49 protein-coding genes (2 of these 49 only partly in view) are annotated in these 57405 nt (G+C 67.3%); 24 read left to right on the forward strand and 25 right to left on the reverse strand.

Going from position 1 to position 57405, the window contains the following annotated elements; translation table 11 throughout:
- The 4 genes in view from EZE58_RS10190 to EZE58_RS10205 are tightly spaced (at most 59 nt apart) and all read left to right on the forward strand, a layout consistent with a single transcriptional unit that may run on beyond the window.
- Positions 1 to 598, forward strand: partial view of a transcriptional regulator gene (locus EZE58_RS10190; protein WP_167560459.1) — the 3' portion only. Its footprint begins 461 nt before the window's first position; 598 of the gene's 1059 nt are visible here — the last part of the coding sequence; its start codon lies off the left edge, out of view; the stop codon is at positions 596 to 598.
- On the forward strand, positions 595 to 1389 hold the full coding sequence (locus tag EZE58_RS10195; protein ID WP_167560460.1) for an NAD(P)-binding domain-containing protein: 795 nt from the start codon (positions 595 to 597) through the stop codon (positions 1387 to 1389). Before EZE58_RS10190 ends, EZE58_RS10195 begins: the two co-directional genes overlap by 4 nt.
- Positions 1390 to 1436: 47 nt before the next feature.
- Complete coding sequence (locus tag EZE58_RS10200; protein WP_063250675.1) at positions 1437 to 2000, forward strand: antibiotic biosynthesis monooxygenase; 564 nt, start codon at positions 1437 to 1439, stop codon at positions 1998 to 2000.
- 59 nt (positions 2001 to 2059) lie between these two features.
- Positions 2060 to 3484, forward strand: a complete 1425-nt coding sequence (locus EZE58_RS10205) for a hypothetical protein (RefSeq protein ID WP_167560464.1) — start codon at positions 2060 to 2062, stop codon at positions 3482 to 3484.
- A gap of 51 nt (positions 3485 to 3535) precedes the next feature.
- On the opposite strand, the gene EZE58_RS10210 is transcribed toward EZE58_RS10205, so the two are convergent.
- The gene (locus EZE58_RS10210) at positions 3536 to 5245 is read right to left on the reverse strand and encodes a formate--tetrahydrofolate ligase (RefSeq protein WP_167560466.1); all 1710 of its coding nucleotides are present in this window, start codon (positions 5243 to 5245) and stop codon (positions 3536 to 3538) included.
- A gap of 173 nt (positions 5246 to 5418) precedes the next feature.
- Here EZE58_RS10210 and EZE58_RS10215 point away from each other — a divergent pair, with 173 nt between their 5' ends.
- On the forward strand, positions 5419 to 6294 hold the full coding sequence (locus EZE58_RS10215; RefSeq protein ID WP_167560468.1) for an alpha/beta hydrolase: 876 nt from the start codon (positions 5419 to 5421) through the stop codon (positions 6292 to 6294).
- On the opposite strand, the gene EZE58_RS10220 is transcribed toward EZE58_RS10215, so the two are convergent.
- From EZE58_RS10220 to lhgO, 5 genes are all read right to left on the reverse strand, one after another.
- Positions 6272 to 6859, reverse strand: a complete 588-nt coding sequence (locus EZE58_RS10220; protein WP_346773179.1) for a CueP family metal-binding protein — start codon at positions 6857 to 6859, stop codon at positions 6272 to 6274. The genes EZE58_RS10215 and EZE58_RS10220 overlap by 23 nt on opposite strands.
- Positions 6860 to 6971: 112 nt before the next feature.
- The gene (locus EZE58_RS10225; RefSeq protein ID WP_167560471.1) at positions 6972 to 8117 is read right to left on the reverse strand and encodes an FAD-dependent oxidoreductase; all 1146 of its coding nucleotides are present in this window, start codon (positions 8115 to 8117) and stop codon (positions 6972 to 6974) included.
- A gap of 75 nt (positions 8118 to 8192) precedes the next feature.
- On the reverse strand, positions 8193 to 9437 hold the full coding sequence (locus tag EZE58_RS10230) for a sodium:glutamate symporter (protein ID WP_240941246.1): 1245 nt from the start codon (positions 9435 to 9437) through the stop codon (positions 8193 to 8195).
- A gap of 269 nt (positions 9438 to 9706) precedes the next feature.
- The gene (gene galE, locus EZE58_RS10235) at positions 9707 to 10699 is read right to left on the reverse strand and encodes a UDP-glucose 4-epimerase GalE (RefSeq protein ID WP_167560473.1); all 993 of its coding nucleotides are present in this window, start codon (positions 10697 to 10699) and stop codon (positions 9707 to 9709) included.
- A gap of 150 nt (positions 10700 to 10849) precedes the next feature.
- Positions 10850 to 12067 carry an L-2-hydroxyglutarate oxidase gene (gene lhgO, locus EZE58_RS10240; protein ID WP_167560475.1) on the reverse strand — a complete coding sequence of 406 codons (1218 nt, stop codon included), beginning with the start codon at positions 12065 to 12067 and terminating at the stop codon, positions 10850 to 10852.
- A 167-nt stretch (positions 12068 to 12234) separates the two neighbouring features.
- Between lhgO and EZE58_RS10245 the strand changes: the two genes are divergently transcribed.
- Positions 12235 to 12417 carry a hypothetical protein gene (locus tag EZE58_RS10245; RefSeq protein ID WP_167560477.1) on the forward strand — a complete coding sequence of 61 codons (183 nt, stop codon included), beginning with the start codon at positions 12235 to 12237 and terminating at the stop codon, positions 12415 to 12417.
- Positions 12418 to 12422: 5 nt separating this feature from the next.
- Here EZE58_RS10245 and EZE58_RS10250 read toward each other — a convergent pair whose 3' ends face one another.
- Entirely contained in the window at positions 12423 to 13127 is a 705-nt protein-coding gene (locus EZE58_RS10250; RefSeq protein ID WP_346773180.1) for a peptidyl-tRNA hydrolase, read from the reverse strand.
- Between the two features lie 245 nt (positions 13128 to 13372).
- Between EZE58_RS10250 and EZE58_RS10255 the strand changes: the two genes are divergently transcribed.
- Positions 13373 to 14497: an alpha/beta hydrolase fold domain-containing protein gene (locus tag EZE58_RS10255; protein WP_167560479.1), complete on the forward strand. Its 1125-nt coding sequence runs from the start codon at positions 13373 to 13375 to the stop codon at positions 14495 to 14497.
- Positions 14498 to 14760: 263 nt separating this feature from the next.
- Positions 14761 to 16488 carry a DEAD/DEAH box helicase gene (locus tag EZE58_RS10260; protein ID WP_346773181.1) on the forward strand — a complete coding sequence of 576 codons (1728 nt, stop codon included), beginning with the start codon at positions 14761 to 14763 and terminating at the stop codon, positions 16486 to 16488.
- A gap of 75 nt (positions 16489 to 16563) precedes the next feature.
- On the opposite strand, the gene EZE58_RS10265 is transcribed toward EZE58_RS10260, so the two are convergent.
- From EZE58_RS10265 to EZE58_RS10285, 5 genes are read right to left on the reverse strand one after another with little or no spacing between them, the layout of a single operon-like run.
- The gene (locus EZE58_RS10265; RefSeq protein ID WP_167560481.1) at positions 16564 to 18297 is read right to left on the reverse strand and encodes an ABC transporter ATP-binding protein; all 1734 of its coding nucleotides are present in this window, start codon (positions 18295 to 18297) and stop codon (positions 16564 to 16566) included.
- Complete coding sequence (locus EZE58_RS10270; RefSeq protein WP_205772207.1) at positions 18297 to 19205, reverse strand: ABC transporter permease; 909 nt, start codon at positions 19203 to 19205, stop codon at positions 18297 to 18299. The genes EZE58_RS10265 and EZE58_RS10270 overlap by 1 nt, the downstream gene beginning before the upstream one ends.
- The gene (locus EZE58_RS10275; protein ID WP_167560483.1) at positions 19202 to 20155 is read right to left on the reverse strand and encodes an ABC transporter permease; all 954 of its coding nucleotides are present in this window, start codon (positions 20153 to 20155) and stop codon (positions 19202 to 19204) included. The genes EZE58_RS10270 and EZE58_RS10275 overlap by 4 nt, the downstream gene beginning before the upstream one ends.
- Before the next feature lies 1 nt (position 20156).
- Positions 20157 to 21704: an ABC transporter substrate-binding protein gene (locus EZE58_RS10280; protein ID WP_167560485.1), complete on the reverse strand. Its 1548-nt coding sequence runs from the start codon at positions 21702 to 21704 to the stop codon at positions 20157 to 20159.
- Positions 21701 to 22768 (reverse strand): TetR family transcriptional regulator, encoded by a 1068-nt coding sequence (locus tag EZE58_RS10285; RefSeq protein ID WP_167560487.1) that lies wholly within the window; start codon positions 22766 to 22768, stop codon positions 21701 to 21703. The genes EZE58_RS10280 and EZE58_RS10285 overlap by 4 nt, the downstream gene beginning before the upstream one ends.
- A 216-nt stretch (positions 22769 to 22984) precedes the next feature.
- Here EZE58_RS10285 and EZE58_RS10290 point away from each other — a divergent pair, with 216 nt between their 5' ends.
- Positions 22985 to 24262, forward strand: coding sequence for a CDP-glycerol glycerophosphotransferase family protein (locus tag EZE58_RS10290; RefSeq protein WP_144588786.1), 1278 nt, complete (start codon positions 22985 to 22987; stop codon positions 24260 to 24262).
- A 47-nt stretch (positions 24263 to 24309) separates the two neighbouring features.
- Here EZE58_RS10290 and EZE58_RS10295 read toward each other — a convergent pair whose 3' ends face one another.
- The 7 genes from EZE58_RS10295 to EZE58_RS10325 form a co-directional block, all read right to left on the reverse strand.
- Positions 24310 to 25233 carry a glycosyltransferase gene (locus tag EZE58_RS10295; protein ID WP_144588784.1) on the reverse strand — a complete coding sequence of 308 codons (924 nt, stop codon included), beginning with the start codon at positions 25231 to 25233 and terminating at the stop codon, positions 24310 to 24312.
- Positions 25230 to 26060, reverse strand: coding sequence for a CDP-alcohol phosphatidyltransferase family protein (locus EZE58_RS10300; protein ID WP_259819667.1), 831 nt, complete (start codon positions 26058 to 26060; stop codon positions 25230 to 25232). The genes EZE58_RS10295 and EZE58_RS10300 overlap by 4 nt, the downstream gene beginning before the upstream one ends.
- Positions 26061 to 26194: 134 nt before the next feature.
- Positions 26195 to 27994 carry a glycosyltransferase gene (locus EZE58_RS10305; protein WP_144588779.1) on the reverse strand — a complete coding sequence of 600 codons (1800 nt, stop codon included), beginning with the start codon at positions 27992 to 27994 and terminating at the stop codon, positions 26195 to 26197.
- 72 nt (positions 27995 to 28066) lie between these two features.
- Positions 28067 to 29524: a glycosyltransferase family 2 protein gene (locus EZE58_RS10310; protein WP_167560489.1), complete on the reverse strand. Its 1458-nt coding sequence runs from the start codon at positions 29522 to 29524 to the stop codon at positions 28067 to 28069.
- Positions 29525 to 29640: 116 nt separating this feature from the next.
- The gene (tagD, locus tag EZE58_RS10315; RefSeq protein ID WP_144588775.1) at positions 29641 to 30030 is read right to left on the reverse strand and encodes a glycerol-3-phosphate cytidylyltransferase; all 390 of its coding nucleotides are present in this window, start codon (positions 30028 to 30030) and stop codon (positions 29641 to 29643) included.
- A 134-nt stretch (positions 30031 to 30164) separates the two neighbouring features.
- Positions 30165 to 32963 carry a glycosyltransferase gene (locus EZE58_RS10320; protein WP_081590956.1) on the reverse strand — a complete coding sequence of 933 codons (2799 nt, stop codon included), beginning with the start codon at positions 32961 to 32963 and terminating at the stop codon, positions 30165 to 30167.
- Positions 32964 to 32965: 2 nt separating this feature from the next.
- The gene (locus EZE58_RS10325) at positions 32966 to 34210 is read right to left on the reverse strand and encodes a CDP-glycerol glycerophosphotransferase family protein (RefSeq protein WP_164672026.1); all 1245 of its coding nucleotides are present in this window, start codon (positions 34208 to 34210) and stop codon (positions 32966 to 32968) included.
- 140 nt (positions 34211 to 34350) lie between these two features.
- On the opposite strand from EZE58_RS10325, the gene EZE58_RS10330 reads away from it, so the two are divergent.
- From EZE58_RS10330 to EZE58_RS10350, 5 genes are all read left to right on the forward strand, one after another.
- A complete protein-coding gene (locus EZE58_RS10330) occupies positions 34351 to 35355 on the forward strand; it encodes a glycosyltransferase family 2 protein (protein WP_009376339.1) in 1005 nt (334 codons plus the stop codon).
- Positions 35356 to 35411: 56 nt separating this feature from the next.
- The gene (locus tag EZE58_RS10335; RefSeq protein WP_081590957.1) at positions 35412 to 36539 is read left to right on the forward strand and encodes a magnesium and cobalt transport protein CorA; all 1128 of its coding nucleotides are present in this window, start codon (positions 35412 to 35414) and stop codon (positions 36537 to 36539) included.
- A 173-nt stretch (positions 36540 to 36712) separates the two neighbouring features.
- Positions 36713 to 37381, forward strand: coding sequence for a DUF308 domain-containing protein (locus EZE58_RS10340; RefSeq protein ID WP_009376343.1), 669 nt, complete (start codon positions 36713 to 36715; stop codon positions 37379 to 37381).
- 25 nt (positions 37382 to 37406) lie between these two features.
- Positions 37407 to 38249 carry a glycerophosphodiester phosphodiesterase gene (locus EZE58_RS10345; RefSeq protein WP_100227394.1) on the forward strand — a complete coding sequence of 281 codons (843 nt, stop codon included), beginning with the start codon at positions 37407 to 37409 and terminating at the stop codon, positions 38247 to 38249.
- Between the two features lie 72 nt (positions 38250 to 38321).
- Entirely contained in the window at positions 38322 to 39497 is a 1176-nt protein-coding gene (locus EZE58_RS10350) for an MFS transporter (protein ID WP_009376347.1), read from the forward strand.
- Between the two features lie 10 nt (positions 39498 to 39507).
- Here EZE58_RS10350 and EZE58_RS10355 read toward each other — a convergent pair whose 3' ends face one another.
- Positions 39508 to 39867: a hypothetical protein gene (locus EZE58_RS10355; RefSeq protein ID WP_009376349.1), complete on the reverse strand. Its 360-nt coding sequence runs from the start codon at positions 39865 to 39867 to the stop codon at positions 39508 to 39510.
- Positions 39868 to 39911: 44 nt separating this feature from the next.
- Positions 39912 to 41270, reverse strand: coding sequence for a DUF2252 domain-containing protein (locus EZE58_RS10360; protein ID WP_167560491.1), 1359 nt, complete (start codon positions 41268 to 41270; stop codon positions 39912 to 39914).
- Positions 41271 to 41565: 295 nt separating this feature from the next.
- Between EZE58_RS10360 and EZE58_RS10365 the strand changes: the two genes are divergently transcribed.
- Complete coding sequence (locus EZE58_RS10365) at positions 41566 to 42618, forward strand: alcohol dehydrogenase catalytic domain-containing protein (RefSeq protein ID WP_167560493.1); 1053 nt, start codon at positions 41566 to 41568, stop codon at positions 42616 to 42618.
- A gap of 153 nt (positions 42619 to 42771) precedes the next feature.
- On the opposite strand, the gene EZE58_RS10370 is transcribed toward EZE58_RS10365, so the two are convergent.
- From EZE58_RS10370 to EZE58_RS10380, 3 genes are read right to left on the reverse strand one after another with little or no spacing between them, the layout of a single operon-like run.
- Positions 42772 to 43863 carry an aminotransferase class V-fold PLP-dependent enzyme gene (locus tag EZE58_RS10370; protein WP_197464160.1) on the reverse strand — a complete coding sequence of 364 codons (1092 nt, stop codon included), beginning with the start codon at positions 43861 to 43863 and terminating at the stop codon, positions 42772 to 42774.
- 59 nt (positions 43864 to 43922) lie between these two features.
- Positions 43923 to 44915: a formate dehydrogenase accessory sulfurtransferase FdhD gene (locus EZE58_RS10375; protein ID WP_063248903.1), complete on the reverse strand. Its 993-nt coding sequence runs from the start codon at positions 44913 to 44915 to the stop codon at positions 43923 to 43925.
- Position 44916: 1 nt separating this feature from the next.
- On the reverse strand, positions 44917 to 45456 hold the full coding sequence (locus EZE58_RS10380) for a MogA/MoaB family molybdenum cofactor biosynthesis protein (RefSeq protein ID WP_063248902.1): 540 nt from the start codon (positions 45454 to 45456) through the stop codon (positions 44917 to 44919).
- Positions 45457 to 45713: 257 nt separating this feature from the next.
- On the opposite strand from EZE58_RS10380, the gene EZE58_RS10385 reads away from it, so the two are divergent.
- The 7 genes from EZE58_RS10385 (at position 45714) to EZE58_RS10415 (ending at position 53861) form a co-directional block, all read left to right on the forward strand.
- Positions 45714 to 46166, forward strand: coding sequence for a MarR family transcriptional regulator (locus tag EZE58_RS10385; RefSeq protein ID WP_167560495.1), 453 nt, complete (start codon positions 45714 to 45716; stop codon positions 46164 to 46166).
- A gap of 108 nt (positions 46167 to 46274) precedes the next feature.
- Complete coding sequence (locus EZE58_RS10390) at positions 46275 to 47363, forward strand: LLM class flavin-dependent oxidoreductase (RefSeq protein ID WP_346773182.1); 1089 nt, start codon at positions 46275 to 46277, stop codon at positions 47361 to 47363.
- Positions 47363 to 47929, forward strand: a complete 567-nt coding sequence (locus tag EZE58_RS10395) for an NADPH-dependent FMN reductase (RefSeq protein WP_063248899.1) — start codon at positions 47363 to 47365, stop codon at positions 47927 to 47929. The genes EZE58_RS10390 and EZE58_RS10395 overlap by 1 nt, the downstream gene beginning before the upstream one ends.
- A gap of 109 nt (positions 47930 to 48038) precedes the next feature.
- Complete coding sequence (locus EZE58_RS10400) at positions 48039 to 48518, forward strand: DoxX family protein (RefSeq protein ID WP_063248898.1); 480 nt, start codon at positions 48039 to 48041, stop codon at positions 48516 to 48518.
- 260 nt (positions 48519 to 48778) lie between these two features.
- Positions 48779 to 50215, forward strand: coding sequence for an APC family permease (locus tag EZE58_RS10405; RefSeq protein ID WP_063248897.1), 1437 nt, complete (start codon positions 48779 to 48781; stop codon positions 50213 to 50215).
- Complete coding sequence (locus tag EZE58_RS10410; RefSeq protein ID WP_063248896.1) at positions 50215 to 51534, forward strand: aspartate aminotransferase family protein; 1320 nt, start codon at positions 50215 to 50217, stop codon at positions 51532 to 51534. Before EZE58_RS10405 ends, EZE58_RS10410 begins: the two co-directional genes overlap by 1 nt.
- Before the next feature lie 92 nt (positions 51535 to 51626).
- Positions 51627 to 53861, forward strand: coding sequence for an arginine/lysine/ornithine decarboxylase (locus tag EZE58_RS10415; protein ID WP_063248895.1), 2235 nt, complete (start codon positions 51627 to 51629; stop codon positions 53859 to 53861).
- Between the two features lie 92 nt (positions 53862 to 53953).
- Here EZE58_RS10415 and EZE58_RS10420 read toward each other — a convergent pair whose 3' ends face one another.
- Positions 53954 to 54871, reverse strand: coding sequence for a MurR/RpiR family transcriptional regulator (locus tag EZE58_RS10420; protein WP_063248894.1), 918 nt, complete (start codon positions 54869 to 54871; stop codon positions 53954 to 53956).
- Positions 54872 to 55082: 211 nt separating this feature from the next.
- Here EZE58_RS10420 and EZE58_RS10425 point away from each other — a divergent pair, with 211 nt between their 5' ends.
- Both EZE58_RS10425 and EZE58_RS10430 read left to right on the forward strand, forming a co-directional pair.
- Positions 55083 to 56435 carry a glutamine synthetase family protein gene (locus EZE58_RS10425; RefSeq protein WP_223289923.1) on the forward strand — a complete coding sequence of 451 codons (1353 nt, stop codon included), beginning with the start codon at positions 55083 to 55085 and terminating at the stop codon, positions 56433 to 56435.
- A gap of 25 nt (positions 56436 to 56460) precedes the next feature.
- Positions 56461 to 57405: the 5' portion of an amidohydrolase family protein gene (locus EZE58_RS10430; RefSeq protein WP_063248925.1), read on the forward strand. 189 nt of this gene lie beyond the right edge of the window; the window shows 945 of its 1134 coding nt (coding positions 1–945); the start codon lies at positions 56461 to 56463; the stop codon falls past the right edge of the window.

Genomic DNA, 57405 nt, shown 5'->3' on the forward strand with positions numbered 1-57405 from the left:
CGAGGCCGAGTACACCTCACGCGACGGCACCCGCCGCCGTATCGCCCTGCGGCCGTTCGGGCTCGTCGCGAAGGCCGGCGTCTGGTACCTCGTCGCCGACCCTGTGGACACCGCGGACACCGGTGACGGAGCTCGGACGTACAGGGTCGACCGCCTCGGCGAGGTCGTCGTCGAACCCCCGCGTCCCGACGGTTACGGGGCCGCGCCGAGGTCCGGCCGCCCGCGCGATTTCGATCTCGCCGGATTCTGGGCCCGCCACGTCGCCGAGGTCGAATCCCTGCGCTCATCGGTCACGGCACGGATCCGCTGTCCGGCCTGGACGCTGCCGATCCTGGAGGCCCAGTTCGGCCGGTACCTCACGGTCGTCACGGAGGAGGACGACATCGTCATCGTGACGGTGGGCGCCCACCTCGTCGTCGCCCTCGCCGAGCAGCTCGCCGGCTGGGGACGGACCATCGAGGTCCTCGACCCGCCGGAGGTCCGCACCGAACTCGCCCGCATCGGCGCCGAACTCACAGACGCCTATTCCCATTCCCCCACCGATGACACAATGCGAAGACACCCGCATCCGACTCGACGAACCCGGGAGTCATCATGACCACGACGATCGGCATCATCGGCGTCGGAGAGATCGCCTCGGCGATCGTCGACGGACTGTGCGCCGACGACGCACCGACTGCGCGGGGCACCGAGGCGACCGCGCCCGACATCGTCCTTTCCCCACGCAGCCGCGAGCGCGCCGCCGACCTCGCCGAACGTCATCCGGGCGTCGAGGTCGCCGCCGACAACCAGGACGTCGTTGACCGCAGCGACCTCATCATCGTCTCCGTCCTTCCCGACCAGGTCGACGACGTCCTCACCGCCCTCGAGATCCCCGGCGACCGCATCGTCGTCAGTGCGGTGGCGGGAGTGACCTCGGACCGGCTCCACGCGCTCCTGCCGCACGATCCCCGCATCGTCCGCGTCATCCCGCTGCCGGCCGTGCGCGAACGCCGCGGGGTCACCGCCGTCTTCCCCGCCGAGGCGGCGACCGTCGAACTCTTCGACAGCCTCGGCGGCACCGTGGTCGCCGAGACCGAGGCGATGTTCAGCACACTGTCGGCGACGACGGCGACGATGTCCGCGCACTTCGCCTTTCTCGAGGTCATCACCGACTGGCTCATCGACCAGGGTTGGGCGCGCACCGATGCTGAGACCATCGTCCGCGGTCAGTTCGTCGGTCTTGGGACGACACTGGCAGAGACCGATACGCCGATCTCCGAGCTCGTCGCCGCCCACGAGACTCCCGGCGGACTCAACGCCCAGCTGCGGGCCGCGTGGATGGACGAGGCCACACGGGCACGGCTCGCGGGGGCGCTGACGGCGGTGCTCGAGCGGGTGAGAGGCTGACCGACCCCGACGCAGGTCACATGTGGCCGGTCCCTATAATCGCAATCATGCCTCAGCCGTCTCCGATCACCGTCTCGATCACCCGCACCGTCCTGCCCGGACAGCACCGCCGCTTCAACGCGTGGGTCCAGGCAGGGCAGGAACTCGTCCGCGAACGCACCGGCTACCTCGGGTCCGGGTGGGTGCGGACCTCTCCGGACTCCGATGAATGGCACGTGCTCTACCGCTTCGCCGACGCGAAGTCGCTCAAGGCCTGGGACGAATCCGACGACCGGCAGTGGTGGATCGACAGCGCCGCCGAACTCGTCGAGACGACCAAGGTCGAGCACCGCACGGGAATCGAGGGCTGGTTCGAACCGCAGGGGGAGAACGCGGTGACGATCCCGGAGACCGTCGTCCCGCCGAGGTGGAAGCAGGCCGTGAGCATCTTCCTCCCCTTCTTCCCCCTCAGCCTGCTCTCGACGTTCCTCCTCATGCCGCACCTCGAGAGTTGGCCGCCGGTGCTCGCGGTCCTCCTCAACATCTGCATCCTCACCCCGCTGATGACCTACATCTTCCTTCCCGTGAGCACCCGGCTGCTGCGCCCGTGGCTGCAGAAGCCCCGGAACTGAGCTGCGGGCCGGTACCCATCCCCAGCCGATCCTCCAGGCGCCTGGGCTAATGTGTGCTCATGATCTTCATCGAGACCGAACCGCTCGCTCCTGCCAGCCGCTTCGCCGAGTGGATTCCCGACGCCACGATCCTCCGGCCCTTCGCCGGTGATCCGCTCCCCGACCGGATCGAGGAACCCCTCATCGTCTTCGGCTGCGCGCTCGAACGCGGAGGCGATGAGACCATGCCGTGGCTGCCGCAGGTACGGGATCTCCTCGTCCAGGCGGTTGAGGATTCCATTCTCACGCTGGCCATCGGACTCGGTGCTCAGCAGCTCGCACTGGCCACCGGCGGCAAGGTGACGACGCCGAAGAAGACTCTTGAGACGTTCGGTTGGCGCGCCGATATCGGCCATATCTCCTTGGAGCGGACGCCTGTCGGTGAGACCGATCCCCTGGTGGCCGCGCTCGGCGTGGACTTGCACTCGATCGGCGCCGGGTGGCACGACCGCAGGGTCCGTCCGAAGGACGGAGTGAAGGTCTTCACGCACAGTCCGGTCAACCCATCCACCCACGCGCAGGTCTTCCGGGTCGGCAGCGCCGCGTGGGGTGTGACCTTCCACCCGGAGGCGACCGTGGACGACGTCGCCCGATGGTTGAGGATCTTCGCCCCCGACACCTCGGACGATGGAATCGCACTGCGGGTGGACAACGTCAGGATGTTCCTGCCGAGGATCACCGAGAGCAGCCGACAGCTCGCGGAGAGCTTCGCCGCCCTGGCCGCTCGAGGACCACGTCTGGACGGCACCGAGATCATCTCCCAGGACGAAGCCGACAGCGCCGCCGAGGCGAAGGTCGCATCCGCCCTCGACACTCTCGCCGGTGAACTCCTCGCCCCAACTGCGGCGACCGAACGGATGCGGGCGCTGGCCGTCCTCGATGCCATCTGCACAACCACACGACCCCGGTTCACCGGCACCAGTTCAGGTGGGGCGACTATTGCGCGCCTCGATGAGGGCGGCGGCGATCGGTTCGGCATCGCCCGGACCGATGATGGAGTTCTGCTGTGGGCCTTCGACCACGAATCACCGATGAACATCGCCGAGACGGGCGAGGTGTGGCCGGGCCTCCTCGAGGGACTGCCCGAGCCGCTCGTCCCCCTCTGTGAGAGTAAAAAGCTCAACGGCGAGCCCGGCACGCCGTCCATCACCCTGGCCCTGTGGAGCACCGGAGAGACGTGGCAGCACGGTGCGCCCAAGGTCCGCGAGGGAATCCGGCCCGAAGTGACCGATTGGATGCTCGGATCGGTGAAGGCGGCGAGGACCGGTGCCGACATCGCCGAGGACTTCGGCCACTGCTGCGATCTCGATCTCACGCCACGCGACGTCGACCCCCTGCTCGCCGGCACACCGCTGACGCCGGCGATGGCAGCGCAGATCCGGGCCGAGGCCGACTGGGACTACGTTCGCACGGTCGCCGAGGCAGCCGGCTATCCCGTCGCCTGAGCCGGGCGCCCCGCAGGACCGCCGGCCGGGTGAGGCCGAGACCGAGATCGCTCAGAACAGGCCGGTGATGTCACCGTCCTCGGTGACGTCGATCTTCAGCGCCGAAGGCTCCTTCGGCAGGCCCGGCATCGTCATGATGTCACCGGCGATGACGACGACGAACCCGGCGCCCGCCGACAGTCGCACATCGCGCACTGCGATGATATGACCGGTCGGCGCCCCGCGCAGGGTGGGGTCCGTGCTCAGCGAGTACTGGGTCTTGGCCACGCAGATCGGCAGGTCCCCGTAGCCTTCGTCGGCGAACTGCTTCAGCTTGCGCCTGACCTTCGCGGGGATGTCGACATCGGCGGCACCGTAGATGCGCTGCGCGATCGTGCGGATCTTGTCTTCGAGCGGCGCGTCGAGCTCGTAGCTGTAGCGGGCCCGCTGCGCGGCATCACCGTCCCCGGCATTCTCGGCGGCCTCGACGACCGCCTCGGCGAGGGGGATCGCACCGGTGCCGCCGTCGGCCCAATGCGTGGATTCGACGGCGGCGATGCCGAGCCCGTGGAGGTGGTCGAGCGCCGCCGCCATCTCCTCGTCGGTGTCGCTCGGGAACCGGTTGACGCACACGACCGGGGTGAGCCCGAAGATGTCGCGGAGGTTCGTGCAGTGGTGGACGAGGTTGCTCATGCCCTCGAGCACCGCCTCGGTGTTCGGGGTCTGTACGTCGGCCACCTCGACGCCCCCGTGGTACTTCAGCGCCCGCAGGGTGGCGACGACGACCACGGCCGAGGGCCAGATGCCTGCGGCCCGGCATTTGATGTCGAGGAACTTCTCCGCCCCGAGATCAGCGCCGAAGCCCGCCTCCGTGACCACCCAGTCCCCGAGGGTGAGTGCCGCCTTCGTCGCGAGCAGGCTGTTGCAGCCGTGGGCGATGTTCGCGAACGGTCCCCCGTGGATGAACGCCGGGGTGTGTTCGAGGGTCTGGACGAGGTTGGGGGCGAGCGCATCGCGCAGGAGCGCGGTGAGCGCTCCTGCCGCACCGATGTCGGAGACGGTGATGGGCTTGCGGTCACGGCTGTGGGCGACCACGATGCGTCCCAGCCGCTCCTTGAGGTCCGCCACCGAGGTGGCCAGGCAGAACACCGCCATGACCTCGCTGGCGACGACGATGTCGAAGTGGTCCTCCCGGGGCACTCCCCCGTTGAGCCCGCCGAGCCCGATCGTGACGTTGCGCAGGGCCCGATCGTTGAGGTCGACGACGCGGCGGATGTGGATGCGGCGGGGGTCGACGTCGAGTTCGTTGCCGTGGTGGATGTGGTTGTCGAGCATCGTCGCGGCGAGGTTGTTGGCCGCGGCGATCGCCGCGAAGTCACCGGTGAAGTGGAGGTTGATGTCCTCCATCGGAACGACCTGCGCGTACCCGCCGCCGGCCGCTCCCCCCTTCATGCCGAAGACCGGTCCCATGCTCGGCTCGCGCAGCGCGAGCACGGCCCGTCCGATCTCGGGGTTCGTCTTCGCCAGTTCGTTGAGCCCGTCGGTGAGTCCGATGCTCGTCGTCGTCTTGCCTTCGCCGGCCGGGGTCGGGCTCATCGCGGTGACGAGGATGAGCTTGCCGGGCGTCGCGTTCTGCGCGGCGGCGTCGAGGACGTCGATGGGGACCTTCGCCTTGGTCCAGCCGAAGGGGATGATGTTCTCGGGGTTGAGGTCGAGGGAGGCGGCGACGTCGACGATGGGATCGAGCTCAGCCGCGAGGGCGATGTCAAGGTCAATGCTCATAGTGCCCATCATGCCTGCCATAGGTCGATTTGTGACCGCAGACACCCGATGAATCTGCTGGGTGCGCTGCGGCGGGTTCGGCGCATTCCTCACGCTGCCGCAGCGCCGGGAATCGCCATCGCCTCAGCGCTGCCTCTTGACGTGGACTCGACCTGTGGGCCTACCGTCGGTGCATGGGCATCGACATCTCCCGCACGACCGTCACCCTCGACATCGGGACCGATGAGTCTCCCGCCGAGGTGGTGACCTGGAGTCTCGGTCCCCGCACCGAGTCCGGCCTCGGCGATGTCGTCATCTGCCACGGCACGCCGTGGTCGTCGCGGATGTGGCTTCCGCTGGCGAAAAGGCTCGCGCGGGGCCACCGTGTCCTGCTGTGGGACATGCCCGGCTACGGGGACTCGATCACGCCTGCTGAGGCGGCCCCACCGGTCGACCTCGTCGCCCAACGGCGCCGGCTGGCCGCCCTCATCGACGATCGCGGCCTTGAGCGCCCGCACGTCATCGCCCACGACATCGGTGGGGCGGTCGCCCTCGGCGCCCACCTGCTCGAGGGCGTCGACTTCGCCTCGCTCCACCTCAGCGACATCGTCACCCTGACACCGTGGGGGTCGCCGTTCTTCCGTCTCGTCGCCGAGAACGAGGACGTCTTCGCAGCCCTCCCGCTCGCCCTCCATCGGGCGCTCGTGCACGCGTACATCGCCGGGGCGGCCGGCCCGCATCTGCCGGTCGGCTGGGTGGACGAGCTTGCCCGACCGTGGTCGACGCCGCACGGTCAGGCGGCGTTCTACCGCCAGATCGCAGCACTCTCACCGGCACACACCGCACCGATCGCGGCCGACCTCGGCGCTGTGCGCGCCCCGGTGCGCATCAGCTGGGGTGAGGCTGATCCGTGGATCCCGGTCGAGCAGGCGGACCGGCTGGCTGCGGCGCTGCCGGGAGATGTCGGCCTCGCCCGCTTCCCCGAGGTCGGGCACCTGGCGGTGCTCGAAGCGCCCGCCGCGTTCGCCGCCGAGGTGGAGGCGTGGCTCAGCTCAGCTGGAGATCCGTGATGCAGGTGGCCCCATCGGGCTGGGTCGAGAACGTCGCGCTTCCGCTCCGGTCGCCGGCGCTGATCGTCACCGTGCCGTCGACATCCCGGGGCAGCCAGAAGCCGACGAACCCGTTGTCGAACGTCCGCGTCGACTCTTTGACCAGGGTCTTCCCCGTCGCGTCGTCGACGATCGTCACCTCGACCGGGGTGTTCGCCATCTCCCCCTGGCACGTCGTGAGGCTGTGGTAGAAGCAGTCGTGGGTCTGCGAGACGTAGGGGGCGATCGCGACGTAGCTCTTGTCCTGCGGCAGCGGCAGCGCGACCTTCCCGGCGGCGTCGGCGAGGACGAGCCGGTCCGGTTCGATCGAGGCCGTGAACGCGGTCGGCCGCTGCTCCTCGGTGAGCCGGTCGAGGGTGTCGATGATGCCGACGGCATCCTGACCGGCCATGCCGTAGGCGGAGAGGAAGCCCGCCGCGGCACTCGCAGAGGCCGAGGCCTCGGCCTTCGGGTCGTCCGCCCCGGTCGATGCGCACCCGCTCAGTGCCAATGTCAGGGCCACTCCGGCGATCGCCAGTCTCTTCACGTCAGTCCCGCTTCCGCATCTCGCTGCTGGGTCGTGCACCGGCCGCAGCCGCACACTCGACCATCGTACCCAGCGGGGGTATCCGCTCACAAAGCGCGCGACTGAACGCCTGTCAGCCGCGGTGGTGGGCGACCCGGAACTCCTCAGGCACCGAACCGTCGCCGACGGCCAGTCCGGCGGCGAGTTCGCCGAGCAGCGGGGCGAACTTCGCCCCATGGCCCGAACACGCCGAGACCACGACGACGCCGCCGGCCTCGTCGATGACGAAGTCCTCGGTCGGCGTGTTCGTGAACAGGCACGTCGTCTCCGCATACGGTTCGGGCACGAGCCCGGGCAGGTACCGCTGCGCGTAGTCGATCATCCGTGCCCGCATCGCCGCGGTGATCCGGCCATCGGCATCGAGCGCCGAGGCGATGACCCGACCGCCGTTGAACTGGGCGAGCTTCTGTCCCGCGAAACCGGCGTCGCGGCCTCCGGGCAGACCGTAGGTGACGATCTCGCCGGTCCTGTGGATGAACGTCGGCCACGGATCGTCGCGGCGCCCCGACCTCTCAGCGTCCCGGTACGGCAGGTGGAAAGCCTGCTCCTCACGCACCTCGAAGGCGGGCAGTGACTCGAGGAACGCTTGCGGCAGTCCGAGGTGGCCGAGCAGGGACGGCAGCCAGGCGCCGGCTGTGACGATGACCCTGTCGCCGTCGACGGCTCCCCCGTTCGCCGAGGTGACGCGGAACCCGCCGCCGGCGCGTCGTCCCACCTCGGCGACGGTCCAGTCCTCGAGCACCCGGGCCCGACCGCTTGCGACCGCGAGACGCAGCATCGCGCTCACCGCGGTCTCCGCGTCGATCACCCCGGCGGCCGGGTGCCAGAGGACTGCGGTGTCGAAGGCGAACTGCGGCCAGCGGGCGCCTGCCTGTGCAGGGCTGAGGAGCTCGTGGTCGATGCCGGCGTCGGCGAAGAGGGCGGCGAGCTCAGCGGTGTGCCGGGCCTCTCCGTGGTCGAGGGCCCCGGTCGTGGTGATGAGCTCGGTGCCAGCGGCGCGTTCGACATCGTCCCACATGGCGCGCGCAGCGACGACGAGGTCGAGGTAGAGGCGCTGCGGGTAGGCGAAGCGGAGGATGCGGGCCGAACCGTGCGAACTGCCGTGGGCGTTCGCGGGAGTGTGCTGTTCGAGCACCGTGACGTCCGCGCCGCGCATGGTCAGCGCATAGGCGGTCGCGGCACCGGCGAGACCGGCGCCGATGACGATGTGCTCGGTCATGGCGAACCCTCCGGACGAGTGGGACGAGCCTCGTCGTTCAGACTAGTCCGGTTGCCCGAATGCGGCGAGTCCGGCTCAGGCGGCGGGCACGAGCTCCCGGCGGTTGGCGGCCATGATGAACAGGGCCACGGCGAGGGCGGCGACGGCGATCGCACCCCAGATGCCGACGACGGCCCACGCGGCGCCGCCGAGGACGAGCAGCGGCGCGAAGGTCACGGCGGCGACCTCGACGGGGATGACCGGGAGGTAGGCCAGGGAGAAGTCCTCGAGGGTGCGCGAGTTGAGCTTGGGGTCGACGATGCGCAGCAGGGCGATGCCCGTGGCCACGGCGCCGGTCGCCCAGCCCCACGTGAAGAGCTGGCGTTCGAACCAGCCCTCGTTCATCACCCGGGGAGCGACGAAGAGGCCGAGGAAGAGGCAGAGGGCGAGGCCGACGATGAAGAGGATGAGCAGCGAGAGCCACTGGTCGGCGACGAAGCTGGGAACGACGGAGGCGATGCCGCAGACGATGAGGACATCCGTGGCGGTGCCGGAGATCGAGTTCTGCGTCTCCTTGTCGATGAATTTCGTCGTCTTCGTCGCCGAGAGCAGGCCGCGCAGGACGAGGCCGACGATGAAGGCGATCGAGAAGAGCGGGAACGTCACCGAGGGCATGACCTCGCCGAGGATGAGGTTGACGCCGAAGGCCCCCGCGGCGACCGTGGCGACGATGCCGGCCTGGAAGGTCAGGGATTCGATCGCGCTGCCGGAGAACATGTGGGTGCCGATGCGCGGCTTGTCCTCGGCGTGGTCGAGCACGCCGGTGCGCAGTTCCGCGGGCACTTCGCTCAGGCCGACGAACTCACGGGCGTAGCCCTTCTTGGCTCCGAACTTCGCCTGGATGATGCCGCCGACGATGCCGGTGAGCATGCCCACGGTCGCGGCGGTGAATGCCAGCGACTGCACGGCGGGGTCCCCGGCCTCGGTGAAGACCGTGCCGATGGCCGCGGCCGAACCGAACCCGCCGGCCCAGCCGGCGAAGAGGAGGAGGCCCACGGAGTCGGGGGCGCCGAGGAGGGGGCCCAGCAGCAGGAGCACGAGCCCCATGCCCAGCGCCGTCTGCGTCGCGTAGATGAGCACGCCGTAGCTGGCGAACCCGGCCACGGAGCGGCCGATCTTGAAGATGTTGAAGTCACTCGTCAGCGACAGGCACGCGAAGACGACGACGATGAGCAGCGAGGAGTACGTGCCGAGCTGATCGGAGAACGGCAGCCAGCCCAGACCGTTGGGTCCCATCGCAAGTCCGAGGAATCCGGCGATGACGCCGGCGGGGACCATCATCGTCTGGAGGACCCTGATCCGGGCGCGCAGGATGGTGCCGATGACGAGGAGTCCGCCGAAGAGGCCGGAGTCGACGAGCAGGGCTTAGGGGCTGAACTGTGTGGGATCCACGGCGGGTGTCTCCTTGGTCAGGGCAGAGCAGGGTCAGGGCAGGGTCATGGGGGCACTGGGACGTGCCGGGTTGTGCTCGCAGCGGGACACCGACGCGTGCGAGGCACAGTCGTGTCAGCCGGCAGGCGGCAGCGGTCCGGGCGCGGGCCCGGGGCGGATCACTGCTGTTCGGGCAGCATTCCCGCGGCGGCGACGGCGCTTGCGACGATCTCGTTCAGGCCGTACTCGGCCTTCCAGCTCAGCTGCGCGCCGATCCGGGTGACATCGGCGACGAGGGCGGGAGGATCCCCCGCCCGACGCTGCCCCATCTCGGGGACGATGTCACGGCCGGTCACCTCGGCGATCGTGTCGATGACCTCCTTGACGGAGGCTCCGGTGCCGGTGCCGACATTGAACACGGTCTCGGTCGCGACCCCGGACTTCATGTAGTCGAGGGCGGCGATGTGGGCTTCGGCGAGGTCCTTGACGTGGACGTAGTCGCGGATGCACGTGCCGTCGGGGGTGTCGTAGTCATCGCCGAAGACGATCGGGGCCCTGCCGGCGGCGACCCGGCCGAGGACGATCGGGATGAGGTTCATCACCGCGGTGTCGGCGAGGTCGGGCCAGCCGGCGCCGGCGACGTTGAAGTAGCGCAGCTTGACGGCGTTGAGCGTCTGTCCGCTCATCGTCGCGGCGGTCATCGCATTGTCGATCATCCATTCGCCGATGAGCTTGGTCTCGCCGTAGGGGTTGATCGGGCGGCAGTCGAGGTCCTCGGGCACGAGGTCGACGTCGGGCATGCCGTAGGTCGCCGCGGAGGAGGAGAAGACGAGCGAGGAGACACCGGTGCGGTCGACGGCGGCGAGGATGTTCGCCAGGCCGCCGATGTTCTGCCGGTAGTAGTGGACGGGCTGCTCGACGGATTCGCCGACCTGCTTCTTCGCGGCGAAGTGGATGATCGAGTCGACGCCGTGCTCCTCGATGGCCGCGACGAGGCGGTCTTCGGCGTCGGGGGCGGCGAGGTCGAGGTCGAGGACGGGCAGTCCTGCCACACGGTCGGCGATCCCGGTGGAGAAGTCGTCGACGATGAGGACGTCGTCTCCGCGTTCGGTGAGCAGCCGTACGACGTGCGAGCCGATGTAGCCTGCGCCTCCGGTGACCAGAACAGCCATGTGTCTCCTTCATCCGTCTTCCGCCGCGATGCCGCGGCGATGCCGGAACAAGCTTAGTTCAGGGGTGGCCTCCGACACGAAGTGCGCCGCTGACCAGGACCGATGCGGGTCGGCCCGGCGTCCCACGGCGCCGGTTCACAGGCCCGACGGTCAGGCGGCTGCGGATTGCGCGGTGTCGACGAGGTGTTCGGCGATGGCCAGCGCCGAGGTGGCTCCCGGGGAGGGGGCGTTGCGGACGAACATCGCAGGCCCTGCCCGGTCGATGACGAAGTCGTCGACGAGCGAGCCGTCCCGGTTCAACGCCTGGGCGCGGATTCCGCGGGTCGCCCGCCGGCCGCGAGCGCCGGCGAGGCTCGGGACGTAGCGGGCCGCCTCGGCGACGAAGCGATCGGTCGAGAGCACTCCCCCGATCTCCCGCACCGCCATGGGCAGGTTCCCGGCGGCGAACCGCCAGAACCCGGGATCGGCGGCGACGGCGAGGGAGTCGCGGACGTTGAGGCCGAGACCCGAGTAGCCCTCGCGGGAGAAGGAGAGGAAGGCGTTGGGTCCGATCATCAGTCCGCCGTCGATGCGGCGGGTGACGTGGACGCCGAGGAAGGGGTACTTCGGGTCCGGCACAGGGTAGACGAGTCCGTGCACGGCGTCGTTGTGCTCGTCATCGAGGATGAAGTACTGGCCGAAGAACGGGACGATGGAGGGCTGCCTGCTCTCCCCGGACCTGGCGGCGAGGCGATCGGATTGGAGACCGGCGCAGACGATGACCTGATCGAATTCGTGGGCGTCGTGGGCAGTGCGGACGATCGCCCGCTCCCCGGCAGGTCCGCGGCGGGCTTCGATGCGGGAGACCGGGGTGGAGAAGCGGACCCGGCCGCCGCCTCGGCGGACCTCGGCGACGAGGGCCTCGGTGAGTCCGCGGTAGTCGATGATCGCCGTGTGCGGCGAGTGCAGTGCCGTCAGGCCGGTGACTCCCGGTTCCACGGCGGCCAGGCCGTCCGCGTCGAGCATCGCGACGTCGGGGACGCCGTTGGCGCGGGCACGGGCGGCAATCGCCTCGAGGCGCTGCGCTTCGGTCTCGGTCGTTGCGACGACGACCTTGCCGCATTCGTCGACGGCGACGTCGTGGGCGGCGGCGAACTCGCGCAGCAGCGCCACTCCGCGACGGCACAGGGTCGCCTTGAGGCTGCCCGGTTCGTAGTAGAGACCGGCGTGGACGACCCCGGAGTTGTGGCCGGTCTGATGGGCGGCCGGCCCGTCCTCCTTCTCAAACAGGGTGACCTCGGCACGATCATCGCGGCGTAGGATCTCACGCGCGACGGCGGCGCCGATGATGCCGGCGCCGATGACGGCAAAGCGCTTCCTCGCACTCATGGCCGCTCCTCCCCTCGTAGTAGCGTCGCGGATCCCCGCCTGGCGACCAAGGGACCCGATGGCCTCCGAGCGTAGCGACCTGATCGGCGACACCACCTCGGCGAACGAAGCTTGAGACTCACGTCACACTCAAGTACGGTCAGAGGACACTACAGGAGGTGGTTCCGATGAGCGGAGTCAATGAGGATTTCTACCAGCCGTCGACCCACCCGGGCGACATCATCGAGGTGCTCGACGAAGAGACCGGCGAGATGGTCAAACGGAGGATCATCCTCGACGAGTTCGGCAACGGCACGAAGACGCGGCCGCTCGAAGAGGGCGAAGACGACGAGCTGCCCGAGAGCAGCTGAACCCCTCACCACCAGGCGCGCACGGTCTCGGTCGGTCCGTCCACTTCGGTGAAGCCGGCGTCGATGACGCTGACCGGGCGGTTGTTCTCCGCCCAGGTCTCCTCCGTCGGGGTGACCACGCGCAGGGCGAATCCGCCGGCCCGCCAGGCATCGCGCACCTCGGCGGGCATCTGCTCGAAGGCGAGCTGCGCACCGTGGGCGACCTGGGCTGCGGCCTTGCCCGTCGTCAGCGTGACCAGGGGTGAGAGTTCGATCGTCACGACCGCCTCGGCGGCGGGCACCGAGGTCTCTCCTTCATCGGGGAATTCGGTGCCTCCGACCTGCAGCTTCGACAGCTGCGGGGGCAGCGGGGAGACGGGGCCGGGAGGGAAGACCGAGGCCTCGGCCGGGGCGAAGTCCGCGGTGCCGCCGAAGGACACGGTCACGCTGCCGAGGGCACGCGCATCGTCGAGCTTCTTCCCGTCGCCGCGTCGGACCACCTTGCGGATCGCCCCGTCACGCCAGTATTCGACGGCTTCGGACCATTCGCCTCCCGGCTGGGTCCGCGGGTCGTCGAGGAACGTCACGACCGCTCGCGCAGTGGATTCGAGGACGTCGATGTGACGAGCCGGGGCCGACTTGGACTTGCGGACGACGATGGGCAGCGACCACGGCACCTCGTGGTCGGTCTCGTGTCGGCGCATCTGCTCGATCCGCGTCTGCTCGCTCACCTGGTTCCTCCGTCTCTCGGCCGCTGACCCTGTTGCGCTTGCGTCGCGGGGTACTGCGGCACGTCCCGCGCGTCCAGTGATGACAACGCCGGGAGCCTGCGCTTATTCCCGAACCGCAACCAATTCGTGTCCTCCCGGTCGCCGCGGCGAACCCGGTGCCAGGTGCCGAACCATTGCGACTCGCATCGCAGCGCGCGGATACGCTGAAGCGGAGCGCAGCCCGTGGCCGTGCAGGAAAGGACGCGATGACAGACGAGACCCCGCACTCGAGAAGCGATGAGGCAGACGTCCTCGCTGCGGTTCCCGCAGACATCCGCAGCGCCCTGACGGTGCAGATGATCGACGTGCTCGCGGTCCAAGCCGCGCGCGCAGCCGAATGCCGGGACGCCGCCGCCCGCGCGGTCGCCGACCAGGCACAGGCGAATCCGGCTTCGCGTGACGACTCTCCCACTCCGCCGGAGTTCGTCGCCGCACGCGCCGAGTACCGGGCCGAACGCGCCCACTGGAACGAGGGTGGGCCGACGATGGCGCAGACCCTTGACGGGCGCATCGAGGTCGGGAACGTCGCCGTGCCCGTGCGCATCCACCGGCCCACCGCCGAGGCTGTCCTGCCCGGCATCGTCTTCCTCCACGGCGGCGGCTTCTCCCTCGGCGACCTCGACACGCACGAGCGGATCGCCCGGGTGATCGCCGCAGGCTCCGGCGCAGCGGTCGTCGCCGTCGACTACTCCCTCTCCCCCGAGGCCGTCTTCCCGCAGGCCCTCCTCGAATGCGCGAGCGTCATCGACCACCTCGCCCGCCACGGCGAGGCGTGGGGAATCGATCCGACCCGCCTGGCCGTGGCCGGGGATTCCGCCGGGGCCATGCTCGCCCTCGGTGCCGCGCTGCTCCTGAGAGACGAGCCGGAACGGATCTTCCGTGACGAACCCGAACGCGTCCGGGCCGACCCGGGCTTCTCCTCGATCACTTCTCTGCTGCTCTTCTACGGCGCTCACGGTCTCACCGACTCGACGAGCCGGAGGCTCTTCGGCGGAGAGTGGGACGGGATGGGCCCCGATGCCCTCGCCTCGATCGCCGCCTTCCACTACGCGACACCCGCCGATGCCACGAGCCCCTACGTCGACCACCTCGGCGCCGATCTGGGCGGACTGCCTCCGACGTTCGTCGCAGCGGCCGGGCTCGATCCGCTCCGCGATGACTCTCGGGCCCTCGCGGCACTCCTGCACAGGGCGGGCACCGAGGTCGAGTACGTCGAGTACCCGCACGTCCTCCACTCGTTCCTCCACTTCGGTCGGATGCTCGATGAGGCGAACGCCGCCCTCGCATCGGCTGCGGCCTTCGCCTCCTCGCACTTCGATCGCCGGCGCTGAAGTCCTGCCTCCGGGGGCGCCGAGGTCGATCGTCGCCGGAGCCGAATCGTTGCCTGAGAACGCCGGTCGGCCGCGGGGTGTATCCTGGGAGGCCTTGTGATCCCCGTGCGGGGATCCCTGCGTCGTCAGGACACTCTCACTCTGTGCTCGCGAGCATCGACTCACGGCTCATGATCCTCTCCTCTCGGCGAACCAGAACGCGGACCCGCGTTCGGACACCCTGCCGGGATGTGCAGCCTCCTCCGCCCCAGTGCGGAACCGGAGTGCGCGCCGGCGCGTCGAAAGGCCACCCCATCACCGCACCCACCACCGCCTCCGCCCTGTCCTTCGCCGACCTCGGCGTTCCTGCGACCCTCGTCGACGAGCTCGCGAAGGACGGCAAGACCGAGGCCTTCCCCATCCAGGCCGACACCCTCGCCGACACCCTCGCCGGCCGCGACGTGCTCGGCCGCGGCAAGACCGGCTCGGGCAAAACGCTCGCCTTCTCCATCCCGATGGTCGCGAGGCTCTCCGAAGACCAGCCCGACCGTCCGGCCCGCGGTCGTGCGCCGCGCGGACTCGTCCTCGCCCCCACCCGGGAGCTCGCCACACAGATCAGCGCCGTGCTCGAACCTCTCGCGAAGGCGAGCCGGCTGACGACCACGACGATCTTCGGCGGGGTCAAGCAGAAACGGCAGGAGACCGCACTCGCCGCCGGCGTCGACATCGTCGTCGCCTGCCCCGGACGCCTCGAGGACCTGCTCCAGCAGGGTCTCGTCTCCCTCGACGACATCGAGGTCACCGTCCTCGACGAAGCCGACCACATGGCCGACATGGGCTTCCTGCCCGGTGTCACCCGCATCCTCGCGAAGACCCCGGAGCGGGGTCAGCGGATGTTCTTCTCCGCCACCCTCGACAACGACGTGGACAAACTGGTCCGCCGATTCCTCCACGACCAGGTGCTCCACTCCGTCGACGACCCGAGTTCGCACGTCGATGCCATGACGCACCACCTCTTCGAAGTCACCCCCGAGGACAAGAACGACCTCGTCCACCGACTGGCCTCCGGGTCCGGGCGCCGGATCCTCTTCACGCGCACGAAGCATCGGGCGAAGCGGCTCGCGCGGCTGCTGACGAAGCAGGGCATCCCCGCCGTCGACATGCACGGCAATCTCTCCCAGTCCGCCCGTGAACGCCACCTCTCAGCCTTCGCCGACGGCGGGGTCAAGGTGCTCGTCGCGACCGATGTGGCCGCGCGCGGAGTCCACGTCGACGCCGTCGAACTCGTCGTCCACGTCGACCCGCCCACCGAGCACAAGGCGTACCTGCACCGTTCGGGTCGCACCGCACGTGCCGGCAGCACCGGGGACGTCGTCACGATCATGACGCCCGAGGAGCGCAAGGACACACTCGCCCTGCTGCGCAAGGCGAAGATCTCCGTGAAGCCGCAGAAGGTCACCGCCGACTCCGCGCTGGTCACCCCGCTCGTCGGCGAGGTGGCCGAGTTCGTCGAGCCGCAGGCGGGCAATCCGGAGCGTGTTCCCGGCACCGAAGCGGTCCCACCCGTGCAGTCTCCGTCGCAGAAGCGCTCCTCGCGTCGCCGCCGCGGACGGCGCGGGGCCGGCTCCCAGTCGGGCAGCGGTCAGGCGGGCAGTGGCCAGGCGACCGGCTCGAGGGATGCGGCCGGTTCCCGCGAGACGACAGGTTCCCGAGGCAGTGGTGCGAAGGCGAACAACCCGCGCTCCGGTGGCGAGCGCTCCGGCGCTGCCCAGTCCGGAGGCGGACGCACAGGCAGCGCACGCTCGGGCGGCGCGAAGCGCCGTACGAACCGTTCGTCCGACGGCAGCCGGTCCCGCGGTGAGGCGTCGCGACGCAGCCAGTCGGCCACGAGCACTCCGCGCCAGGGAGGTGCCCGCCGGAGCTCGGAGGCGCGTGGCACGACGGCGGAGACCCGGCAGCGCAACCGCTCGCGTACCGGAGGCTCCCAGCAGGTCTACTCGACGAGCAGCTGAGCTCCCGGCGACATCGACAGCCACTGCAGGCATCTCCCATGCCGGGCAACCGTCCGGCACGGGAGATGCAGCTGCTCAGAAGGTCGGCACGTCGTCGATGAGGGACCGCGTGTAGGCGTGCTGCGGGTTCTCGAGTACAGAGTCCGCTGACCCGTAGTCGACGATCTTGCCCCTGTTGAGCACCGCGAGATTGTCGGCGATATGGCGTGAGAGCGCGATGTTGTGGGTGACGAAGAGCATGGCGAGCTGACGTTCGGCCCGCAGGGTGCGCAGCAGTCCGATGATCGAGGCCTGCACGCTGACGTCGAGCGCCGAGGTGATCTCGTCGCAGACGAGGACATCGGGGGCGTTGACGAGCGCACGGGCGATCGCCGCCCTCTGACGCTCACCGCCGGAGAGGTCTCCCGGGCGCCGGTGGTAGAAGCTGCGGCCCAGCCGCACCGCGTCGAGCGCCTCCTCGACGGTCGCCTTCCGACTCGCCGCGGTCCCCTCTCCGCTCATCTCGAGCGGCACCGTCAGCGACTGTCCGATCGAGCGGCGCGGATTGAGGGACGAGAACGGTGACTGGAAGACGTACTGGATGCCGATGCGCTGATCGTTCGTGCGTTTGCGCGTCGACCGGGCGAGTTCGACCCCGCGCAGCCGCACCGCTCCTGTGTAGTCGTCGTTGAGGCCGGCCACACAGCGCGACAGCGTCGTCTTGCCCGACCCGGATTCGCCGAGGAGCATCGTGCACTCCCCCGGTTCGAGCCGCAGGTTGATGCCGTCGAGGATCTGCGCCTTCCCGTAGGAGAGCGCGACGTCGGCGACCTCGAGGAGGACGGGCCCCGCACCGGAATCCTCGGCTGGTTCCGGGACCGCCGCGGTGCTCGCCGAGGCGGGGGGCGCCTCGGCGCCGTCGGCGGAGTGACCGAGGTAGACGTCGGTCGCGGCACTCGATTCGTCGCCGATCCTCTTGTCCCCGGCGAGGTCGGGCACCGCGGCGAGGAGCATCTTCGTGTAGTCGTGCTGCGGGTTCGTCAACACCTCGCCGACGGGCCCCTCTTCGACGAGGTCGCCGCGCAGCATGACCGCCACCCGGTCGGAGATGTCCTTGATCACCGCGAGGTCGTGGGTGATGTAGAGGCCGGCGACGTCGTTGGCCACGGTCATCTGCCGGATGGTGTCGAGGACGACGGCCTGCGTGGAGACGTCGAGACCGGTCGTCGGCTCGTCGAGGATGAGGACGTCGGGGTACATCGCGAAGGCCATGGCGATGCCGATGCGCTGCTGCTGGCCGCCCGAGAGCTGATGCGGCCACCGGTTCTGGTAGGCCTTGTCGCCCGGCAGTCCGACATCGGCGAGCACTTGAGTGATCCGCGCCTCCCGTTCGGCGGAGGAGGTGCCGAAGCAGTGGATGTCGAGGACTTCGCGGATCTGCTCCCCCACCCGCATCGCGGGGTTGAGGGAGAGCGCCGGATCCTGGGGGATGTAGGCGATGCGGGACCCGCGCAGGGAGCGCACGGCCACCTCGTCGAGGTCGAGGACCTCCACCGCGGTGTCCTCACCGCGCGGCCACAGGCTCACCGACCCCGAGGCGTACTTGAGTCCGGAGCGGAAGTGGCCCATGCAGGCCAGGCCCGCGGTCGTCTTGCCGGATCCGGACTCGCCGACGAGGCCGAGGATCTCTCCGCGGGCGAGCGCGAAGCTGACCCCGTGGAGGATCTCGTCGCCGGCGTACGTGTCGATGCGCAGGTCCGAGACGCGCAGGACGATGCTCTCGTTGGGGGCGCGGTCGTCGATGGCAACCGTGTCGTTGGTCGTCGTCATCATTCCTCCACAGTGGTCGAAGCGGTGGCCCGGGCGAAGGAGTCCGCGAGCAGGTTGGTGCCGATCGTGAGCAGGGCGATCGCGATGACCGGCAGCAGCACGCCCCAGGGCTGGATGCTCAGGGCGATGCGGTTCTCGTTGATCATCAGGCCCCAGTCGGCGGCCGGCGGCTGCAGGCCGAGTCCGAGGAACGACAGCGAGGCGATCGCGCCGATCGAGTAGGTCAGGCGCAGGCCCGCCTCGACGCTCAGCGGCCCGGTGATGTTGGGCAGCAGTTCGCGGACGAGGACCTTCGTGCGCGGCATCGCGTACATCTCCGCGGCGAGGATGTAGTCCTCGTTGATGACATTGAGTGTCGCCGACCGCGCGACCCGCGCGATGCGGGGGGCGTGGGTGATGCCGATGACGGTGATGAGCACCCAGCCCTGCGGGCCGAGGACCGTGATCGCCAGGAGGGCGAAGACGAGCTGCGGGATCGCGAGCAGGACGTCGTTGAGGCGCATGATGATCGCATCGAAGCGACCGCCGACGTAGGCGGCGAGCATGCCGACGGCGGCGCCGAGGACCATGCCCAGGGCGGTGGCGAGGACCGAGTAGATGATGAGGGTGAACCCGCCGGCGAGGAACCGGGAGAGCACGCTGCGGCCGAGGTTGTCGGTGCCGAAGATCCCGTAGGCGGAGAACGGCTTGCCGACGAACTCCGTCGCGGTCGATCCCGTCGCCCACGGCAGCAGGAGCGGTCCGCAGAAGGCGAAGAGGACGACGATCGCCGTGAGCGTCAGCCCGATCCGCCCCTGCTTCTGGGCGATCACGCGCCGGAGGAACGGCACGTAGGTCGTCTGGGATTCCTTGGGGATCTCCGCGGCTTCGATCGCGGAGGACTTCATGTCGTCGAGGCTGCTGCTCATGCTGCGCTCCTCAGTTTCGGGTTGGTGAGGATGCCGACGATGTCGGCAGCCAGGTTGACCACGACGTAGACGGCGGCGACGAGCATCGAGATCGCCTGGACGACCTGGACGTCGCGGTAGGTGACGGCGTCGATGAGGGCTTGGCCGATGCCGGGGTAGCGGAAGAGGAACTCGACGACGACCACGCCGCCGGCGAGCCAGGCGAGCTGGATGGCGATGACCTGGGCGACGGGACCGAGGGCGTGGGGCACGGCGTGGCGGAGGATCACGCGCCGCTCCGGGACTCCTTTGAGGCGGGCCATCTCGACGAACCCGGAGTCGAGGACTTCGATCATCGTCGCCCGCATCATCCTCACGATGTAGGGGGTGACGACGAGGACGAGGGTCGCGGTCGGCAGGACGAGCTGGGCGGGGATCATCCACACCGGCTGGCCCGGTGGGGCGAGGGTGACGGCGGGCAGGATCTGGAAGACCGAGGTCGCGAAGATCGCGATGAGGCCGATGCCGATGACGAACTCGGGCATCGCGGCGAGCACGAGGCTGATGCCGGTCAGCGCCTGGTCCCGGCGGGTGCCGCGGTGCAGGGCGGAGTAGACGCCGAGGCCGATGCCCAGGGGCACCGAGATGATCGCGGCCAGGGCCATGAGGATGAAGGAGTTGCCGATGCGTTCGCCGAGGAGGTCGGAGACCGGGCCGCCGGTGGCGGTCGAGGTGCCGAAGTCGCCGACGAAGAGGCCGCCGAGCCATTCGAGGTAGCGCTGCCAGGCCGGCAGGTTGAGGCCGAGCTGTTCGTTGAGGGCGGCGATGCGCTCCGGGGTGGCCTGCTGGCCGAGGATCGCGCGAGCCGCGTCGCCGGGCAGCAGCAGGGTGGCGCCGAAGACGAGGAGGGAGACGGCGAGGAGGATGAAGGCGGAGAAGATCAGCCTGCGGATGATGACTTGGGCGAACATGTCACACCTTTCCGATCCAGAGACGGTCGAAGCGCCACCCGCCCAGAGGTCGGCCGGTGGCGTTGGGACGCAGACCGCCGACGTACTTCTGGTAGGCGTCGACCTGGTTGGCGAAGCCCCAGATGATGTAGCCGCCGTTGTCGTAGAGGATCTTCTGGGCTTCGTGTTCGAGATCCCGCCGTGACTTCGGATCGGGCAGGGCACGGGCTTCCTGGACGATCGAGGTGAAGTTCGGGTCGTTCCAGTTCGTCTCGTTGAACGGCGACTCCGGCATCACGCAGGACACGCACTGCGGCAGGAAGTCGCGGGTGTACCAGAAGTCCTGGGCGAAGTCCCATTTGAGGTAGTTCTCCCCGAAGAACGTCGTCGCGTCGACGCGGCGGATCTTCACTCGGATGCCGGCGTCGGCGGCCTGCTGGGCGAAGACCTGAGCGGCCTCGACGACTCCCGACTGGATGGGGGCGGTGACGAGTTCGACGTCGAGGCCCCCCTCGTGGCCCGCCTCGGCGAGGAGCTTCTTCGCCTGCTCGATGTCCCGGGTGCGCTGCGGGAAGTCGGGGTAGTTCTCACTCAGCGGCCCGAACATGTCGTTGCCGATCGTGCCGAAGCCGGAGAGCACCTGCTCGATCATCTGCTCACGGTCGACGACGAGCCGGAACGCCTGCCTGACCTTGACGTTGTCGAACGGAGGCCGGTCGACGCGCATCGTGAACGGCAGCCACATGCCGGTCTCGGAGTTGAGGATCGCCATCCGCTCGTCGGCGCCGATGACCTCGACGAGGGCGAGCGGGATCTGCCCGATCGCGTCGACCTGGCTGGAGAGGAGGGCGTTGATGAGGGCGTCCGAGTCGTTGAAGTTGAGGAGGTTGACGGCGTCGAGCCAGTTGCCGTCCTTGCGCCAGTAGTACTCATTGCGCTCGAGCACGGTGGACACCGCCGGGGTGTGCGAGCCGAGCTTGTACGGTCCCGAGGACACGGGCTTCGCAGGGTCGTAGTCGCGGGGGACGATGCCGGTCGTGTACTCGGAGACGGAGTCGTTGAGGAGGCCGTTGGGTGAGCTGAGCCGGAACTCGACGGTGCGGTCGCCGGTGGCGACGACCTCGTCGAGCATCGTGAAGCTCGCCGCCGCGGTCTTCGGGTCGTTGGGGTCGTTGATCCGCTCGAACGAGAAGACGACGTCGTCGGGGGTGATGTCGCGCCCGTCGGAGAACTTGATGCCCGGTCGCAGCGTCGCCGTCCACACCGTGGCGTCGGAGTTGGGTTCGAACTTCTCGGCGAGCTCGGTCTGGATCTTGTAGTCGTCGGTGCGTGAGAGCAGGCAGTTGTAGAGGTTGACGGTGCGGGCGATGTCGCCGGAGTTGACGGGGATGTGGGCGTCGACGGTGTCGGCGGAGTTGCCGCCGGTCACACCCACGCGCAGGGTGCCCCCGCGCACGGGGTCACCGGCGCTGATCGCGCCGACGGCTCCCCCGCCGCACGCACTCAGGCCGGCGAGCGCCGTCAGCGACAGGCCGGCTCCGAGTGCTTGTCTTCGGTTCGGTGTGCTCATGTGCCTTCTTCCTGGGACGCTTCGTCCTGGGGCGGACGACTGGACGACTGAGGCGCGGGCGCCTCGGGGGATTCGGACGCTTCGGGGGCGAGGATATGAGCGTAGAGGAACTCTTCGATGAGGTGGAGGGCATCATCGTCACTGATCGTCATCTGGCGAGCGCTGCGGGCGATGCCGAGGCCGTCGATGAACGTGCTCAGGCTCTTGACCATGAGGTCCGTGTTCCCCGCGCGGATCTGGCCCGAGCGCTGACCGGCGACGACGACGCCGGTGATGAGTTCGAGCCATTCGCCGTAGACGGCGGTGAGGTTGAGGCGGGAGCGCTCGTCGACGACGGCACGGGCCCAGCTCTGGATCCAGATCGACCAGACACGGCGGACCGTGGGATCGACGCCGGCGTGGACGCGGGCGAATCGCCGCAGGACCTCGACGGGATCATCGGGTTCGAGGAGGTCGCGGGCAGTGGCGATGATCTCGAGCGAGTACCGCAGCGCCTCTTCGAGCAGCTGGGTCTTCGTGCGGAAGTGGTAGTTGATCGCAGAGACCGAGAGGCCGCTCGCCGCGGCGATGTCGTGGACCCGCACGGAGTCGATGCCGCGGTCGGCGTAGAGCTCCCACGCGGCCTCGACGATGCGCCGCCGATTGCGGGTGCCCTTCGACATCCAGGTCTCGTCGGCGTCGTCGCCGACCGCTGCGGCCTCCGCGGCGGTGACCGTCTGCGTCACCTGATCGCGTGCACCGGTCGGCGCAGTGCTCTTCGATGATGCCTCGGCCGCATCGACCATGTGATCGGCGGAGACGGAGGTGATCGACCGCCGAGGCGGCCCCTCCCCCTGTCCGCGGGTGAGCCAGTCGGTCGTGACGTCGGTGAGTTCGGCGATGCGGGTGATCTCCTCGACGCGGAACTTCCGCGTGCCGGCAAGAGACTTCGAGAGCTTGCTCGGTTCGAGTCCGATGCTCCGGGCGACCTCGCTGTGGTTGATCCCCGCCCGGCGGATCGCAGCGCGCACACGTGTGCCGAGTCCGGCCTGATCGCCGTTCGCTGCCTCTTTGCCGCCGAGCATTCCCCCAGTCTGCACAAGAGTTGCGATTTTGGCAAGAGTTACTAGGACACAATACAGTTTCGGCCGGTCTCGATCGGGTCACCGTAGTCGGCACCCTCGACGTGCGCCGTTCAGCGCGACCGACGACACACTGGTTTTGACTGGGCGTGATTCGGTGACACGATTTAGACCAGCAGTTCCGAAAACCGATCTTGTCGCTGAAGGTGGATTCCTACCGTGTTCAACCCCCTCCGTACCGCAGCGCTGGCCACAATTCGATCGACCGCCTGGAAGAAGACCAGCCAGTGGATCCGTGGAACCGAACGCTGGGTGCGGCTCGAGGACGAATACAACGGCGACTACGTCAACGCTGAGGTCGTCGTCTACTTCGGCGACGCGAAGTCGAAGTTCTATCAGCTCAGTCAGTGGATCCCCGTGCTCGAAGAGCTCAATCGGACTCACAGAGTCGTCATCGTGCTCAGGCGCCCGTCGACACTTCTGGAGGCTCGAGAGATGACGAGACTTCCGCTCGTGCTCAAGCGCCGCTTCGACCCGCTGCACACCTTCTATCACGCCAACAGCTTCAAGCTCGCCCTCTACGTGAACAACGGGATGACGAACTTCCAGTCCCTTGGGTTCGCACCCATGGTCCATGTCCATGTCAACCACGGTGAGTCGGACAAGCTGAGCATGGTGTCGAACCAGGCGAAGTCCTACGACCGAGTATTCGTCGCCGGAGACGCGGCCATCGAGCGGCACCGCAAGGCGCTTCTGGACTTCGACGAGGACGCGCTGGTCAAGGTGGGACGACCTCAGCTCGACATCGTTCGCGAAGCGGAACTCGAGCGATCGTCGGCACGCACGATCATGTACGCCCCGACATGGGAAGGTGAGAACGACTCGAACAACTACACGTCGGTGGATCTCTACGGCCCCTCCATCGTCGAAGCCGCCTTGGCCCTTCCGGGCACACGCGTCATCTACAAGCCGCACCCGCGTGTCGAGACATCGAAGGACCCGAACATGCAGGCGGCAGACGCACGCATCAGAGAGCTGCTGGACTCCGCCAACGAGTCGGTCCACGACCACTCTCTCCAACACCAGATCCTCATGCAGGGGGACATCCTCGGGATGTTCGACGCGGTCGATCTGCTGGTCACGGACATCTCCAGCGTCGGCCTCGACTTCCTCTACATGCACCCCGAGAAGCCTCTGGTGCTCACCGACCGGCGCGACGATTCGGAGCAGCTGCACGACGACGCCCCGATCAGCCGAGCGACACCGATCATCGATGGCAACTCCGTAAGGGATGCCCAGCGCATCTTCGAACAGGCGATGAGCCAGGACACGACGGCCGATGCCCGGAAGGAGCTTCGCACCTTCTACTTCGGCGAGGGCGAAAGAGGCACGTCGACCAAGCTATTCACCGCGGCCGTGTCCGACCTCATCGCGCAGCGGTCGGCAGACCTTGCGGGATTCAGAGACTCCGGCTCGAACGCCGAATCCAGCGAGTGAGAAGAGGCCGCTGCCGTCACTCACGTCGCCGCTCTTCGGAGAGCGGATCAGACGACCGGGGGGCGGCCGTGCCGAGCCATCCTCAGCACTCCGCGACCGGACAGCTTCTTGTGCCGTTCGTTCTCGCTCCACGGGTCGAGCTTCCAGCCGTCGCGCCATCCCTCGAACCACGGTTGGAGCTGGTCGGGCTTGTTCGCCCACTTCAAGCACTGCATGAGGGTCCATGAGCCGACATACATCCAATTGAACGGCCACGGCAGGTTCCGCCTGGCCAGCCAGACCCGGTTGCGGGCATTCATGTAGAAGTACTCGTCGTGCCGGCTCGGGTCCATCACCGGGTGAGCGACAGCGAGGTCGCCCATGTACCACACCGAGTACCCGGCGTCCCAGACGCGCCACGCAAGCTCGATGCCCTCGTGGGCGTACCAGAACGTCGACGGCCAGCCCCCGCACTCGTCGAATGCCTTGCGCTGCATGCACACGGCGCCTTCCCACACGGAGAAGACGTTCGAAGAGTGATCAGCTTCGCCCTTCTTCAGGCGGGGAATCCACCGCTTGGGCGAGGCCGGTCCGCCCGGCTCCTCGACCCGAGGCTGGACGAGGCCGATCTTCGGTTTCGTGCGCATGAGCTGTGCCATGCGCATAAGGGTGGTGTCGTCGGGCAGCCACGCATCGTCATCGAGGAAGAAGAGGAACTCCCCCTTGACGTGGGGGACTCCGGCGTTGCGACCGGCGGGAATGCCGAGGTTCTCCGGCAGTCCCAAGCGCTTGACGGCAGGAGGGATGCCTTCGGGATCCCACCCGTTGCCCACACAGACGATGTCGAGTTCGACGCCCTTCTGGGCGAGGAGCGAGTCGAAGCCGCGGTTGAGCTCCTCGAGCCGTTTGCCCTGAGTGAGCACGACGACCCCGAAGGTGTACTTCCGGTTCGCTTCGAACCGCTGCGCGAGGATCCGATTGGACTCCGTCATGACAGCCTCCTCGATGCCATGATCGACATGAAGTGGCCGATCACCGAGAGCAGGCACAGCGGCACGAGGGCAACGACGAGCCAGCGTTCGCCACTCAGCGGTGCCGCACCGAGCGGGACGATGATCGCGGTGACGATACTCGAGACCAAAGCGAGGAGCGAGAGCTCGACGGAATGGTAGATGCGGTGGAACGGGACGAACCGCGCCGCACGCTTGAGCTTGGCGGTGAAGCCGGGGTTGAGGGCGGTCGCCGCCTGCGAATCGGCGAGCTTGTCCAAGCCATTGAATGCGCGGGAGACGTGGACCATGTCGTTGAGCGCCTTGTTGAGCAGGACCAGCGAGGCGAGCATCGATCCCGCCAGCAGGTACGGGTAGGTTCCGCCGGGATCGGCCTGCAGATTCGACCATTCGCCGACGGCCCGCGCACCGAGGGCGAACGCGACGAGGCCCTCCGTCGTGTAATGGCCGACCTTGTCGAGGAATACGCCCTTGGCGCCGCTCGTTCCCCGCCACCTCGCGACTTCGCCGTCGCAGCAGTCGATGTACATCTGCACCTGGGAGAAGAAGACCGCCAGCACCGCACCCCAGATCCCGGGGATGAGAAGGGAGGCGGCGATGCACCACCCGGCGATGATCATCATCCCGGTGACGCCGTTGGCGCTGATCCGGGTTCTCACCAGGAGCATCGTGAAGTAGATGGAGAAATGGCGAAGGTAGAGCTGAGCGGTCCAATGCTCGGCGTTCTTCCGCGTCCGCACCTCGACGGGTTGGGCCTTCGCCCGCAATTCGGACAGCGTCGGGTACCGAGTCTGCTTCTCCGCGCTCACGCCCGACCTACCTTTTGACTGCATCTGTCCACGACAATTCACGTCAAGTTTACCGACAGTCCAACCGACTTGCTACTTCACCAGCGCCCGCTACGCTGCTGCGCGCCACGGCAGATCTTCGGACCGACGACGGATCAACCGGCCTTGAGGCTGAGGTTGCCCTTCACCGTGCGATAAGCCGTCAGTCTCCCGATCGCGACCTCGTCCTCGTCGTCAGCCCATGCGATGCGGTGACGTTCGATCCCCCGCCGTCCGGCAGTCTGCAACCACACATCGAGGATGGCTTCAGACGGCAGAACGTCGAGTTCGTCGCCGGTGAAGGTCCCGGAGCCAGCCTCGTCGAGCACCGCGGCGAACGCGTAGTATCCGTCTCGAGTGCGCATCGCGATCACGTCGTCGCTGTTCGCGCCGTCTGTGCGCGCGGACACGGTGATGGCGACTCCACCGTCCGGCAGCGGGCGCGCGGTTCCGCGTTCCGGACTCACCTTGCGGGGAGGACCGACCTTCGCAGCGGTCCTGATCGACCTGAAGAGCTGCGCCCAGCGCTCAGTGACAATTTCGTCGCTGAAGGTGCGGGCCTTCTCGACGGCCGCAGCTCGCAGGTGCCTCACTGCCTCGGTGTCCCGATCGATGAGGTCGGTGATCGCCGTCGTCATCTGCTCAGCGTCGCGGACGAGGAAGCCGTTCTCGCCCGAATCGATGATGTCGGATGGACCGTATCTGATGTCGTAGGCGATGGGGACGCACCCGCGAGCCATGGCTTCGATGAGCACGACCCCCATGCCCTCGAAGGAACTGGTGAGAAGGATGAACGAATAGTCGTCCAGTTGGTCGGCGGCGCCGTCGACGTGGCCTCGGAACACTGCTCGACGTTCGAGGGTCTCGTCCGCCTCGACCAGTCGTTCGAGTTCGGTCCGTTTGTCGCCGTCGCCGAAGATGTCGAGGGTGATCTCGGGACCGACTGCGCTCACCGCGCTGAGGGCATGATCGACCCGCTTCTGACCGGTGAGGCGGGCAACGACGGCTCCCCGGGTCTGTGTCCGGTCGTCGTGGGCGCTCAGACGCGCAGTGCCGACCGCCGTCGAGTTCGGGATGACGACGAGCGTCGGCGAATCACCGAACGCACGGACGAAGTCAGCCTTCTGCTTCTCCGTGAGGAAGATGATGAAGTCGTAATCGAACCAGTGGTTGAGTATCCCGAGGCGGGATTTGGTGAACGGACCGTTCGGTGAACTCGACCGCGGGTTGAGGTGTGAGTTGTGGAGCACCTGGCCGATGCGGATGTGATCGCGTCGATAGTGGTAGAGGAATGTCGCGATGTATTTCGATTCGTTGATGAGCACGGCGTCGTCGGAGCCGATCGCCGCGTCGAGCCATGCGAAGTAGAAGTCCCGGGCTCGGGAGAACTCGGACACGTAGCGGCCGGCGGGGTCGACGAGCACCAGACGACGCTTCTCACCTGTGCGGTCGTCGACGACGCACACGGATCCGTCGGCGCGGAGGTGATCGACGCGGACGACCTGTCCGTCCGCGTCGAGGTACTCGACATACTGCGGGCAGGAGCGCGTCTCCAGGGAGACCGGTGCGGTGGGGATGCCTGCCCCGGTGGCGGTGCCTCCGAAGGACTGCAGCTGTCGACGATCGAAGGAGGCCACTTCCGCCCAGGCGTTGCGCAGTTCCATGCCGTCGATGAGCTCACCGGACGCGCGCAGGCGCGCACGGGCCTCGCTGACGTCGAGTCGGTAGTCGAGGGTGAGAACGTCGACGCCCAGTCCCAATCGGGTGACGAAGTTCCTCGAGCGGCGCAGCATGACCTTCGTCAGCCCACCGAAATCCTCAGGAATCGACCAGGTGAGGTCGAACACGCGGTCGGCGTTCGCACGACCCGGGGTCGCGGAGGGGCGGATTCGCCTGAGCAGTCGGTTGAAGATCATAGATGGAGTTCCTTGCGTGGTGGTGTCGGGATTCGGTTCGAACGGCTGTGAGGCAAGCGCGTTCGGTTCAACTCATCGCCTGCGGCCGAGGATACGCCAGACCAGTGCTTTCGCTCCCGTGCTCACGTGGAGGTTCATCCCGCCGTGCTTCGTCGGTGACGACTCCGTCGAGACGCCCCAACGCCTTTGCCGGACATGGGCGGAATCGGCGAGTCCGACGCGGATGAACCCCGTTGCCTTTCCCCCGCTGTCTGTCGCTCGGGCGTAGAGCTTCACGGTCCCCTGCGAGAGAAGCGCCTTGATCGGGATGTCCACTGTGAATCGGGCGACGCCGTTGCTCGCTTCGTCGGCGACCTCGTCGGCAGCCGGCTCACCGATGATCTCTGCGTCGAAGAGGGCGAGTTTGTCGCCGCCCTTGCGGAGCTGAACAGCGAGGTCGGTGATGTCGCCTGTTGCCAGGACTGCTGCTGCCGTGCCCTCGATCACGACCGAGAAACCACTGATGCGCACGCGGTCGACGACGGTGAGCGCCGCACGTGATCGGTTGCCTCTGCGGCTGACTGCTGCGACGAGCGCGGGGATGCCTGTGGCCAAGCTCCACACGCGCGCGCGATTGAGAGGGCTGTAGAACTCGAAGAGCCTGTCAGGCAGGCAGAATTCCCTCACCAGGCGAGTCGACTCGACGATCCACGCGAGGCGAACGTCGACGCGTCGTGTATGGAAGGTGTCGTTGAATCGGTTGAGGGTCACTCTGCGGAAGAAGTCCGCAATCGCCTCCCGGCGCAGTTCATCGTCCCACGGACCCGATGTCAGGGGTCTGAGGCTTTCGCGGATGCCTTCCGCGTGCAGTCTGGGTTCAGTTCCCGACTGGCTGATGTGGCCGCCGCCGTGGTCGCAGACGTAGTAATACGTCCGGTCGGAGAGGATGGAGACTTTGTCCGCCAGTGCGTAGGCACGGAAGCAGAACTGTGCGTCCTCGAGCCTGATCTTGTGCGCAGGGAACGTCAGGTTGTGCGCGTGTAGGAACGAGCGGCGGAAGAGTTTGAAGCAGAAGTTCGAACGGACCAGTCGGCGGATGTCGCCGACCTCCTGCGTGTCGGTGAAGACATCGGCATGGGTGTGTCGTCCGCCTCGCCCTTCGAGCTTGACGAGGACGACGTCGCTGAGCTTCTCATCGGCGTAGGCCACGGCGTGTCCCAGGCAGTCGCCGTTGAGCTGGTCGTCGACGTCGTGGAAGAACACGTAGTCGCCGCGTGCCGCGGACAGGCCGGTATTGCGGGGCGCACCGGCCCAGCCGGAGTTCTCCTGGCGGATGACGCGGAGGTTGCTGTGCACTGCCGCAAGCTCATCCAGCACCGCTGGAGTCTCATCGGTCGACCCGTCGTCGACGACGATGACCTCCACGGCTCCGTCATCACACGTCTGCGCGGCAGCGGAAGCGACAGCCGTACGAACATGCTGCGGACTGTTGAAGACTGGGATGACGATGGATAGACGCACCGGGCTCGTGTCTGTCGTCTTCTGGCTCACTCAGCCGTTCCTCTTCTCCACGGGGATCAGCCCCTGCGGGTTGTCGTGGGAGTTCAGCCGGGGGGCGGCTTCTCGAAAGGGGTTGCGGCGATCTTGCGGTCGTGCCGCTCGGAACGTCAGGATTTGCCGAGTTCCGACTTGATCCGCGTGGTGGAGATCTCTGGGGTGCGCGGAAGATAGACGACGTCGACCTTGTCCTTGAGGAAGTCGAACTCCCCTTCCCAGTCATCGCCCATGACGAAGGTGTCGATGTGGTACTTCTCGACATCGGTGACCTTCTGCTCCCAGTTGTCCTCGGGGATGACGAGGTCGACGTATCGGATGGCCTCGAGCATGCGCTTGCGCTCTTCGAACGAGAAGTAGGACTTCTTTCCCTTGCTTTCGTTGAACTCGTCGCTCGAGAGCGCGACGACGAGGTAGTCGCCCTGCTCTTTGCACCGCTGCAGCAGCCGGATGTGACCATAATGGAGCAGGTCGAACGTGCCATAGGTGATGACTCGGCGCATACGGAGACGGTCCCAACTGATCGATGAGGGCTCGAATCGACAGTCGGGCCCTGGAAGCTGCAAGAGTTCACCCACACTTTACCAGCCGGCCATCCAGCCATCGGAATCGGCGGGCGAGGCGCCGCCCGGGCCTGCTAAGGTGCGGCAGCGAACACGGCCGCCTCGAACTCGCCGATCACCTCCGCGTTGTACGCGTCGGGGTCGAATGCGATAGGCGTGATCTCACCCGCCAGGAACGCTCTCATCCCGGCTGCGAGCGATGCCTCGTCGCGGTCCACGATGAGACCTCCACTGCCTTCCATCGCACTTGTTGCGGATCCGAACCGCGTGGTGACGATGGGCAGCCCAAGCACTCGGGCCTCGAGGATGACGATCGGCTGACCTTCGTAGTCGCTCGAGAGGACGAAGCAGTCGCAACCGGACATCACGGCGTACGGGTTCTGAAGTCGGCCGGTGAACTCAACGGATCCGGCGACGCCGAGCGAGACGGCGAGCTCTTTGAGTTCGCCGCTCAGCGGCCCGTCACCGATGATGACGAGGCGCGCGTCCGGCTCTTCAGCGCTGACTTCAGCGAATGCTCGGAGCAGCCGAGCCTGGTTCTTCTCCGGCGACAGGCGTCCGACGGTGACGAAGGTCTTGCCCTTCTGCTCTCCGAGGAGGCCGCCGACGAGTGCCTGTCGCGAGGCCTCAGAGATGAGCTCGTCGAACGAGTAGTGCCTGCCGATCTCGGCGACGGCGTCGGCCAGTGTGCGCGCATCGATCGACACCGTGTGCGGGCGGGTCTCCGTCGAGCGTCCTGCGCCGTTGCGGACCCGTTCGACATCGATGACATTGCGGGCGCTGATGAACCGCTCGGGTTCGGCGTACCTGCTGAGACTCTCCGCATTGATCTCGCGCAGGTCGGGCGATACAGAGACGAGCGCGTCATAGTCGTGGTAGAGCTTGAAGACACCGGTGAGGTTGTTGAAGTGGGGCCTGGCGCCATCGACCTCGCGCATTGCGTCGGCTTCGAGGTCGTTGTGCAGCCAGACGGCTTTGCGGTCGGCTTCGGCGTGCGCCATGATCCTCGCCCAGTATGACGAGTATCCACTGAAGTCGACGGCCGCGTCGAACCTCGCGTGGCCGAACAGGCGTCGCCATTCCCAGCTCCACAGCGCGGTGTCGCGGTCAGCGGCGGCGAGGTCTCCGACGGGCGAGGCATCGAACTCCTGCATGCTGCCCAGCAGGGGAAGCTGCAGGCTTCCCTGCTCGCGGATGACCTGGCGGACGTGGGACGGAATCAGGGCCGCGTTGTCGAGCCGATCCCGCTGGCCGGACCGGTAGAAGAGTGCCGTGACATCGACTTCCTCGGGATCGATCCGATTGAGCAGGTTGAGCACGGATGAGGTGATTCCGTTGGTGATCAGCCCACCGAGGTAGAGCACGAGGGTGCGTCGCCCGTCCTCGAATCCGCGGATCACTCGGCCCTCGGATTCTCTGCCCCTGAACACGACGTCGAGGACGCGTGCGCTCGCGCCGCCGTCATCGCGTGGGGTCAGCTGCGCTGCGAGCTCGGAGAAGCGCGCGGCCTCCTCGGAGAATGCGCTCGACAGGTCCATCTCGTCCTCGGCGAGACGGGTCGCCTGCTCGAGGAGTTCGTCGATGCTCTCGGAGACCGGTCCCGGAAGCTCGTCGGGTCGCAGGTAGGTGCCGCGTTCGGCAGCGTACTTCCCCGCGTCGGGGAGGTGGAAGAGGACCGGGCGCCCGGTGCCGAGGAAGTCGATGAAGATGCTCGAGTAGTCCGAGACGAGGATGTCGGTGATCGCGAGGACGTCGTTGGCGGGAACATCGTTGGGGACGAGGAAGTCTGCGAGCTCCGGATCGTCGACGAGCTGATCGACGATCACCTGGTGGGCTTTGAGCAGAACGATCCATCCTTCGTCCTCGAGTGCGCTGCGCGGGGCCATGACCGTGGCTTTGAGGCGTCCCGCATCGGACTGCGGATTGTAGAAGGAGCCGCCTCGCCATGTCGGCGCATAGCAGATCACCTTCTTGCCATGGGTGGAGATTCCGCGGTCGCGCAGCACTGCCCTGGCTCGATCGCCAGCGCCCGGGCCGATCATCTTGTCGGTGCGCGGATAGCCTTCCTCGATGATCGCCCCGCGGAACACGTTGTTGAGCTTGTATGCGCCGAGGTACATCGTCTCGGTCATGAAGGAATTCTGCGACAGGAGATAGTCGGCGGACATGAAGTTGCGCAGGACGTTGCGGGCCCCGTCGGCACCGTTCTCGATGTCGTAGCCCATCTTCTTCAGCGGGGTTCCGTGCCACGCGTTGAGATACGTCTGTTCGGGGCGCTTGATGAACTCAGGAGGGAACGTCGCATTGTTGACGAGGTACTGGCTCGTCTCGAGTGCGGTGAAGTAGTCCCGGGATCGGTGTCGGACGAATGACACCCGCGGATGGGTGGAGAACTCCGAGCGGAAGGGCGATTCCCACGCGGCGTCATTGAGGACCCAGATATGGCGGTAGTCCGAGTAGTCGGCCGCTGCGATCATCGTGCGGAAGAGCGCTTCGGGATTGCAGAGTGCGCCGTTGCCGGAGAACGACTCCCAGACCACGGTGTTCTCTTCCACTTTGCTCGTCAGGGCCTTGGTGAACGACCGAGAGCTGATGGCCGCCGCGAGCGATTGTCTGTTGCGCCTGTACTGCTTCGACCATGACACTCGTTCTTTGCGCAGGTAGGCTGCCATCGCCGGTGGCAGTGCATCGAGCAGGAGTCGTTTGCCGGTCGAACGGACATTCACTCGTAGGGACCCTCTTCGCTTTCGGCGTGCCGCCGGTCCTTCGGCGCAACACAGCGCTCGGTCGAGAACCGAGCGCGCATCTGACTTTCCTGAAGATCCTATCCGAAATGCGCTCATCGGCGCACAGAAGTGCTCACCTCTGCTCATGCTCAGCCGTCGCCGAGCACACCCCGCCGAGCCGCCACCACGTGCCGTGCGGCGGTGATGAACCGCTCGATCTGCGATCCCGGGCTCGTATCGCCGAGGTAGTGCGCGCTCAACGAGCCTGAATCACGGTCGGCGGCGTCGGCGAGCCGGTCGACCAGGGAGACCCCACTCGCGGACTCCCAGTTCACTGCCCGATCGATGAGTCCGTTGCGCAGCACCTCGGCTCGCGAGTCGGTCGGAGCGATCATCACCAGCGGTTTCTCGGTTGCGAGCCAGTCGAACGCCACAGACGACATCTCGGCGACGGCGACGTCGGCGGCGTCGAGCTGCCACGAGACGTCGGAACTCGTATCGACGAATCCACGGGGGTGGGCATCGACCTGCTCGCGCACTGACTCCAGCGCACGTGCGAAATCACTGCGCAGAAGACCGGTGCGCGGATGTGTCCGAAGGATCACCCGGTAGCCCGCGTCGAGGAGCTCGGCGACCGCCGGGGCCCCGGTCGTCGCCATCGTTCCGTAGCTCATGCTCGGCGAATCACCCTCCCACGTCGGGGCGTAGAAGACCGTCGGTCCGGCAGGCGCCTCGGCGGCGAACCTCTGCCACGCCTCCGGGACGCTGAACGCACGGTCGAGCTGGGGGCGACCGACATCGATGAGAACCTCGGAGTCGATCCCGTGCAGGGTCGAAGTGATGCGATCGCGGGCTGCCTGACCTGCGGTGAAGACGTAGTCGTAGGCTTTGAGCTGGTTGGAGATCATCGAGATCTTCTCGCTCTCGCCATGGCTGAGATGCACGTGGGCAGGCGCCGGGAACCGCAGTGCCTGAAAGTTCGCCGTGGCCTGGTTGACGTAGAACACCGCGCTCAGGTCCGGAGTCGAGAAGAACGCCTCGAGGCCCGCGGTGAGGCGGGAGAAGCGCACGGGCAGGTCGGTGAGCGAGGCGATGTGCCGAGCGACGCGGGCGTCCCGGGTGAGGATCCCGAAAGGGGCATCGCCGGCTCCCTCACCGATGAGAGCATCGCGCAGCTGCTCGAAGGGCCACAGCCACTGTTCGAGCTGGTACATCGAATGGACATCCGACGAGAAGTAGGCGGCTGCGACGAAGGCGTCGTCGGCGTTCGGCCGGAACCCGCCGGGAAGGCGGGACTCCTCGTACCGACTGCTGATGAGATCGCGTCCGATCCGTGCAGTTCTGGAGACGACCTGCCACTTGCGCCGCATCGAGGCTGTGGAGAGCGAAGGCATGGAGACCATTGTGCCTGGACAATCCGAGAACGGTGGTCAGACAGTTCGGAGACGACGCGGCGCGGGGCTTGCCGCCGGTATAGTTGTCCATCGGCTCATCGCCACCAGAACCGCGAACCCAGAACCCGGAGTGATTGCCCATGGCGTTCTTCTCACGCACTCCCGACGTCACGATCGGCATCCCCGCTTACAACGCGGAGCAATATCTCCCGACGTGCCTGCAGAGCATCGCGGACCAAACTGCCGACCTCAGGCGCATCGAGACCATCGTCGTCGACGACGGATCCACCGACGGCACCGCTGAGCTCGCCGACCGTCTCCTCAAGGACCTTCGCCTCCGCGGCAGCGTGGTGAGGAGGCCCAATTCGGGCACCCCCGCCGAACCCCGCAATGCGGTCCTCGATCAGGCCAAGGGGAAGTGGACGTACTTCGTCGACGTCGACGACTTCCTCGGCCCGGAGGCGATCGAGTCGATGACCGGGCTCGGCAGGGAGGGGCGAGCCGACGTCGTCGTCGGCAAGTACGTCGGTGTCAACCGCGGGGTGCCCAAGGTGATGTTCCGCGAGACGCTCAGTCAGACGGACGCGCGCAGAACGCCCCTCATCGACTCGCTCAACGTCCTCAAGATGTATCGCACCGAATTCGCCCGCACCATCGGCTACCGGTTCAATCCTCGACTGCGCATGGCCGAGGACCATCCGTTCGCCCTGGCCGCCTATGCGCGCACCGACCGGGTCGCGGTGCAGGCCGACGTCGACTGCTATCACTGGGTCCGGCACAAGACGGAGGCCGGCTCTCAGGCGCACCTGACAGGTCATGTGCTCCCCGTCGACGAGTTCTATGCCTACATGTTCGAGTCCTTCGACGTGCTGGCGCGCGCCGTCGACGAGGGCCTGCCCCTCGCGGACTATCTTCGCGATCGGTACTGGCACCGGCTGCTCTCGTTCGACCTCCCCACGGAGATGCGACGGCACCGGGAACCCGAGGACCGGGATCGGTCGATCGCGGCTGCTCGTCGCCTCATGGTCGCCGAACGGGCGCGGGACTCATCGGCCGAATTCAACCTCAAATCGAGGACTATGCTCAGGGCGCTGGAACTCGACGACCGTGAGATGGCGGAGAACGTCGGCCAGCTCCTCAGGTGACGGGCACCGCACCTCGTCGAGTAGTTTGGGGTGTGAGCTAAAGCAAGGAGATCCCGATGGCACCCACACGCCGACTTCCCACTCCCCCGATTGGCCGTCTGCCGCGCCCGGCCGCAAAGCCGCGAACCACGCAGGAGTCCTCGGCGCCGGTGCTGCTCAGTCGTCAGATCGTCGACAGCGAGCCGCAGAAGGTGTCGGTGTCCACGAGCTTCGCCGAGGCGCTCGCGAGCTGCGCGTCCGACGGTCCCTCTCAGCCCGGAACGATCACGCAGGTCATCGTCCCGCATTCGACTCCTGAGCTGCTGGCGGAGATCGCGACCACGTGGGACCTCCACCCGCTCCTCGTCGAGGACCTCTTCCACGCCGATCAGCGCCCGAAGGTCGACCGATACGGTGATGTGCTCTTCGTCGTCCTCAAGTCCGCGCTCTACCTCGACGCCGAGGAGGAAGTCGACTTCAACGAGTTCCACCTCCTCATGAAGGGCAACGACCTCGTCATCATCTGCCAGGACGGGCGCTTCATCGACGGCCAACCCATCCCCTCGGACACGAGCGAGCTCGTCGCGCACTTCTCCGAGGTCGACTTCATCGGGAAGTCCGATCGCAAGCTGCTCTCACTCGGCCCTGAGGCTCTGGTCTACCGGCTCCTCGACGGTGTCGTCGACGGGTACTTCCCCGTCATCGACGGGCTCCAGAACGACAAGGACGGCATCGAGCGCCAGGTCTTCAGCGGCGACCCGGCTGCCGCCGAGCGCATCTACCGACTGAGCGAAGAGGTCATAGACGTCCTCCACGCGACGACACACCTCAACAGGCTCACCCAGGCTCTGGGCAACGGCGCCGCGAAGTATGCGATCCCCGAGGCCCTGCGGGCCTACCTCGACGATGTCGTCGACCACCTCACCCGTGTCCTCGCCGAGGCCGGCGAACTGCGCGAATCCCTGTCCCAGATCCTCAACGTCAACGCGACGCTGGTCGCGCAGAGGCAGAACGAGGACATGAAGAAGATCTCCGGGTGGGCGGCGATCCTCTTCGCCCCCTCACTCATCGGTGCGGTCTACGGGATGAACTTCGACAACATGCCCGAACTCCATTGGGCCTTCGGCTACCCGATGGCGATCCTCCTCATGATCGGCCTCAGCGTCACGCTCTACACGGTGTTCCGCAAGAAGAAGTGGATGTGAGACGGCCGCAGCGACCTCGGCGCCTTCGGCAGTTCTCCGCGCTGTGACCTGCCCTTTCCGCTGAAAGTTCCGTCCTTCCCGTTGGCAGTCAGTGGTCAGTGTTCCTTGCAAAGGGAGCCTGCAGGGATGACAATGGTCTCACCTCAGCACTTCCCCGAACCCTAGGAGCCGTGATGACCACCTCCCCGAACAGCCCCGAATCCTCCGATCTCCCCGGCGCGAACCCGACACCGGGATCCGAACCCGCCGCAGGCAGACCCGACCCATTGGATTCCACCCGTTCGCTCCTAACCGACCTCGGTCGCGGAGTGTTCTGGGTCGTGCTCCTGCGCGGCATCCTCGCCGTCCTCTTCGGACTGCTCATTTTCGCCGCCCCCGAGGCGGTGGCCATCGTCGTCGGGATCTGGATCGGCGCGTGGCTCGTCGTCGACGGCATCCTCACGATCGTCAACGCGAACACGGCGCGGAAGCAGGGCCTGTCGTGGGGTTGGGAGCTGACCGCCGGCATCGTCTACATCGTCGCCGGCATCGCGATCTTCATCGCCCCGCTCGCCTTCGCCCTCGCCTCCGGGATCGTCATCCTCTGGCTCATGGCCTTCGGCATGCTCGTCCGCGGCATCTTCACACTCGCGTCCAAGGCGTTCCGGGGATGGTCGAAGCTCCTCGGCGTCCTCGACATCATCTTCGCGATCATCGTCATGATCGTCGTCTTCACCTCACCCGCTGCGGCGGTCACCGCTCTGCTGTGGATCGTCGGCGTCTACGTCATCGTCTTCGGCATCTTCCTCATCGTCATGGCGTTCACGGCCCGTTCGCAGGCCAAGCGCGCGATGAACGGCTGAGGCGCACCATCGCATGACAGGAATCATGAGTCCGAAGGTCCTCCGTCGCAGGCAGAGAACCTTCGCCGCAGCAGCCGTCTGCCTGATCGGGGCCATCGCCACCGGATGCACCCCCTCACCGGCATCGTCATCCGACTCGTCTCCGACGGGTGAATTCGCGGCGCCATCGAGTGTCACGTCTCTGTCCTATCCGGTGACGATCTCTCACCGAGGCGGGGCGCTCGTCTATCCGGAAGAATCCATGGAAGGGTTCACCGCCTCGGCGAGGGATGGCTACCTTCCCGAGATGGACATCCAGTTCCTTCGCGACGGCACCCCCGTCCTCATCCACGACGACACCGCCGACCGCACATTGGACGGTGCGACCGGAGACATCCGCGACCTCTCCCGAAAGGAGTGGGATTCCGCAACGATCACCAGTCCGACCGGTGGACCTCCAGCGCAGACCGTGACGCTCGAGGAGCTTCTCGACGAGCTCGGAGGAGATGTCGTCCTCGTACCCGAGATCAAACCGGGAGCAACCTCGGCGGAGGTCGACGATGTCCTCGACGAGTTCGACGACCGCGGGCTTCAGGACTCGCTCATCGTCCAATCCTTCGACTTCGAAGCGGCTGCGACGGTGGCCGAGCGCGGCTACACCTCGCTCTTCCTCTTCGGCGGCGAGCTGCCTGAGGAGTCTCCTTCGCAGATCGTCGAGGCCGGCATCGACTGGGTCGGGCCCAACCGCGATCTGCCTGCCGGCGACGTCACCGCCCTGACACGAGCGGGACTCAAAGTGGCGCCGTACGGATTGAAGACCGCCGAGGATGTCGCGGTGCTGCCCGACGGAGTCTCGGGCTGGTTCACCGACGACCCTTGGGACGGCTGAGCGCTGAGCCCATCCGACGCCGCGGGATCCTGACGCGAACAGCCGCGTCGCCCGCGAGTACAGTGAGGACTCGTGAGCGACGCCGACGCCCCGTTGACCCCGACCCGCCCGCCGGTGGCGGTCTCCCTCGCCGCGTTCGTCAGCAGCTTCGATCGGTTCGCGGTCAGCCCGCTGCTCGTGCTCGTGGCCGCCGATCTCGGCGTCTCCCTCTCCCAGGCCCTGGTCATCGCGAGTGCCTACTTCCTCGCCTACGGCGTCAGCCAGCCTGTCTGGGGCATACTCTCCGACCGGGTGGGCCGGATCCGACTCATGCGACTGGCCCTCGTCGCCGCCGCGGTCGTCGGCGTCGTCGCGGCCCTCGCCCCGACCCTGACGGTCCTCATCATCGCCCGCACGCTCGGCGGTGCGTTCTACGGCGCCATCGTCCCGACCTCGCTCACCTACGTCGGCGACACCGTCGACGAGGACCACCGACAGTCGGCGCTGGCCGACCTCATGGCCGCCATCGCCCTCGGCACGGCCCTCGCCACGGCGCTGGCGGGCATCCTCGCCGACGTCGTCGACTGGCGCGTCGCCTTCGCAGTCCCCGCAGCACTCGCCGTGCTCTCCGTCATCGGGCTCTCCCGCGTGCCCGAATCCCACCGCGAGAGCCGAACCGGGATCCTCCAGACCCTCCGCACCGCTCTCGGCGATCGCTGGGTGCGCGTCGTCATCGTGCTCGTGTTCGTCGAGGGGGCGGCCGTCCTCGGCGTCCTCACCCTGCTCGCACCGGCCCTGCAGTCCCTCGGCGTCGGCGCCGCCGTCGCCGGTCTCGCCACCGCCGCCTACGGCGTCGGCGTCATCGTCACCACGCGCATGGTCCGGCCCCTGTCCCGGCGCCTGCCCATGCCCGGGCTAATGGTGATCGGCGGGTCCGCGACCGTCCTCGCCTTCGTCCTGCTCACCCTCCGCCTCTCGATCGCCACGGTCATCATCGCCGCCTTCCTTCTCGGCGCGACCTGGTCGTTCCTCCACTCCTCGCTCCAGACCTGGTCGACCTCGGTGCTCCCGCAGGTGCGCGGCACGGTCGTCTCGCTCTTCGCCGGCTTCCTCTTCGCCGGCAGCGCCTTCGGCGCCTGGGCCGGAGGACTCCTCGGCGAGCACGGCGAATGGCGCCCGCTCTTCGCCGTCACCGCGACCGTCGGCCTCGCCCTCACCGTCGCCGTCGTCCTCAGCCGTCGTGCCTACGAAGGGCACAGGCGGGCGTGAGGGTCCTCGGTCACCACGGGTTGGCCTGCTGCCACTGCCGTCGCCAGTAGCCATCACCGGCGTAGTGCGACTTGTTCGGCCGACAGCCGCGGAGGCTGGCGTTGGCCGCCAGCCACGCCCGCACGGTCGCTGACACCTCGCCCATCCGCCCGATCCAGTCGTTGAGCTCGAGGAGCAGAGTCGCACCGTCCTCGGCAGTGAGCAGGCACGAATAGCGGGGCAGACCGCGCGTGTTCTGCGAATGCGTGTACGTCACTGCATCGCACCCGGTCGTGAGGTAGAAGCGGATGTACTCCCCCGACACCGCCGAGCACAGGGTCTTGAAGTCCTGATACGTCGTCAGCCACTTCGGCGCCCGATATTCGTTCATACGTTCTATTATGCGCCGAGGTGGCCGGAAGTCCCAGCGCCGGATCAGCCGTCGAGTGCCCCAGGATCCCCAAGGAGGGGGTACTCCCCGCTCTTCGCCGCCTCGACGAGGAGTCCGTGGTCCGCGGTGACCACCTCGGCGTACTTCTCCGCCCACACAGCCACGGCGGTCGCGAAGGTGTCCGACGTCCCGAGATACTCGGCGATGAGCCGAGCTCCCGGTGACTGCGAATGCGCCCGGGCAAGGACCTCGCCGCACAGTCGGGAGTATGCCTCGAGCTGCGGGGCAGTGAGCGCGGCCAGATCGTAGCTGCCCTTCATATCGCGGAACTGGCGCCAGTAGTAGCCGCTGCCCCGGAATGTCGTCCACCCGAGGAACGGGTCGGAGACCGACTGGAGGACGAGCTGGGCTCGGACGACCCGTTCGCCCTCCGAGGTGATCCTCTGCCCCTCGGGGTGATCGGAGAACTTCGGCTGACCGCCGAACGCCGAGACGACCGACTCCTGCGCCTCCTTGACCTGGAGCAGCAGCGGTTCACCGTCGGGCCCGGTGACGAGGACGAGGAAGCAGCGCGTGCCGACGCTGCCGACCCCGACGACGCGCAGCACCGAATCCGCCACCTCGAACTGCTCGAGGAGCACCGCGACGTCGGTGCGCGCGGTCCTCCGATACTCGGCGAAGAGCTTCTCGACATCGATCGACGGGTCATCGAGATGACGGGTCAGCGGCGGCTGGTCGACGATGCGCAGCCCCGAATCCGAGGACTCCGTGGCGAATTTCTTCAGCGCCTTCTCACCCGTGCGGCTGCGCGCCTTCTTCATCGCCTTCTTCGTCGCTGTGTGGTGATGCTCGCCGCTGATCGCCGCCAGCAGCGTGTCCGAGTCGACGATCGAATAGAAGCGATCGAGCGCAGTCACGGCCATCTGGGCACCCATTCGATACTGGTAGCCCTTGACCGCGGCGAATGCCGCCCTGCGCCCTGCCTCCTCACCGAGGCCGTGGACCTGCGCACTGAGGAACGCCGAGGCGGCCAGTCGCTTGACATCCCATTCGAACGGCGCGAACTCGGCTTCGTCGAAGTCGTTGAGGTCGAAGATGAGGGAGCGCTCCTTCGAGGCGAAGAAGCCGAAGTTGCCCACGTGCGCGTCCCCGCTGGAGAGGACGACGGGGCCGGTCGTCACCCCGGCGGCGAGGTCGACGGCCATCTGCGCGGCCGCACCTCGGAAGTAGCTGAACGGCGATTCGGCGAGCCGCTGGGTTCTGATGCCGAGCAGGTCAGGCAGCCGCGACTCGTTCTGCCGGCAGATCACCCCGACCGGATCACGATCGGGCGGCAGATCGACCTCGGCATGCCGTGAGCGCGGAGTCGACTTCCGCAGGGCCCGACCGTTCGACGCGTCCATCTCATCCACCTCGTTCGCTCAGTGCGGAACCTGTCGCCTCATCGTAATGCGACCAAGCCGCGCGCGGGTCGTCCCCAAGCGCTCTTCCTTCGCCGAGGCGGTCGGACCTGACAGCGCCGCCGCCGTGCCGCCCGCGCATTCGGCGGAAGGCGGGAGGGGATTCCGCCGCATTCGGCGGTTGTCGCAGCATGCCTCCGACCAGGATCGTTGAAGACAGCACACCCCTGGACTCCGCACCATTCCGGAGAGTCTCCCCACGACACCAGCGAACGACCCCAGAGAACAAGGAGCACCCATGAAGGCAGTCCGCCTCCACGGCAAAGAGGACCTGCGCATCGACGACGTCGCCGAGCCGACGGTCGGTCCCGGCCAGATCAAGCTGAAGAACGCCTATGTCGGCATCTGCGGCAGCGACGTCCACATGTACTTCGCCCCCGAAGCCCTTCCCATCGACGTCTTCAGCCCGCATCCCGTCACCGGTGCGCACCTGCCCCAGACCCTCGGCCACGAGTTCTCCGGGACGGTCGTCGAGGTCGGAGAGGGCGTCACCGGCATCGAGGTCGGCGACCGCGGGGCGGTCTTCCCCATCGCCTACAGCTGCGGTGAGTGCGTCGCCTGCCGCAAGGGCCGTCCGACGAGCTGCCGTCTCATGGCGTCGACCGGCGCGAACGCCGACGGCGGCGGGATGTCGGAGTTCGTGACGGTGGACGCCTCCCAGTTCCACCGGGTGCCCGAGACCGTCGACCTGAGGACCGCCTCCCTCGTCGAACCGATGACGGTCGCCTGGCACGGCGTGGACCGCAGCCGCGCCCAGGCCGGCGAGACCGCGCTCATCGCCGGCGCGGGGCCGATCGGCATCGGCGCCTGGTACGCCTTCCGCGCCCACGGCGTCACCGACATCCTCGTGTCCGAGCCGAGTGCGGACCGCAGGGCGAAGATCGCAGCGCTCGGGGCCGAGGTCATCGACCCGACGACAGAGGACCTCAGTGCCGCGATCTCGGAGCGCACCGACGGCGACGGCGTCGACATCGTCTATGACGCGGCCGGCGTGCCGGCGGCCCTGTCCTCGGGCCTGGACAACCTTGCGCCCGGCGGTCGCGTGATCCTCCAGTCCCCGCACGAGCAGGGATTTGAGATCCAGCCTTCGGCGATGATGATGGGCGAGTTCGAGCTCATCGGCTCGGTCGGCTACACGCCTGAGGACTTCGACGGGGTCATCAATCGGATGGCGGCCGGTGAGTACGACACGACGGGGTGGACCGAGGAGATGGACCTCGATGACGCCGTCGAGGCGATCCACCGCCTCCATGCGGGCAGCGGAACGAAGATCGCCCTCCGCGTGAGCTGAGCCCGCCGCGTGAGCTGAGCTCTCTGCGTCTGCTGGTCCCTCAGCGTCGGCTGGTCCGCCCACTCAGTGCGAGCCGCCTCCTCGCCTCACCCGTGCCCGGCCCTCACTCGCGCAGGCCCTCATCCATTCACGGCCCTCATCCGCGCATGGCCCTCACCCCCTCACGGCCTCCAGCGCCGTCGCGACGTCGGCGTCGGTGGTGTAGAGGTGGAAGGCGAAGCGCGCCCGTCCGGCCATGACGGAGAACCGGACGCCCGCGGCCCGCAGGCGCGAGAGCGCCCCCTCCGGCAGATCGACGGAGACGATCGCCGAATCCGACTCCTCCAACCCGATCCCCGTGCGGAAGGCGTTCGCGAGCCCCACATCGTGGTCATGGATGGTCTCGACCCCGACCGCGAGAAGCGTTTCGAGAGCGGGAGCCGTCCCCACCCAGCTGTGCCAGGCCGGGGAGATGTCGAAGGCGCGGGCATCCTCGGCCAGACGCAGCGGCATCCCGTACACCGCGTCGCCCTCACCGGCGAACCAGCCGGCGGCGAGCGGCTTGAGCCGGACCGCATACTCCTCGTGCCTGGCCTGCAGCTCGGGGTGGATGGCGAGGAACGCCGTCCCCCGCGGTGCGCACAGCCACTTGTAGGCCGCGGCGACGAGGAAGTCGGCCTCGGAGGCGTCGAGCGGAAGCCAGCCGGCGGCCTGCGTCGCATCGACGACGACGATCGCCCCGACCTCCCGGGCCCGACGCGTGATCGCGGCGAGGTCGGCGACCTCCCCCGTCGAGGACTGGGCAGCGGAGACGCTGATGAGATCCGTGTCCGCGGTGACCGCCTCGGCGAGGTCGGACACGGGAGCCGTGCGCACCTCGACCCCGCGGTCGGCGTGGACTGCGAAGGGGAAGATCCCCGAGGTGAACTCGACGTCGGGGACGAGGACCCGCGCCCCGTCGGGAAGCGTCTGAGCCACCGGGACGAGGAGCTGGGAGACGGCGGCACCGGTCGCGACGTCCGCGGGGCGGGCGTGGACGAGCGCGGCGAAGAGCTCCCTCGACCGCTCGACCGATGCGACCCAGGTCCGCCACGGCGTCGTCCCCCGCCGCCACGCGTCGAGGGAGACCTGCAGGTCGTCCCACGCCCGCCGAGGCGGGGGTCCGTAGGAGGTCGTGTCGAGGTATCCGGGCTCGACGTCCCACTGCCGCTGCGCCTCGGTGAGGGTCAGCGGTCCCACCTCGGTGACGTCGTCGTCGTTGCCCATGTCTGCGAACCTAGCACCCGGCACGGACGCCGGACCAGGCCCGCAGGTGTCGTCCCTGCTCAGGCGATGCGCTCGGGGTGGGAGTAGACATTGAAGCGGCCGCCCCGGTTGAAGCCGATGACGGTGACTCCGCTCGTGCGCCCGTAGTCGAAGGCGAGCGCGGAGGGGGCGCTGACGGCCGACATCATCGGGATGCCCGCCATCGCCGACTTCTGGACGAGTTCAAACGACGCTCGGGCCGAGACCTGGAGGACGGTGCGAGACAGCGGCAGCCCGCGCTCGGCCATCGCCCAGCCGATGACCTTGTCGACGGCGTTGTGGCGTCCGACGTCCTCACGGGTGACGAGCAGTTCGGGTTCGGCGTCGGGATCGTCGCCGACGGCGAAGAGGGCGGCGGCGTGGACTCCCCCGGTCTTCTCGAACACGGCCTGCCCCTCGCGGAGGCGGTCGGGCAGTTCGCCCACGCGCGCCGGGGAGAGCAGCGGTGGGAAGACGATGTCACCGTCCTCGTCGAGGTGCGGGGCATCGCTCGGGACCGCAATGCCGCCACCACGTGCCTCCGGTTCCGCGTCGGGGCCACCGCCTTCCGCAGGGGCCGTGCCGGTGCCGGCTGCCTGGTCTCCCCCGACGCCGAGGAGCGGGATGAGCGGGTAGGCCGAGGGCTTCGTCACCGCGTCGATGGCCGCGGTTCCGCAGATCCCGCACGACGAGGACGTGTAGACGGACCGGGCGGGCGCGGCGGCCGCGTTCCACACACCGGGTCGCAGTCGCACGCCGGCGACGTTGTAGTTCCGCGAACCGTCGGGGGCGAGCCCGGTCGAGAAGTCGATCTCCGCGATGTCGGCCATTGAGGTGATCACTCCCTCGGACAGGAGGTATCCGGAGACGAGTTCGACGTCGTTGCCGGGGGTGCGCATCGTCACGGAGAACTGCTCGCCGTCGAGGTTGACCTCGAGCGGCTCCTCTCCCGCGAGCGAATCGGGACCGACCTTGATCTCACCGGTGGCATCGAAGCGGTGGACGCGGGCCCGGACGGCCTTGCGCTGCTGCATCTCAGACCCTCGGACCGTGATCGGTCGTGTCCTCGACCGAGGTCTGGATGTGCTCGAGGAGGTCGTCGATGACGGTGATCCCGTCGCGGACCCCGCCCTTCGAGCCGGGGAAGTTGATGACGAAGGTGCGTCCCCGCACACCGGCGACGCCCCTGCTCATCACCGCAGACGACGTCGATTCGAGCCCTTTGCGCCACATCGCATAGATGAGCCCCGGCGACTGCCGCTCGAGGAGTTCGGCGGTGAACTCCGGGGTGCGGTCGTCGGGGGCCAGCCCCGTGCCTCCGGAGGTGACGACGATGCGGGGGCGGGCCGCCTCGGCGGGGGTGAGGAGAAGCTCCCGCAGAGCCTCACCGACGGGTTCACCGTCACGGACGACGATCGGGTCGGGGCAGTCGTACCCGCGCCCCCGCAGCCAGTCGACGAGGATCGGTCCCGTCGTGTCCGCCGCCTCACCCCGTGCCGCCGAGGTGGAGGCGATGACGACGGCGGCCGATCGGCCCTCGCCGAGGCGGTCGACGGTCGGCTCTGTGGTGGTCATCCTCGAACTCCCTGCTCACGACACTCATGGACTCCGCGCCCATTGTCCCATGTCGGGCGGACATCGAAGGGGGTGGTCAGAGACGGCGCCCTCCGCGCACGGTCGCGCCGGTCAACATCATCTGGCCGATGAGCACCGTCGGGCTGATGAGTGCGGTCGGGCTGATGAGCACAGTGGCGCATCAGTACAGTGGCTGATCAGTACAGTGAGAGGCAGCGCCGCGGCAGGAGGGCCCGGCGCGGAGACCGGGAGGGACGATGGACGACCTGACGCTTAGCACACTCACCTGGCTGCGCATGGTGAGATTCGTCCAGAACAGCAACCAGATCTCGAACGACCACCTCCGCCGCTTCGACCTCACGATCGGCCAGTTCGAGGCCCTGGCGAACATCCGCGCCTACCAGCCGATCACCCAGTCCGACCTCGCCGAGCGGCTCACGGTCAGCGGCGGCGGGATCTCACGGATGCTCTCCCGGCTCGAACGCGACGGGCTGATCTCACGCCGACAGGACTGGAAGACGAAGTACATCTCGCTCACCGACAAGGGCCGCGCCGTCCTCGAAGAGGCGTTCCCGAGCCAGCTCGCCCTCCAGTCGTCGATGTTCGACGAGGCCCTGAGCGAGGACGAGCGGATCGAACTCCACGCGCTGATGAAGAAGCTCTACGAACGCAGCGTCGAGCGCCGCGGTGCCGCCGCCGAGGACCGGTGACCGCACTGTCGCCGCCGCCGAGGAGCGCTGACCTCCGCCGGGAATAATCCTCCGCGATTATCAGTTGCCATGACAAACGATAATGTCATCGGCACTCAAGGAGGCACCGTGCCCGAGTCCAGGAACCTCATGAACGAGCTGAACTTCGACCCCAGCCAGGGCCTGCAGTTCGGCATGTACACCCTCGGCGACCATCTGCCGAACCCCGCCGACGGCTCTCGCGTCAGCGCCGGCGAGCGCATCCGCGAATTCGTCGCTTACGCCCAGGCCGCAGAGGAGGCGGGCTTCGACTTCTTCAGCGTCGGCGAGAGCCATCAGCAGTACTTCGCCTCCCAGGCCCACGCCGTCATCCTCGGCGCGATCGCCCAGGCGACGTCGACCATCCGCATCGGCAGCACCTCGACGATCCTCAGCACCTCGGACCCCGTGCGCGTGTTCGAGAACTTCGCCACCCTCGACCACCTCTCCGAGGGCCGCGCCGAACTCGTCGCCGGCCGGGCCTCGCGGGTGGGCCTCTTCGACCTGCTCGGCTACGATCTGCGCGACTACGAGGAGCTCTTCGAGGAGAAGTTCGACCTGCTCAACACGATCAACCGTGAGGAATCGGTGACGTGGTCCGGGCAGTTCCGCGCCCCGCTCAACAACGCCGAGGTCCTCCCCCGCCCCGAGCAGAACCCGCTGCCGATCTGGCGTGCGGTCGGCGGTGCGCCGGCGAGCGCGGTCAAGGCGGGACTGGCGGGTGTACCCATGGTGATGGCCCACCTCGGCGGGACCACCTCGTCGTTCAAACCCACCGTCGATGCCTACCGGCAGGCGGCACGTCACGCCGGCTTCGATCCTGCCGGTCTGCCGATCGCCACGGCCGGTTTCCTCTACACGGCGCCGACCTCGCAGGAGGCGCTGCAGGGGCTCTACCCGCACATCAACGAGGGGATGAAGCGCACGAACGGGCAAGGCATGCCCAAGCAGCTCTTCGCCCAGAGCGTCGACCCGGCGAGCATCGTCAACATCGGCAGCCCGCAGCAGGTCGTCGAGAAGATCCTCCATCAGCACGAGGTCTTCGGACATCAGCGCTACCTCGGCCAGATCGACTTCGGCGGGATGCCGTATGAACGGGTGATGAAGCAGATCGAGACCATCGGCTCGGAGATCATTCCGGCCGTGAAGAAGTACACCGCGACTAAGGAGGCTGCCTGATGAAGGTCGTCGTCCTCTCCGGCTCGAATGTCGGAACGAAGACGCGCACGGTGATGGACTACGTCGCGCAGGCGGTTATGGCGCAGGATCCCGATATCGAGGTCACGCTCATCGACCTCGCCGAGGCGGACATGGTCTTCTCCGACGGCCGGAACTTCACCGAATACTCCGGTGACACCGGGCGGGTGACCGCGGCGCTCATGGACGCCGATGCGATCGTCATCGGCACGCCGATCTTCCAGGCCTCGATCCCAGCGAGCCTGAAGAACGTCTTCGACCTGCTGCCCGTCAACGCCTTCCGCGACAAGGTCGTGGCCGCGATCGCCACGGCGGGTTCGGCGAAGCACTACCTGATCCCGCAGCAGCACCTCCTGCCGATCCTCACCTACATGAAGGCGCAGGTCGTCTCCCCGTACGTATTCGTCGAGGAGCGCGATCTGCACCGCGGTCAGATCGTCAGCGAGGATGTCATCGCCCGCCTCGACCGCCTCGTCGAGGACACGATCGTGCTGACGAAGACCTACGCGGCAATCCGTGAGGAGAAGGAAGCCGCCTACGGGTTCTGAACGGCCAGTCCCAGGATTGTCGCAGGCGACCGAATGGTCGGTTCTCAGTACGTTGTCATGTTCACCCAATAACGTGTGGTTGCACTTTCAACCAACCTTGGAGTTCAGCATGTACGCAACGACCGGATTTCCGACCATCGCCCGCGACATCATCACCGCCATCGCCCGAATCACCCTCGGCGCCATCTTCATCGCCCACGGCTGGCAGAAGTTCAACGAGTGGACCATCGCCGGAACAACGGACTCGTTCTCGCAGATGGGAGTGCCACTCCCGGACATCGCCGCACCTTTCGCGACCTTCGTCGAACTCATCGGCGGCGCGCTGCTCATCCTCGGTGCGCTGACCCCCATCGTCGGCATCCTCCTGGCCGCAAACGTCATCGGGGCTCTGGTGATCGTCCACCTCACGCCGACCCCGTTCGTCGATCAGGGCGGCTGGGAACTCGTCGCAGCCCTGGCCGCAGGCACACTGCTCATCGCCGCCGCGGGACCGGGCCGGTTCAGCATCGATTGCTTCCTCTTCGCTGGGAAGAAGGGCAAGGGTCGTAAGCGGGCTGCGGGAGCACGGTCGGTCGCGGTTGACGCCTGAGACACAACCACCTCGGCGGGTGACTGTCTCCCGCCTCAGCAGGTCGCACTTCTGCGAACCCACCGACTCGCAGGACTCATTCCGGGTCCGCTCCGTGATGGATGATTCCATAACGGAGCGGACCCGGACGTCAATCACGGCCACCAAGCATCCACGCCGCCCCGGCAGTTAAAAATCCACCGAAAATTGTGGTTACATTTCTGGAATCAATGACCTATTGTGTAACTGAAATTACATTCGCCTGGAAGAACGGACGAACCGTGGAAGACACGAAGCCCGGCAAAGAAGCCGGCACATCACTGAAGAGGCCCCTGCACACCTGGGAAGTCACCGCCATCTCGATCGGGTTCATGGGCCCGGTCATGGCGATGGCGCTGAACGGCATCGGGGTCGCCGGCCTCGTCGGCAAGGCCGTCCCGTTCACCTTCCTCGTCTCCTTCATCGGCACCCTGTTCGTCGCCTACGGCTTCATCAGGCTGCTGCGCAAGATCACTCACGCAGGCTCCGTCTATGCCCTGGCCGGAATCACCCTGGGACCGCGCGCCGGATTCTTCGGCGGCTTCGCCCTCCTGGGCACCTACATCTTCTTCGCCGCCTGCATCCTCGGTGCCTGCGCCGTCTTCTTCGAGGCGATGCTCTCGGAGATCGGCATCACGATGGCTCCCGGGATGTGGATGATCGTTGCCCTCGTTGTCGGGGTGATCGCCTTGGCACTCAACCTCCGCGAATCCGCGACGGTGGCCCGAACGCTGCTGGGCATCGGCTTCGTCGGCATCGCCGCCATGATCATCCTCTCGATCGTCATCATCGCCCGCGTCGGCACCGGCCACGCCCCGGTCAGCACCGGCATCGACCTCAGCGTGCTCACTCCCGGCGACAATGCGCTGTCGGGAATCATGACCGCCTCGGTGTTCGGCTTCCTCTCCTGGGCAGGATTCGAATCGGGATCGTCCATGAGCGAAGAGACCGCCGAACCCAAGCGCATCATCCCGCGCTCGCTGCTCATGGCCGTCATCATCGGCGGCATCGTCTACGTCTTCGTCATGTTCGCCCAGACCATCGGGTTCGGCACGGACGCGGCCGGCGTCGAAGCCTTCGCCACCGCCGCATCCACCCTGACCAGCCTGTCGGCGACCTACATCGGCACCTGGTTCGCCGTGCTCATCTCCGTCGTCGCTTTCTTCGTCGCCTTCGGCGCCTTCCTCAGCTCCTCGGCCGCCGCCTCCCGGCTCCTCTTCGCCCTCGCCCGCGACGGATTCGGACCCTCCGCACTGGCCCGCCAGCACCCCGTGAGCAAGGTCCCGACCACCTCGGTGACCACCGTCATCGTCCTCACCACCCTGATGACGCTCGGACTCGGGGTCTTCGGCGCCACCAGCGTCGACGCCTACTACTGGTACGCGACGCTGGGCACCCTGTGCATGGTCGTCGCCTACGGCATGACCTCCGTCGGCGTCATCCGGCACACCTTCCGAGCGAACTCGGGGATCCCGAAATGGGAGATCATCATCCCCGCCCTCGGCCTCGTCTACCTCGTGTTCGTCTACGTCATCCAGGTCACCGGCCAGGAAGCCCCGTACACGTACTTCCCCTGGGCCGTCGGCCTCTGGTGCCTCATCGGTCTGATCATCGTCATCAGCCGCCCGGCCCTCGCACAGCGCATCGGCTCCCGCCTCACCGCGGAGGACATCGACTGATGGACATCGCCGAACTCACCCCCGAACAGCGCGCCACCGAGGAAGCCGCCTACGCCCGCGACCAGTCCGCGCTGGCCCATATCCAGAATCTGCGCTTCTTCCCTCTGGTCGTCTCCGGAGGATCCGGTGCGAGGCTGCGCACCGCCTCGGGCCGGGAGCTCATCGACCTCTCGGCCAGTTGGACCGCTTCGGCCTTCGGGCATGGAAACCCCACCATCGCCGAGGCGGTCCACCGTGCCGCTCTCACCGGCGCGGGCTCCTCCGCGCTGTCCGCCGCGGTCACCGGCACCACCGAGCTGGCCGAACGGCTGGTGAACACGGTGCCGGTGAAGCACCCCGAACGGGCTTACCTCGGACTGAGCGGCAGCGACGCGAACACGGCCGCCGTCGAGGCTGCCCGTCGCGCCACTGGGCGACCCACCATCGTCTCCTTCTCCGGCAGCTACCACGGCGGCTTCGGCACCTCCCGCGACGTCTCCGGCATCACCGAGTCCCCCGGTCCCGGGTCACTCGTCTTCGACTACCCCCTCACCGAGGCGGCGCTGAGTGAGCTGCGCCCGCAGCTGACCGAGGCGCTGGAATCATGCACGGTCGCCGCGGTCATCACCGAAGCCATCCAGTGCGACGGCGGAGTCCGGGTGCCCGACGCCGGCTTCCTTCCGATGCTGCGCGAACTCTGCGACGCCACGGACACGCTGCTCATCCTCGACGAGGTCAAGGCGGGACTGAGCAGAACCGGATCGCTCTTCGCCTTCGAGACCTCGGACATCCGGCCCGACATCGTCACCCTGGGCAAGTCCCTGGGCGGCGGTCTGCCGATCTCGGCGGCCGTCGGCCCCGAAGCCGTCCTCGACGTCGCCCCCGCCTCGGCGCTGCTGACCAATGCCGGTGCCCCGATCTGTGCGGCGGCCGCCGAGGCTGTCCTCGGTCTTGCCACCGATCCGGCCCTCGCCGAGGCGGTCGACTCACTCGGATCCCGTGCCCGTGAGCGCATCGCCGACTACCGCGGCACCGACCGTGCGGGGGCCGAGTCCATCGTCGAGGTCCGCGGGCGTGGGCTCCTCCTCGGCGTCGAGCTCCGTGCCCCGGAAGGGTCACCACTTGATGATGGGCAGCTGGCCGCGCTGACGATCTACCGGGCCTGGGAACTCGGTGCCGTCGTCTACGTTGTGCGAGACAATGTTCTTGAGATCAGCCCACCGCTGCCGATCACCCCGGACGACCTCGACCGCGGCATCGAGATCATCCTGGGCGCCCTCGACGATGCCGTGTCCGGGCGAGTGCCCGCCGAGGTGCTCGACCGGTTCGCCGGCTGGTGACGAAGCCCGCCTGCCACACCCCGATCGACGTACCCCTTGCACCCGCAGAGCACCGACCTCCAGTGATTTCCGACCCACAGCGAAGGAACCCCATGAGCCAGAATGATTTCACGCTCGCCGTCGTCTCCGACCACAGCGCTGCCGACACCGACCATGCCGATCCTCTGGAGGCGGTCAAGCGGGCACTGACCGCCTTGGGCACCGCCGTCACCGAGATCACGCCGTTCCAATCGGCCCGGCTCCTCAATGACAAGTCGGGCCTGCTCATCGTTGTCGACCGGATCACCGGCCACGCCGCGACGGGCGCGGAGAATTCGTCGGATGCACTGCGCGAACTGCTCGGGCAGATCCGCTCCCAGAGCGCCGATGTCCCGGTGTTCCTCTACGGAGAGAGCCTCACGGCACGCAGCCTTCCAACGGAGGTCCTCGCCGAGATCGAAGGCGTCATCAACGCCTATGAGGACACCCCCGAGTTCGTCGCGAAGGTCATTCACCGGGAGGCCACCCGCTATGTCGAACGCCTGGCACCGCCCTTCTTCAAGGCCCTGATGGACTACTCGAACGACGGCGCCTACTCCTGGCACTGCCCCGGGCATTCGGGAGGCACCGCATTCCTCAAGTCACCGGCTGGTACGGTCTTCCACCAGTTCTTCGGTGAGAACATGCTCCGCTCGGACGTGTGCAACGCTGTCGAAGAGCTCGGCCAGCTCCTCGACCACACGGGCCCCGTGGCGGAGTCCGAGGCCAGGGCCGCCGAGACCTTCGGCGCCGACCACCTGTTCTTCGTCACCAACGGCACCTCCACCTCGAACAAGGTGGTCTGGAACTCTGCCGTGAGCGCCGGCGATGTCGTTCTCGTCGACCGCAACTGCCACAAGTCGATCCTCCACGCGATCATCCTCACCGGAGCGATTCCGATCTACCTCTGGCCGACCCGGAACCGTGCGGGGATCATCGGCCCGATCCCCCGCAGCGAGTTCTCCCCCGAGTCCATCGCGGAGAAGATCCGGTCCCACCCTGCCATCACCGATAAGAGCGTGACCCCGCGCATCCTCACCCTGACCCAGAGCACCTATGACGGGGTCGTCTACAACGCCGAGGAGATCAAGTCGACCCTCGACGGATACGTCGACGTCCTCCACTTCGACGAGGCCTGGCTCCCGCATGCCCGGTTCCACGAGCTCTACCGGGGCATGCACGGCGTCGATGAGCGGACCGCGAAGACGCAGAAGTCGCTGGTCTACGCCACGCAGTCGACGCACAAACTCCTAGCCGGTCTCTCGCAGGCCTCACAGATCCTCGTCCAGAACTCCGAAGAGACCGAGCTCGACCGCGACATCTTCAACGAGGCCTACCTCATGCACACGTCGACGAGTCCGCAGTACTCGATCATCGCCAGCTGCGATGTGTCCGCGGAGATGATGCGCGGGCCCGGCGGGCATGCTCTCGTCGAAGAGACCATCACCGAGGCGATGGAGTTCCGTCGGGCCATCATCCGCATCGGTGATGAGCGTGCCGACTCGGACTGGTGGTTCGGTGTCTGGGGACCGGACACTCCTCCGCGAGAGGGACTGGCGGAACGCGCCGAATGGCAGCTGAGTGCCTCCGACAACTGGCACGGGTTCGGCGAGATCGGCGAGGACTTCGCCATGCTCGACCCGATCAAGGTCACCCTGACGACTCCGGGGTTGAGCATCGACGGCGAATTCGGCGACTTCGGCATCCCCGGCCTGGTGCTCTCGAAGTACCTCGCCGAACACGGTGTCGTCGTCGAGAAGACCGGCCTCTACTCACTCTTCATCCTCTTCACGATCGGAGTCACGAAGGGACGGTGGAACACGCTCATCGCCGAACTCCACCGATTCAAGAGTGCCGTCGACAGCAACGTCCGCATCGACGAGATCATGCCGGAGTTCGTCGCGGAGTCACCGCAGTATGCGGGCTTGGGATTGAAGGATCTCTGCCAGCGGCTCCACGAGCTCTATCGCGAACACGACTTCGCGAACCTCACCACGGACATCTACCTCGAGGAGCCTGCGGTCGCTCTCCTGCCGACCGACGCCTGGGCGGCGATGACCAGCGGGAAGATCGAGCATGTGGGGATCTCGCAGCTCGAGGGACGCATCTCCGCGGTCCTGCTCACGCCCTACCCGCCCGGAATCCCGCTGCTCGTGCCCGGGGAACGAGTGAGCCCGAAGATCGTCGAGTATCTCAAGGCGGAGGCCGAGCTGGCTCGCCGCTACCCCGGCTTCAACGGCATCACCCATGGGCTGACGGCCGCGTCCGGCGGCGAGAACACGGTGGCCTGCGTCATCGAGGAGGGCTGAGGCCAACGGCAGTCTGACCGGTGGCGGTTTTACGTGGACCAACGGCCGCCGCGCGAGGACCGCTGCCGGTCACATTCGTGCCGGGATGGCGCTCACGCGTGGTTGGCTGTGCCTCCGAGCCGGAGCCGCAGCGGGTCGAGTCGTCCCAGACGGTCGACCCCTGCCTGACCGAGTTCGACCACGACGAGTTCGCTCACCGCTTCGACGAGTGCCAGCATCGGCACCATCGTGTCCGAGGGACCCGCTGCGCGGACGTCGGCGGTGAGCACGTGGTCGGCCAAGGCGGCAGCGGGAGACATCCAGGGGTCGGTGAACACGATCGTCGTCAGGCCGAGCTCTTTGGCTGTGCGCACGACGTCCGTGACTCCGGGTTCGTAGCGTCTGACATCGAAGGCGACGACGATATCCCCTCGCTTGAGGTCGAGGAGCTGCCCGGCTGCGACGAGAGGATTCGCCGCCAGCCGCATCGTGCCCGGCCTTGCCGGGGCCAGCTGGGCATGGAAGATGTCCGCGATGAACCCCGAGTACGTTGCCCCGAGGAAGACCACCGACCTCTTCGTCTGCGCGAGCAGTCTGACGGTACTGTCGAGGTCGTCCCCGATCACCGAGTCGAAGGTCTGGTCGATCCCCGCATGGTAGGCGGATCGTGCGGCGTCGAACTGCGGCTCCTGACCGCGCGGGCGCGTCTCGGCTTGCGAGAGGTTCGACTCCTCACGCACGCGGATCTCCTGTCGCAGCCTCTCTTGGAACTCCCGGTAGCCGTTGAATCCCAGCGTCCGGGCGAAGCGGACGACGGATGGGGCGCTGACTCCCGCGGAGTCGGCGAGGCTCGAGATCGGTTCAAGTCCGGAGAACGGATAGGACGCGAGGATCGCACGGGCGATCTTCTTCTCTGCCGGGGTGAAGGTCGACATGGCGGCGCGCAGGCCCACCGCCAGGCTCGGCCCGTCCTCGCCTCGCGAACCCTGTACGTCCGGCTCGTCCTCGGCGGTCGCGTCCTTGCGTGTCATCTCATCGCCTCTCTGTCTCTCCCCCGACTGTACTGTGTTCGCACGCGGTCACGAGGCGGGAGAAGGACTTTCTGAAATTTTAATTACAGATATTGACCATATCGCCTAATTTGATATTCTTCATTACATAACTGGGATCGCCTCAGACCGTCCTGCGATTCCAGCCCGCCAGCCACGAGCGAACACCGACGTTCGGACAAGGAGTCACACCGTGAGCACTGAACCCACTTCCGCCGACCTGGACTGCCATGAGTGGCTGCACGAGAGCGTGCGGCCCGGTCCCGGCGAACTCGTCTTCCTCGCCACATCCGACCTCTCCGCACACACCCGAGGCCGTGCGGTTCGCGCAGAATCGCTGAAGACCTCGACGTCGGTGGGATGGGTTCCGGCCAACCTCGGCATCGGCCCCAGTGGTCACATCACCGACGATATCCCCTTCGACTCCTCCGGCGACCTTCGCCTGCTTCCCGACTTCGACTCCGCCGTGCGGACGACCCTCATTCCCGGCCAGCCTCCGCTGACCATCGTGTTCTCCGATCAGGTCAACACCGACGGCACGCCCTGGCACGGGGATGCTCGGTCGTTCCTCCGCCAGGCGATCGCAGAGCTGTCGGAGGAGTTCGGCATCCAGGTCAACGCCGCCTTCGAGCACGAGTTCACCGATCTGGGCAACACTGCTCCGACTCAGCCGTTCTCCCTGCAGGCCCACCGCGCCCTCGAACCGATCGGTTCGGAATCGATGGCCGCTCTGGCCGAGATGGGTGCCCAGCCGGAGAACTGGCTGCCCGAATACGCTCCCAACCAGTTCGAGCTCACCGTCTCCCCGGCCCCGGCACTCACCGCGGCCGACCGTGCCGTGCTCGTCCGCGATACCGTCGCCGCGGTCTTCGCCGGCCACGACAGGGAAGTCACCTTCACCCCGGTCCCGATCGCCGGCGACGGAGGCTCGGGAGTGCACGTCCATTTCGGCCTCAACGACCTCGACGGCGAGACTCTGGTCTTCGACGCCGACCGTCCCGGGCGGATCTCGGTCAAGGCCGCGAAGTTCGCCGCCGGAATCGTCAAGTACGCCCCGTCGCTGACCGCGATCTTCGCGCCTCTCGTCGTGTCCTACCAGCGGCTGCGCCCACACAACTGGTCGACGGCCGCGTCGTTCCTCGGCCTGCAGAATCGTGAGGCGCTGCTGCGGATCGTGCCCACGAACGAGATCGGCGGAGCAGACCCTCGCCCGCAGCTGCATTTCGAGTTCCGCGGCGGCGACATCGGAGCCAACCCGTACCTTCTGCTGGGCATCCTGCTCAAGGCCGGCATGGAGGGACTGCGGCAGGATCTCGAACCCGCCGAGGTGGTCGTCGGTGACCCCGATGCCGCCGTCAGCGCCGAGGGTCAGCTTCCGACGTCCCTCCGCGAGGCCATCGACCGCCTCGAGTCCGATGATGTGGTCCGTGAGTGGTTCCATCCCGAGCTGCTGGCGACCTACCTGGCCGTCAAGCGTGCGGAGATCGCCGAGTTCGGCGACCTCGAACCCTCACAGCAGTGCGCCGCCTACCGGAAGTTCTACTGAGGACGCCGGCGTGCACTTCGACTGGATGAACGAGCTGGAACTCGTCGACCACCACTGCCACGGCGTGCTCGAACACGACCTCGACCGTGGGGCATTCGAAGACCTCATCACCGAGTCCGACCGTCCGAGCCCTTCAGGCACGACGTTCTTCGACACCCAACTCGGCTTCATGATCCGACGGTACTGTGCCCCGCTCTTGGGACTTCCGGCCTTCGCCGCTCCCGAGGATTACATCGCAGAGAGGACCCGCCTCGGCGCGGTCGAGGTCAACACACGGCTGCTAACCGGGCATGGCTACGGCACCCTCCTCATCGAGACCGGACACCGTGGGGACGAGATCCTCGGTCCCCGTCAGATGGGGGTGCGTGCCGGCACTCAGGTCGCCGAGGTGGTCCGTCTCGAACGCATCGCCGAGGAGCTGGTGGAATCGGGGGTCTCCCCCACCGACTTCCGGTCCGTCTTCACCGACGAGCTCGATGCGCGTCTGCGCACCGCGGTCGGCGTGAAGTCGATCGCCGCCTACCGCATCGGCCTCGACTTCGATCCCGAGCGGCCAACTGCCGAAGAGGTCGACGCAGCGGTCAATGAGTGGATGACAGCGAGCACCGACGGCCCAGCCCGCCTCAAGGACGCGACGATCATCCGTCACCTCATCTGGGAGGCCGTCGACCGAAAGGTGCCGATCCAGTTCCACATCGGCTACGGCGATCCCGATGTCGATCTGCACCGCTGCAATCCACTCCTGCTCACCGAGTTCCTGCGGCTCAGCCGCGGTTCGGGGGCGAGCGTCATGCTGCTCCACTGCTATCCGTATCACCGTGAGGCCGGCTATTTGGCGCACTGCTTCGAGCATGTCTATGCCGATGTCGGTCTGGCCATCAACTACACCGGCGCGCAGGCCGCTCAGGTGATCGCCGAATCGCTTGAGCTCACCCCTTTCCACAAGGCGCTGTTCTCTTCCGACGCGTGG

It is taken from the genome of Brevibacterium sp. LS14, from assembly GCF_012027885.1.
Lineage (GTDB): Bacteria > Actinomycetota > Actinomycetes > Actinomycetales > Brevibacteriaceae > Brevibacterium > Brevibacterium casei.

Excerpts from the sequence above, each read along its gene's own strand:
- EZE58_RS10420 (WP_063248894.1), bottom strand. The coding sequence starts at position 54,871 with ATGACACGCAAGGACGCGACCGCCGAGGACGAGCCGGACGTACAGGGT.
- EZE58_RS10320 (WP_081590956.1), bottom strand. The coding sequence starts at position 32,963 with ATGAGCAGAGGTGAGCACTTCTGTGCGCCGATGAGCGCATTTCGGATA.
- EZE58_RS10345 (WP_100227394.1), top strand. The coding sequence starts at position 37,407 with ATGAGTCCGAAGGTCCTCCGTCGCAGGCAGAGAACCTTCGCCGCAGCA.
- EZE58_RS10395 (WP_063248899.1), top strand. The coding sequence starts at position 47,363 with ATGAAGGTCGTCGTCCTCTCCGGCTCGAATGTCGGAACGAAGACGCGC.
- EZE58_RS10295 (WP_144588784.1), bottom strand. The coding sequence starts at position 25,233 with ATGACGGAGTCCAATCGGATCCTCGCGCAGCGGTTCGAAGCGAACCGG.
- EZE58_RS10355 (WP_009376349.1), bottom strand. The coding sequence starts at position 39,867 with ATGAACGAATATCGGGCGCCGAAGTGGCTGACGACGTATCAGGACTTC.
- EZE58_RS10305 (WP_144588779.1), bottom strand. The coding sequence starts at position 27,994 with ATGATCTTCAACCGACTGCTCAGGCGAATCCGCCCCTCCGCGACCCCG.
- EZE58_RS10285 (WP_167560487.1), bottom strand. The coding sequence starts at position 22,768 with ATGCTCGGCGGCAAAGAGGCAGCGAACGGCGATCAGGCCGGACTCGGC.
- EZE58_RS10230 (WP_240941246.1), bottom strand. The coding sequence starts at position 9,437 with ATGATGGTCCCCGCCGGCGTCATCGCCGGATTCCTCGGACTTGCGATG.
- EZE58_RS10215 (WP_167560468.1), top strand. The coding sequence starts at position 5,419 with ATGGGCATCGACATCTCCCGCACGACCGTCACCCTCGACATCGGGACC.
- EZE58_RS10375 (WP_063248903.1), bottom strand. The coding sequence starts at position 44,915 with ATGCAGCAGCGCAAGGCCGTCCGGGCCCGCGTCCACCGCTTCGATGCC.
- EZE58_RS10255 (WP_167560479.1), top strand. The coding sequence starts at position 13,373 with ATGACAGACGAGACCCCGCACTCGAGAAGCGATGAGGCAGACGTCCTC.
- EZE58_RS10225 (WP_167560471.1), bottom strand. The coding sequence starts at position 8,117 with ATGACCGAGCACATCGTCATCGGCGCCGGTCTCGCCGGTGCCGCGACC.
- EZE58_RS10325 (WP_164672026.1), bottom strand. The coding sequence starts at position 34,210 with ATGCCTTCGCTCTCCACAGCCTCGATGCGGCGCAAGTGGCAGGTCGTC.
- EZE58_RS10275 (WP_167560483.1), bottom strand. The coding sequence starts at position 20,155 with ATGTTCGCCCAAGTCATCATCCGCAGGCTGATCTTCTCCGCCTTCATC.
- EZE58_RS10330 (WP_009376339.1), top strand. The coding sequence starts at position 34,351 with ATGGCGTTCTTCTCACGCACTCCCGACGTCACGATCGGCATCCCCGCT.
- EZE58_RS10245 (WP_167560477.1), top strand. The coding sequence starts at position 12,235 with ATGAGCGGAGTCAATGAGGATTTCTACCAGCCGTCGACCCACCCGGGC.
- EZE58_RS10360 (WP_167560491.1), bottom strand. The coding sequence starts at position 41,270 with ATGGACGCGTCGAACGGTCGGGCCCTGCGGAAGTCGACTCCGCGCTCA.
- EZE58_RS10385 (WP_167560495.1), top strand. The coding sequence starts at position 45,714 with ATGGACGACCTGACGCTTAGCACACTCACCTGGCTGCGCATGGTGAGA.
- EZE58_RS10195 (WP_167560460.1), top strand. The coding sequence starts at position 595 with ATGACCACGACGATCGGCATCATCGGCGTCGGAGAGATCGCCTCGGCG.
- EZE58_RS10380 (WP_063248902.1), bottom strand. The coding sequence starts at position 45,456 with ATGACCACCACAGAGCCGACCGTCGACCGCCTCGGCGAGGGCCGATCG.
- EZE58_RS10205 (WP_167560464.1), top strand. The coding sequence starts at position 2,060 with ATGATCTTCATCGAGACCGAACCGCTCGCTCCTGCCAGCCGCTTCGCC.
- galE (WP_167560473.1), bottom strand. The coding sequence starts at position 10,699 with ATGGCTGTTCTGGTCACCGGAGGCGCAGGCTACATCGGCTCGCACGTC.
- EZE58_RS10400 (WP_063248898.1), top strand. The coding sequence starts at position 48,039 with ATGTACGCAACGACCGGATTTCCGACCATCGCCCGCGACATCATCACC.
- EZE58_RS10365 (WP_167560493.1), top strand. The coding sequence starts at position 41,566 with ATGAAGGCAGTCCGCCTCCACGGCAAAGAGGACCTGCGCATCGACGAC.
- EZE58_RS10335 (WP_081590957.1), top strand. The coding sequence starts at position 35,412 with ATGGCACCCACACGCCGACTTCCCACTCCCCCGATTGGCCGTCTGCCG.
- EZE58_RS10265 (WP_167560481.1), bottom strand. The coding sequence starts at position 18,297 with ATGACGACGACCAACGACACGGTTGCCATCGACGACCGCGCCCCCAAC.
- tagD (WP_144588775.1), bottom strand. The coding sequence starts at position 30,030 with ATGCGCCGAGTCATCACCTATGGCACGTTCGACCTGCTCCATTATGGT.
- EZE58_RS10415 (WP_063248895.1), top strand. The coding sequence starts at position 51,627 with ATGAGCCAGAATGATTTCACGCTCGCCGTCGTCTCCGACCACAGCGCT.
- EZE58_RS10270 (WP_205772207.1), bottom strand. The coding sequence starts at position 19,205 with ATGAGCAGCAGCCTCGACGACATGAAGTCCTCCGCGATCGAAGCCGCG.
- lhgO (WP_167560475.1), bottom strand. The coding sequence starts at position 12,067 with ATGAGTGCGAGGAAGCGCTTTGCCGTCATCGGCGCCGGCATCATCGGC.
- EZE58_RS10370 (WP_197464160.1), bottom strand. The coding sequence starts at position 43,863 with ATGGGCAACGACGACGACGTCACCGAGGTGGGACCGCTGACCCTCACC.
- EZE58_RS10410 (WP_063248896.1), top strand. The coding sequence starts at position 50,215 with ATGGACATCGCCGAACTCACCCCCGAACAGCGCGCCACCGAGGAAGCC.
- EZE58_RS10200 (WP_063250675.1), top strand. The coding sequence starts at position 1,437 with ATGCCTCAGCCGTCTCCGATCACCGTCTCGATCACCCGCACCGTCCTG.
- EZE58_RS10340 (WP_009376343.1), top strand. The coding sequence starts at position 36,713 with ATGACCACCTCCCCGAACAGCCCCGAATCCTCCGATCTCCCCGGCGCG.
- EZE58_RS10210 (WP_167560466.1), bottom strand. The coding sequence starts at position 5,245 with ATGAGCATTGACCTTGACATCGCCCTCGCGGCTGAGCTCGATCCCATC.
- EZE58_RS10280 (WP_167560485.1), bottom strand. The coding sequence starts at position 21,704 with ATGAGCACACCGAACCGAAGACAAGCACTCGGAGCCGGCCTGTCGCTG.